Consider the following 57,045-nt stretch of genomic DNA (forward strand, 5'->3'; position numbering starts at 1 on the left):
ACGGCACCAAGGTGCCGGGATCAGCAGCTGAAGTAGCTGAGCGAGCTGAACGGGGCGTCGACGACGATCTCCTCGTCGAGCTCCTGAAGCGCCAGAATGTCGGCCATCAAAGTCACCTCCCCTCGCCATCTCGGCGGAACACGGCACCAAGGTGCCGGGATCAGCAGCTGAAGTAGCTGAGCGAGCTGAACGGGGCGTCGACGACGATCTCCTCGTCGAGCTCCTGAAGCGCCAGGATGTTGGCCATGTCAGTCACCTCCCCTCGCCATCTCGCCGGGACGTGGCACCGGGCCACGGGAATCAGCAGCTGAACGCGCTGATCGAGCTGAACGGGGCGTCGACGACGATCTCCTCGTCGAGCTCCTGAAGCGCCAGGATGTTGGCCATGTCAGTCACCTCCCCTCGTCGTCTCGCCGGGACGTGGTACCGGGCTCGGCCGGCTCCGGCGTCCACCCGTGAACGGGGTGGGCACCGGGGAGCAGGCACTGCCCGGGGCTCTTGGCGGCGGCCAGCGCCAGCAGGGCGCCGGCGGAGCCGGTGGCCAGGTCGGTGGAGAGCCGGATCAGCTGGTCCCCGTGCAGGACGCTGCCGTCCTGGTGGGGGGCCAGGTGCAGCTCCACCAGCCGGAGTTGGTCCTCCGCCTCGGCCCGCCAGTGCGGCAGGCGGGCGGCGACCTGGAACAGGGTGTAGGCGAGCCCGGCCCGGCCGTTGAACAGCCCGCCCTGGACGACCACCCGGACCGCGCCGGCCCGGGCCGCGGCCTCCAGCACCCGCTCGGCGCCGAGGGCTTCGGCCTGCGCGTCGGGCAGGGCCAGGACGGCGAGCGCCACTCCGGCCGAGCCCTCCGCCAGGTACGGCAGCAGCCGGCCCGAGCTGTACGTCTGCAGCATGTCGTCGACCAGCCGGCCGTGCCGCAGGTCGCAGCGGACGGCGCGTTCGGCGGCCTCCGCCCAGGCCGTGTCGCCGGTGAGGCGGGCACAGCGGGCGAACAGCACCGCCGGCCCGGACCAGCCGCGCAGCAGCCCCGGCCGGTCCAGCAGCCCGGCCTCGCCGATCCGCCCGGCGGCCTTGGCGGCCAGGGCGAGCGCCTCGTCCGTCGCGCCGGCCTCCAGCAGCAGCTGGGCGACGCCCGTCAGGCCGCCGTACAGGCCGAGCGAGGAGGGCAACGGGCCGGCCAGCAGCCGGTCCACCACGTTCGGGGCGTCCGGGTGCCCGAGCCGGTGGAACAGCCAGCCGGCTCCGGCCAGCCCGTCGTACAGCCCGCCGGGCGTGTCCGCCGGGGCGCGCCGCACGACGGCGGCGAGCCAGTCCAGTTGCTCCTCGTCCGGTGCGGCCCCGGCCAGGTGCCGGGCGAGCAGCACGCCGGAGGAGCCGTACGCCAGCCCGAGCGCGCCGCCGGGGCGCAGCCCGGCCACGTCGCCGGGATGGAGGCGGTCCTCCCGCCCGGGCGTCGCCGCCCCGTCGATGCCGCGCAGCAGGGCCGCGGCGGTGAGCTCCGCCCGGGGCCCGGCCGCGGGCCGGGCCCCGAGGTGGGGCCGCAGCGCCGGGGAGAGGGCGAGCCGCTCCGTCATCCGTTCGGCGAAGCCGGCGGGCACCGTCGGGAAGGACTCCGCGACGAGGTCCAGCAGCCCGCCGACGACGGCCGGGTTGCGCCGGGTGAGCGCGGTCAGCGAGACGAAGGCGGCGAGCTGGCAGCAGCCGAGAGCGAACAGGTCGGCCTCGCGGGCGTCGGTGATCGCCGGGTCGGTGAAGCCGGGGGCGCCGAGGGTGCGCCGGCGCGGGGTGTCGAGCGGCGTCGAGAGTTCGAAGTCGACCAGGGCGACGGTGCCGTCCGGACGGATCATGATGTTGCGGTGGTGGAGGTCCCCGAACGCCACCCCCTCCCGGTGCAGCGCCGCGACGCACTCCTCGACCAGCGCGAGCCGGGTGACCGCGAGCCCCGCGAAGTCGGCCAGCGTCCGGGCGTCCGGGCGGTGCCGGGTGAGCGGGTACTCCCGGCCCAGCCAGGCGCTGAAGGACTCGCCGGGGATGTACTCCATCACCAGGTAGTGGTGCTCCCAGCTGGTGAAGTACTCGTACAGCTCCGGCACGAACGGCAGGTGGCCGATCCGCTCCAGGGCGTCCCGCTCGACCAGCAGCCGGGCCACCGCGTCCGTCTCCGAGGCGTCCAGTCCGGCGTGCGGACGGGCCTCCTTGATGACGACCTGTCGGCCGTCCTCGTCCTCGGCGAGGTAGACCCCGCCGGCGTTGGAGAAGTGCAGCGCCTTGACCACCCGGTAGCGGCCGAGGCCGGCTCCCGCGTCGGCGGCGGCCGCGGCGATCCGCTCGGCCAGGAAGTCCGGGGTGGAGGCCCACTCCGGGACGGTGAAGCGCGGGCGCCGGGCGTCCGGCACCAGCCGGCCGTCCGGGTCCTCCACCGCGGGCACCCTGGTGCCGTCCGGCAGCTCGCACCACATCAGGGCGAAGCCTCCGTAGCGCACCGACACCGGGCCCTGGTTCCACCGCAGGTCGGACAGGACGTACGGACCGGGGCGACCGCCCAGCGCCTCGTCCAGTTCGGCGAGGACGGTCTCCAGCTCCGCGGCCGTCCGCGGGTAGACGGTGACGACCTTGCCGCTGGCGGACCGGTCGGCGTACTTGGCGTTCGTCACCGCGACCACCAGCCGGCTGCGCAGGTACTTCCAGGGCAGTCCGAGCCGGCGGCAGACCCGCCAGGCCGTCTCGATCGTCTCCTCGGCGGATTCGGGCGTGGCGCTGACGTGGACCTTCCAGCCCTGCTCCGGCAGCCGGGGGCCGCCGGGCGGTGCCAGCACCTCCCACACCCCCTGGGTGCGGCCGCGCCAGCCCTCGGGCAGCAGGCCCCCGCCCGGAGCGAACCGGGAGTCCCGGTCGTCACACCGCTCCAGGGCGTCGTACCACACCGGGTCGGCTATCGCATACGACTCGTATTTCGCGTCCACTTCGCCCTCCGCCCCCTTTCGAATATCCGCTGAACCGAATTCCGGTTTTCGTCGGAACTTTCGAAGCCTTGGCGCCCCGTTCCGACAGGAACCATCCTTCCCGGACGCCCCGTCACGTGACAACAGTGTTAAGCGGGAACTGAATCCGACACATACCAGGCGGAATCCCGGCCTTCACTTCGGAGGCGCCGAAAGCCCGTGCGATCATGACGCCATGAAGACGCGTGTCGTGATCGCCGACGACCAGGCGAGCGTCCGCCAGGGGTTCCGGCACATCCTGGCGGCCCAGCCCGACATGGAGGTCGTGGCCGAGGCCGCGGACGGCCTGGAGGCCCTGGAGGCCGTCCGCACCCTGCGGCCGGACGTCCTGCTGGTCGACATCCGGATGCCGGAGCTGGACGGGCTGGAGGTCACCCGACGGCTGACCGGCATCACCCCGGAGGTGAAGGTCGTGGTGGTGACCACCTTCGACCTCGACGAGTACGTGCACACCGCGCTGCGCAACGGCGCCTGCGGCTTCCTGCTCAAGCACTCGGGGCCCGCGCTGCTCGCCGAGGCGATCCGCTCGGCGGTGGTCGGCGACTCGCTGATCAGCCCGCAGATCACCACCCGCCTGCTGCACCACTTCACCGGCCCGCGCCGGGTCGACCGGTCCCCCGTCGAGCCGCTGACCGGCCGCGAGGAGGAGATCGCCGTCCTGGTCGCCGAGGGGCTGACCAACTCCGACATCGGCGCCGAGCTGTTCATCTCGCTGAGCACCGTCAAGACCCATCTGGCCAACCTCCAGCGCAAGTTGAAGGCCCGCAACCGGGTGGGCATCGCCACCTGGGCCTGGGAGTCGGGCCTGACCGAGCGCGGCTGAGCCGGCCCGCCCGCGACCGGCCGCACGACCCGGGCCCCTCATCGCAGCGCCCGCCGACGGCCCTCGACCCACCGCGGGGCCGCGCCGCCGAGGGGCCGGCCCTCCCTGCCCGACGGGGCCTCACCCCGCAGCAGCGCCCGCCCCAGCGGGGTGACGGTGTGCAGCACGCCGTTGCCGCAGCGCCGGGTGTCGATCAGCCCGGCCGCCCTCAGCACGGAGGTGTGCTGGCTGACCGCCGAGGCGGTCACGCCGAGCCGCCCCGCCAGCTCGCCGGTGGTACAGCCGTCCAGCACGGCGTGGAGGGCCGCGGCCCTGGTCCGGCCGACCAGGGCGGCCAGCGGCTCGTCCCCGCCCCGGCGGGCGCACCGCGCCGCGTCCGGCGCACCCGCGGGCACGGGAAGGCCGATCCGGTCGGGACGCATCGCGAAGAGCAGCGTCGGGGCCTCCTCGGGCTCCCCGCGCCGCGGCCTGAGCACCACCCCGGCGCCCTGCAGGAAGAGCGAGGGCACCAGCCGCAGCCCCCGCCCGTCGAGGGTGAGCTCGACGTCCCGCTCAGCGGGGATCTCCAGCACCGGGGCGGCCCAGCGGATCTGCGGGTGCAGCGTGCCGAGCAGCGCGTCCACGCCGCCGCGGCCGGCGATCTGGCGGCGGACGTCCCGCTCCGCCTCCAGCCGGGACCGGACGTCCGCCCAGCAGGGCTGCAGCGCCACCCGGTGGAACTCGCGGACCGCCGCGGCGACGTCGGCCCGCTGGACCACCGGCTCGGCGCCGCGGCCGGACGACACGATCCGGCCATTCGCCCACACCCGCAGTACGTCCCGGAAACCACCGTTGGCTCCCGAAAGGCGCCGCAGCCGCTCGGCCAGCACCGGCTGCCGCGCCAACTGCCCGCGGACGGCCCGCTGCCATGGGTGGAAGAATTCCCCGCCGCTCCGCCACGCCTCCAGTGCCAGCACCGCCTCCATCTCCTGGTCGACATTTCCAGCAATTCGTACACGAGCCAGATCCTCGGCAGACATCGCAATGCGAATCACAGGCTGTTCCCCCGCTCGGGATTCTTGCGTCGGGACGGCCCAGGGGAACCCCGCGCCCTGATCGCCGCACCGACATCCTTGCCCGCCCACGAGGCGCGTCGCCATCGGCCGATCGGCCCATTTGATCGTCCGGAACGCCGAATCGGCCGCCGCCGGATGTGCCGAATGGCCTGGATGGACCGGTCGGCAGGCTCGAATCAGCCGTCCGGCCGGGACCGGCGCAACCACCCCGCCCGGTCAGCCCCCGAGGCCCGCCACACCCTCCGTCGGCAGCACCGCACCGACCCGCCAGCCGCCCTCCGGCCCCGGTCCGGCCGTCAGCTCACCGCCGGCCGCCTCCACCCGTTCCCGCAGGCCCGCGAGGCCGAAGCCGCCGCCCTCCCGCTCCGCCCCGCCCAGCGCGCCGCCGGCACCGCCGCCACCGTCCGCACCCCCGGCTCCCCCGCTACCACCCGCACCACCACTACCGCCCGCCCCGCCGGGGTCCCCCGCCCCGCCCGGCACCCCGTCGTCGGTGACCGTGACGCGCAACGCCGGCCGCTCGCCGCACCGGTCCGGACCGACCTCGATCGCCACCTCCCGGGCCTCGGGCGCGTGCCGGCGGACATTGGTCAGCGCCTCCACCACCAGCCGGTAGCCGAGCCCGCTGATCGCCGCCGGCACCGCTGCCAGTTCGGCCTCCGTGGGGGCCTCCAGCCGCACCCGCGCGGAACCGCTGCGGGTGAACCGCTCGGCCAGCGCGGGCAGTTCGCTCAGGTCGCGGCGCAGAGTGCGCGCACCGGGCCCGCCCGCCGCCGCCCGTCCCGCGCCCCGTCCGGCTCCCGGGGCCGCCCCCCGGTCCGCCGTCGTCTCCGTCCCGGACCGCCCGCGCGGCTCCGGATCGGCGTCGTCCGCCGCGAAGACCTGCACGGTCCGGTCCATGGTGACCAGCGCCTGCCGGCCGGCCGCCTCGATCCCGGCCAGCAGCTCGACCACCCGCTGAGGGTCCTGCTGGGCCAGCACCTGCGCGGCCTGGGCCAGCACCACCACCCCGGTGACGTCGTGCGCGGCGAAGTCGTGCAGGTCGCGGGCCAGGTCCAGGCGCTGTGCCCGCCGCTCGGCCACCACCGCCGCCCGGGCACGGGTGTCCATCGAGCGCAGGTAGCAGCCGACCCCGACCACCGCGCAGGCCAGCAGCGCCGAGATCAGGCAGAGTTTGGTGGTCACCGCGGGCGGGGCCGGCGGTTCGGCCCAGACCCCGATCCGCAGCGGTATCAGCGCCACCGCCGCGACCAGCAGCGCGCCGTAGCCGAAGGCGGCCGCCGCCGGGGGCCTGCGCACCGCGGGGACGACCGGCGCGAGCAGCGCGACGGTCTCCAGCAGCCACCAGGACTCGATGCTGCCGAACACCGGTCCGCGGTAGCCGGCCGTCACCAGCAGCGACACGGCGCAGGCGGCCAGCACCGAAGGGCCCACCGCGCCGACCCGTCCCGGGGCCCAGAGCACCGGGAACAGCCCGGCCACCACCGCCACCGCGCCGGAGAGGACGATCAGCGGCCCCGGGTTCCCCAACCCCGCCACCGCGGCCGCCAGCACCCCCGCCGCCGCCGCTCCGTACCCCGCCCTGCGCACCACGGTGTGCCACGACCACGTCATGGTTCGGGATCCTACGAAGCCTGACGGCCCGCCAGGGCTGCTTCACCGAAGGCCGGTCCCGCGGGACCGGCCGACGGCTCACTCCTTCGGCGCCTCCGGCTGCTCGACGAAGTCGACCTTCTTGAACTGCCGGTTCATCGACTTGGCCAGGAACCAGGTCGCGACGCCGAGGGCCGCGAAGACGAGGAAGCCGAGCAGGCCGGGGGTGACCTTGGCGTCGTCGACGGCGAGGTCAGCGGCGATGTTGATGAGGTTCACGGAGGCGCTCATATCTCTATGGTGGCCCGGCTCACGCGGAGCCGGGCCGTCGGGGGGTGGTTCAGTCGCGCGTGTCGGCGGCCTCGGCCGCCAGGGTGGGGGTGCGCAGGCCGGCGAACAGGTCGTCCTCCGGCAGGTCCACGTCGACCAGGGTACGGGCGAGCTCGTAGTCCTCGGTGGGCCAGACCTCGCGCTGGACCTCCAGCGGGACGCGGAACCATGGGCCGTCCGGGTCGATCTGGGTCGCGTGGGCGATCAGCGCGCGGTCGCGGGTCTCGAACCAGTCGTCGCAGCGGACCCGGGTGGTGATCTCGCGCTCCTTGCGGCCGCTCTTCTCCCAGCCCTCGATCCACTCGCCGTACGGCGACTCGTGGCCGTGCTCGGTGAGGTACTCGTGCAGGGCCCGGATGCGGCCCATCGGGAAGCCGTGGTTGTAGTACAGCTTGAGCGGCTGCCAGGGCTCGCCGGCCTCCGGGTAGGCGTCCGGGTCGCCCGCGGCGTCGAACGCCAGCATGGTGATCTTGTGGGTCATGATGTGGTCCGGGTGCGGGTAGCCGCCGTTCTCGTCGTAGGTCGTGATGACCTGCGGCTTGAACTCGCGGATCAGCCGGACCAGCGGCTCCGCCGCCTCCTTGACGTCCTGGAGGGCGAAGCAGCCCTCGGGCAGCGGGGGCAGCGGGTCCCCCTCGGGCAGGCCGGAGTCCACGAAGCCCAGCCAGGCCTGCCGGACGCCGAGGATCGCCCGCGCCTCGTCCATCTCCTTGCGGCGCACCTCGTGGATGTTCTCCTCGATGTACGGGTCCCCCTGGAGCTTGGGGTTGAGGACCGACCCGCGCTCGCCCCCCGTGCAGGTGGCCACCAGCACGTCCACGCCCTGCTCGACGTACATGGCCATGGTGGCCGCGCCCTTGCTGGACTCGTCGTCCGGGTGGGCGTGCACCGCCATCAGTCGCAACTGCTCAGTCAACGCCTTGCGTTCCTTCCACACTCGTCGGGCGTTCCGCGAAGTCCGGGTCTGCCCACCGTTCGAACCGCTCACTCCGGGACCGCGTCGCCGCGGGGCCGGGCCGCGGAACGTCACCGGCGCGGCCGAGCCCTGCCCCCGCCGGACCGGCCGCGGGCGTGCCCCTCCTATAGTGACGGACTGGAGGAGCGTCGCATTCCCCCGCACCACCCCGCGCCCCCAGGAGAGGACGGAGTCCGATGAGTGCAGACACCACCGCCACCGGTCTGCCCGAGGGGCGCTACGGCCGCGGCGGCGACCGCGACCCGGACCGCCGCCTCAAGGTGATCGGCGCGGTCTGCGGCGTGCTCGGCCTGGGCCTGATCGCCTGGCTGGGCGGCTCCTACCTGCTGCGCGAGTCGAAGATCAACGGCTCGGTGCCGACCTTCCAGGTGCTCTCCGACTCCGAGGTCCAGCTGCACCTCACCGTGCGCAAGGGCGACGGGCAGGCCGGTACCTGCACGGTCCGCTCGCAGTCCGACGACCACGCGGTGGTCGGGGTCGCCGACTTCCCGGTCCCGGCGGCCGGCTCCAGCTACGACGCGGTGGTCACCCTGCGCACCACCGCGCGCGGCACCACCGCGGAGCTGCTGGGCTGCACCCCGGCCAAGTAGTGCGCCCCTGCCAAGTAGCGCACCCCGGCCAAGTAGCGCGCCCGGGCAACGCGCGCCCCGGGCGGCGCACCCGCCCCCGGTAGCGCGCATATTCGATCCGGGGAGCGGGCATCCGTAGAGGGTCCCGCACACCACTGCCGTACACCAGGGCGTAACGCCGCCGTCAATGGCGCGCAAACGCCCCTCCCGCTTGTCAGCAGGACTTGTTAGTCTCGTGGTTTCGCCCCTTCCGCACCGGATGGTACGGGAGCGGGCGTTGCTTTGTAGTTGAGACCGATATCACCACCGACCCCTGCTGACGACTCACACCCTCAGCACAGCCCCCAGCACCTACGAGGAGCACCCGTGACCCAGACCAGCGAGAACGTGACCTGGCTCACTCAGGCCGGATACGACCAGCTCAAGGCCGAGCTGGAACACCTGACCGGGCCCTGGCGCATCGAGATCGCCCAGAAGATCGAGGCGGCGCGCGAGGAGGGCGACCTCAAGGAGAACGCCGGTTACCACGCGGCGAAGGAGGAGCAGGGGAAGTACGAGCTGCGCATCCGTCAGCTGACCCAGCTGCTGGAGCGGGCCAAGGTCGGCGAGGCGCCGGCCGACTCGGGCGTGGTGGCCCCGGGCATGGTCGTCACGGTCGCCTTCGACGGCGACGCGGACGACCTCATGGAGTTCCTGCTGGCCTCCCGCGAGGTCGCGGGCGCCGACGACCTGGACGTCTACTCCCCGCAGTCCCCGCTGGGCCGCGCCATCGACGGCAAGCGGATCGGCGACGAGGCCACCTACGAGCTGCCGAACGGCAAGCCGGCCATGGTGAAGATCGTCAAGGTCGTGCCGCACGCCGGCTGATCCGGCCGCCCTCCGGTGTTCCGGGCGGCGCCCGGTCAGGCGGTCGAGGAGCGGTACTTGCGCACCGACAGCCAGGAGAACACCGCGGTGATCACGATCGACCACAGCACCGACACCAGCGCCGCGTGCTGCATCGGCCAGGCGCTGTCCACCGGCCCGACCTGGTTGCCGAACAGCACCCGGCAGGCCTGCACGGTGGCGCTGAACGGGTTCCAGTACGCGACCGGCTGGAGCCACTCCGGCATCGAGGTGACCGGCACGAAGGCGTTGGACACGAAGGTCAGCGGGAACAGCCAGATCAGCCCGGCCGAGGTGGCCGCCTCGGGGCTGCGCACCGACAGGCCGATCAGCGCGCCGATCCAGGAGAAGGCGTAGCCGAGCAGGAGCAGCAGGCCGAAGGCGGCGAGCGCGTTGAGCAGGCCGTCGTGGATCCGCCAGCCGACCAGCAGCGCGACCATCGCCAGCACGACCAGGATGAACGCGGTCTGGCACAGGTCCGCGAGGGTGCGGCCGACCAGCACCGCCGAACGGGCCATCGGCAGCGAGCGGAACCGGTCCACCAGCCCCTTGCTCATGTCCTCCGCGATGCCCGCCGAGGCGCCGGCGACGGCGAAGGTGACGGTCTGGGCGAAGATGCCGGCCATCAGGAACTGGATGTACGTGTCCGAGCCGGAGTTCGTGCCGGGGATCTTGATCGCCCCGCCCATCACGTACGAGAACAGCAGCACGAACATGACCGGCTGCATCAGCCCGAAGACCACGATCTCCGGGATGCGGGTCATCCGGCGCAGGTTGCGCTTGGCGACCACCCAGGAGTCGTGCAGGGCGGCGGCGACCCCCCGGCGCTGCCTGGGTATCGCCGGGCCGATGGCGTGCTCGGTGGCGGTGCTCATCTCAGCTCTCCTTCCCGGCCGCGACGGCCTGCTTGTCCGGCCCCGGGCCGCTCCTGCCCCGGCCGCGCGCCTTGCGGCCGGCACCGTTCTCCTCCTCGGGGCGCTCCTCGGCGACGTGGCCGGTGAGGGTGAGGAAGACGTCGTCCAGGGTCGGGCGGCGCAGGCCGATGTCGTCCATCTCGATCCCGCGGGAGTCCAGCTCGCGGATCACGTCGGCGAGCACCCGGGCGCCGCCGGTGACCGGCGCGGTGATCCGGCGGGTGTTCCGCTCCACCGTCGGTTCGTTCAGCGCGTAGCCGGACAGCGCGGCGACCGCGTCGGCGACCAGGCCGGGCTCGTGCACCACGACCTCGATCCGCTCGCCGCCGATCTGCGCCTTGAGCTGGTCGGCGGTGCCGCGGGCGATCACCCGGCCCTGGTCGACGACCGCGATGTCGTGGGCGAGCCGGTCGGCCTCCTCCAGGTACTGGGTGGTGAGCAGCAGCGTGGTGCCCTGCTCGACCAGCGTCTCGATGACCTCCCAGAGCGCGAGCCGGTTGCGCGGGTCGAGGCCGGTGGTCGGCTCGTCCAGGAACATCACCGGCGGCCGGACGACCAGCGCGGCGGCGAGGTCCAGGCGCCGGCGCATGCCGCCGGAGTAGGTCTTGGCGGTGCGGTCCTTGGCCGCGGTGAGGTTGAACCACTCCAGCAGCTCCAGCGCCCGGGCCTTCGCGGCACGGTTGCTCATCTGGTAGAGCTCGCCGACCATGGTGAGGTTCTCGAAGCCGGTCAGGTACTCGTCGACCGCCGCGTACTGGCCGGACAGGCCGATCAGGCTGCGGACCCGGTTGGGGTGCTTGAGCACGTCGACCCCGGCGACCACCGCGCGGCCGGAGTCGGGGCGGAGCAGGGTGGTGAGGACCCGCACGGTGGTGGTCTTCCCGGCGCCGTTCGGGCCGAGCAGCCCGAGCACCGTGCCCTCGGGGACGTCGAGGCTGACGCCGTCCAGGGCTCGTACGTCACCGAAGGTCTTCACCAGGTTCTCGGCTTGGATGGCTGGCGCCATGGCCTTGCCTCATCTCCTCGAACATATGGGGCGATCTGTCCCACTTTGCCCTGATATTGGGCGCACGGGCGACCCGATTCTCGGCCCGCGAGGCCAGAACGCGATGTATCGCGAGTCTCCCAGTACGCGATATATCGCGTCAAGGGAGGGTGCTCAGCGGGAGACCACGTACCCCGCGTCCCGCAACTCCCCGACCACCAGCGCGCAGTGCTCCGGTCCCTTGGTCTCCAGGTGCAGGTCCACCTCGACCTCGGTCAGCCCCAGCCGCGGGTCGATCCGCACGTGCGCCACGTCCAGCACGTTGGCGTCCACCCTGGTCAGCACCGACAGCAGGTCCGCCAGCGCGCCCGGCCGGTCCGCCAGCCGCACCCGCAGCGACAGGTAGCGCCCGGCCGCCGCCAGCCCGTGCCGCAGCACCCGCTGCATCAGCTGGGGGTCGATGTTGCCACCGGACAGCACCGCCACCACTGGGCCCTCGAAGGAGTCCGGCTGCTCCAGCAGCGCCGCGATCGGCGCCGCCCCGGCCGGCTCCACCACCAGCTTCAGCCGCTCCAGCCCGAGCAGCAGCGCCCGCGACAGCGCGTCCTCGGAGACCGTACGGATGCCGTCCGCCAGCGTGTTGACCACCTCGAACGGGATGTCGCCCGGACGCCCGACCATGATCCCGTCCGCCATGGTGGCGAAGTGCTCCAGCGACACCGGCCGCCCGGCCGCCAGCGAGGGCGGGTACGCGGCCGCCCCGGCCGCCTGCACCCCGACCACCCGCACGTCCGGCCGCAGCGGCTTGACCGCCGCCGCGATCCCGGCCAGCAGTCCGCCGCCGCCCACCCCGACCAGGACGGTCCGCACCTCCGGACACTGCTCCAGGATCTCCAGGCCGACGGTCGCCTGCCCGGTGACCACGTCCCAGTGGTCGAAGGGGTGGATGAACACCGCGCCGGTCGCCTCCGCGTACCGCTGCGCGGCCTGCAGGGCCTCGTCCACGGTGGCACCGTGCAGCCGCACCTCGGCGCCGTACTCGCGGGTCGCCGCGACCTTCGGCAGCGGCGCGGCCACCGGCATGAACACCGTGGAGCGCACGCCCAGCAGCGCGGCCGCCAGCGCCACTCCCTGGGCGTGGTTCCCGGCGCTCGCCGCCACCACCCCGCCGGCCCGCTGCACCGGCGAGAGTCCCGCGATCCGCACGTACGCCCCGCGCAGTTTGAAGGACCCGGTGCGCTGGAGGTTCTCGCACTTCAGGTGGACCGGCGCACCGATCAGCCCGGAGAGGTACCGGCTGCCCTCCATCGGGGTCACCCGCGCGACCCCGGCGAGCATCTTCTGGGCACCGCGGACGTCGTCGAGGGTGATCGGCCAGGTGTGCATGGCGCCAGACTACGGGTGGGGGCGGCGGCAATCCGGGATGTCGGGCCTGTTCCCGGGCCCGCCCGGCCCGCGTACTCTGCTGCTTCTGAGCCTCCCTCACCGCACGACGATCGTGAGCCGCGATGACGACGACCTCGCCCCAGGCCACCGACCGCATCGACCCCGTGCACGCCCGACTCCAGTACCAGCTCGCGGTGTTCGCGCGCCGGATGGAGCAGGTCCGGACCTCCGGCGGCGGGGTCGGGGCGCTGGACCGGGCCGCCTATCTGCTGCTCGACCGGCTGGAGCGGCACGGGCCGGCCAACGTCAAGGCCCTGGCCGAGGCCCTGGGCGTGGACTCCTCCACGGTGACCCGCCAGGTCGCCCCGCTGGTCGCGGCCGGGCTGGTCGGCCGGGTGCAGGACCCGGCCGACCGCCGTGCCGTACGGCTCGCGCTGACCTCGCACGGCGTCGGCCGGCTCACCGAAGTCCGGGACGGCCGGGCCGAGTTGACCCGCCGCCTGATGGCCGACTGGCCACCGGAGGAGCAGCACGCGTTCTGCGCCCTGCTGGCCCGCTTCAACCTCGCGATGGAGACGTACACGGCGGACCAGCAAGGGCAGTGAACGGCGACGAGGGGCCGCGGGCCCCTACCGCCTCAGCCCAGCGCCTGCTTGAGGTCGGCCAGCAGGTCGTCGATCGACTCGATGCCGACCGAGACGCGCACCAGGTCGGACGGCACCTCCAGCGCCGAGCCCGCCACCGAGGCGTGGGTCATCCGGCCCGGGTGCTCGATCAGCGACTCGACGCCGCCGAGCGACTCGCCGAGGGTGAACAGCTGCGCGCGGTTGCAGACCTCGACGGCCGCCTCCTCGCCGCCGGCGACCCGGAACGAGACCATGCCGCCGAAGGCCTTCATCTGCTTGGCCGCGATGTCGTGGCCGGGGTGCTCGGGCAGGCCCGGGTAGAGCACCTGGCTGACCTTCGGGTGGCTCGCCAGCAGCTCGGCGACCTTCTCCGCGTTGGCGCTGTGCCGGTCCATCCGGACGCCCAGCGTCTTGATGCCGCGCAGCACCAGCCAGGCGTCGAACGGGCCGGAGACGGCGCCCATCGCGTTCTGGTGGTACGCCACCTCCTCGCCGAGGCCCGCGTCGGCCAGCACCAGCGCACCGCCGACCACGTCCGAGTGGCCGCCCATGTACTTGGTGGTGGAGTGCACCACGGCGTCCGCGCCGAGCGCGATCGGCTGCTGGAGGTACGGGCTGGCGAAGGTGTTGTCGACCACCAGCAGCGCACCGGCGCCGTGGGCGACCTCGGCGAGCGCGGCCAGGTCGGTGATGCCCAGCAGCGGGTTGGACGGGGTCTCCACCCACACCGCGCGGGTGTTGGGGCGGATCGCCTCGCGGACGGTGGCCAGGTCCTGGGTGTTGGCCACGGAGAACTCGACGCCCCAGCGGGTCAGCACCTTGGCGAACAGCCGGAAGGTGCCGCCGTAGGCGTCGTTGGGGATCACGATGTGGTCGCCCGGCTTGAGGATGCTGCGCAGCAGGGTGTCCTCGGCGGCCAGGCCGGAGGCGAAGGCGAGGCCGCGGGCGCCGCCCTCCAGCGCCGCGAGGCACTCCTCCAGCGCGGTACGGGTCGGGTTGGCGCTGCGGCTGTACTCGTAGCCGCCCCGCAGGCCGCCCACCCCGTCCTGCTTGTAGGTGGACACCTGGTAGATCGGCGTGACGACGGCCCCGGTCTGGGGGTCTGCCTCCTGACCCGCGTGGATGGCGAGGGTCTCGAAGCCCTGAGGAAGCTGGTGCTCGGTCATGGGTCCGAGCCTAGTGTGCGAATGCCGTCCAGCCCGCACGAACCGACGATCGGGACGAACCCGCAGGTGGGAGTGGGGATGCGGCGGGCCGCAGGCGCGGCGGGCGGGCCCCTTCGGCCGCCGCGACCCCATCGGTCGAACACGCGTTCAGCGTCGGGCCCGACCGGCCGCCGCCGACGCACGCGAACGGCCGCTCCCGGAATCCGGGGGCGGCCGTTCGCGTTGCACACCGTGCCAGGATCCCCGACCCGCTGGAGCAGGCCGTGCTGTTCAACCGCCACAAGACCTCGCTCGTCCCCGCCGACCAGGCGCTGCCCGGCCGGCCGACCCCGGCCTTCACCCTGACCGAGCCGCACACCGTGCTCGGGCACCCGCTGACCGGCCCGTACCCGGACGGCCTGGAGGTGGCCGACTTCGGGCTCGGCTGCTTCTGGGGCGCCGAACGCGTCTTCTGGCAGCTCCCCGGCGTCTGGACGACGCTGGTCGGCTACCAGGGCGGCCACACCCCCAACCCGACGTACGAGGAGGTGTGCAGCGGGCTGACCGGGCACACCGAGGCGGTCCGGGTGGTGTACGACCCGGCGGTGATCCCCTACGAGCGCCTGCTGAAGACCTTCTGGGAGGCGCACGACCCGACCCAGGGCAACCGCCAGGGCAACGACGTGGGCACCCAGTACCGCTCCGCCGTCTACACCCACTCCCCGGCCCAGGCCGAGGCCGCGGCGGCCACCCGGGACGCGTTCCAGCCCTCGCTGACCGCGCTCGGTTACGGCCCGATCACCACCGAGATCGCCCCGGCGGGCCCGTTCCACCCCGCCGAGCCGTACCACCAGCAGTACCTGTCGGAGGCCAAGAACCCCAGCGGCTACTGCGGTCTCGGCGGCACCGGGGCCTCCTGCCCGATCGGCGTGGCCCGCACCCGGGGCTGACCTCCCGGGCGCCGGGGAAGGCCCGGACGCGGCCCGGGGCGGCCCGGGGAGCGGCCACTCAACGTGACCGATCCCCGATCGGGGCGCAGACTGGAAGGGCCAGCAGGGCCGGCCCGGCCACCCGCTGGTGGCCGGGCCGTCCTCGTGGGAGAGGAGTGCGCCATGTCCGGTCTCTACCAGCGGAACTTCGACGATCCCGAGGAAGTCCGTCCCTTCGAGGAGGGCACGGGGGAGCTGCGACTGGTCAACCTGGACGGCGGCCCGGTGGGCCGGGCCGTGTTCGAACCGGGTTGGCAGTGGTCCAAGCACGTGAAGCCGATCGCCGGGACCGACAGCTGCCAGGCCTCCCACGCCGGGTACGTGGTCTCCGGCCGGATGAAGATCGTCATGGACGACGGCCGGGGATTCGAGGTCGGCCCCGGCGACTTCATGCTCTGTCCGCCCGGGCACGACGCCTGGACGGTGGGCCCGGAGGCCTGTGTGATCGTCGACTGGCAGGGCTTCGCGGACTACGCGAAGCGGTGAACGGAACGCCTCAGAGCATGGCGGGCGGCTTCTCCACCACCCCGTCCGCCGCCTGGCCGGGGCTTCCCGCCAGGAGCTTCCCGGCGGCGTCGTAGGCCCCGACGGCCGGGACGGCCTGCAGCCTCCCCGTCCGGAGGTCGGCCCGCGGCAGGTCGCCGTAGTAGGAGATCCAGCCCTGCATGCCCGGGGTGGTGAGCAGGGTGGCGACGGTGGGCCTGCCGCCCACGAAGAGGACGATCCGGGCCGGGGTCGGCCCCCGGTAGTAGCTGTGCACGACGAGGCGGTCGGCCGTCTCGTTGTAGGCCAGGGTGATGCCGGGCCGGTCGTACGGCATGCCGGGGGCGGAGAGGACGTCGGTGCACGCCGTGCGCCCGTAGGTGCCGGTCGCCGGTTCGACGGTGTCCTGGCAGTCCTGGGCCGGGGTCACCGACAGCCGGATCCCGGGGACCACCTCGACCTTCTCCTTCGCCGCGACCCGCTTCACCGGCGACAGCGGCAGCCCGGTCGGCGACGGCGCGGTGGGCACCGGGACACCGGGCGCCCCCGCGGCCGTCGCGGCCGAGGGCGCCGTCGCCGCCCCGGCCCCGCCCGCGATCCGCCCGGCGTGCCGGGCGTTCCCGGCCGTCACCGCCGTCACCCCGCAGACCACGGCCACCGCGACCACGGCGGCCCCGGTCCCGGCCCTGCGCCTGGCCCGGCGGCGTCGGGCGCCCGCGATGATCACCACCGGGTCCGGCCCGACCGCGTAGGGGTCCTCGTCCTTGAGCAGTTCGCCGATCCGGCGCTCGAAGCTCATACCGTCACCTCGATGTGCGTCGTGGGACCCACCGCCACGCCGGAGCGGTCGGCGAGTTCGGGCAGTGCGCGCAGCTTCGACATCGCCCGGTGCAGCGTGCTCTTCACCGTGCCCGGGGCGATGCCCAGTTCGGCCGCGATGGCGGCCTCGGTGAGGTCTCCGTAGTACCGCAGCACGACGACCGTCCGCTCCCGGCGGGTGAGCGTGCCCAGCGCCTGGTGCAGCACGGCCCGTTCGGCCTGCCGTTCGGCGAGGTCGTCGGCGAGCGGCCGGTCGGGGACGCGTTCGATGGGCAGCTCGTGGTTGCGCAGCCGGCGCCACCAGTCGCGGTGCTGGTTCACCACGATCCTGCGGACGTACGCGGTGGGGTCGTCGCCGGTGATCCGGTGCCAGTGCAGGTAGGCGCGTTCCAGCGCCGACTGCACGATGTCCTTGGCCCGGTCCGGGTCTCCGGTCAGCAGCTCGGCCAGCCGCAGCAGTTGGCGGCCGCTCCCGGCGACGAACGCGCTGAACTCGTCGTCCTGTCGCTGCCTCTGCTCGCGTTTCACACCCGTCCTACTCCTCGGGCGGACCGCGAGGTTCGGTCCGCCCGGGAAGTTCTTCCGGCCGAGAGTGCTTCCGGCCGGGGTGCGGCGGCGGGTCAGACGGCGCTGCCGGCCTTCCAGGCGGCCCAGCCCATGTTCCAGCCGTTCAGCCCGTTGTCCGGGGCGACCGTCTTGTCGCCGGAGTTCACGACCTCGACCACGTCGCCGACCATCGAGGACTTGTAGAACTTGAAGCCGTCCGTACCGGTGTCCTGGGCGCCCTGGGCGTCCCGCAGGCCGATGCAGCCGTGGCTGGTGTTCTGGCCGCCGAAGATCGACGGCGAGGACCAGTAGTTGCCGTGGATGAAGGTGCCCGAGGTGCTGAGGCGCTGGGCGTGCGGCACGTCCGCGATGTCGTACTCGCTGCCCAGGTTGACCGTCTGGGAGTTCATCCGGGTCTGGGTGTACTGCTCGGAGATCACCATCTTGCCGCCCCAGGTGGTGTGCTCGGGCGAGCCGCCGGAGATCTTGTACACCGCGCTGACCTGGCCGTCGGTGGTGACGGTGAGCTTCTTGGTGGCGAGGTCGGCGACGCTGGTCTGGGCGCGGCCGATGGTGAAGCTCACGTCCTTGGACTGGGTGCCGTAGACGCCCTTGGCGCCCTCGACGTCCTTGAGCCGGAGCTTGAGGGTGACCTTGGTGCCCTTGGCCCAGTACTCCTGCGGCCGGAAGTCGAGGCGGGTGCTGGAGAACCAGTGGCCGACGATCTCGACGCCCGGCTCGGCTATCACCGTGATCGCCTGCTGGACGGCCTTGCGGTCGGTGACCGGCTTGCTGAAGTTGATCGAGACCGGCATGCCGACGCCGACGGTGGAGCCGTCCTCGGGGGTGAAGTAGCCCACGAAGGTGTTGGCCGGGGTCGCCGTGGTGAAGACGGCGTTGGAGTCCGCCTCCAGCTTGTCCTTGTCGAGGGCGGTGGCGGCGACGGTGTACTTGGTGCCGCTGGCGGGGGCGGCGGCCGAGGTCCAGCCGGTGCCGTCGGCGGAGAGCTGGCCGGCCAGCTCCTTGCCGGTGCCGTCGGTGACCTTGACGCTGCTCAGGGTGCCGTTGGCCACGGTGACCTTGACCGGCTCGCTGAAGCTCGCGGAGGCGGCGCCGTCGGCCGGGGCGACCGTGATGACCGCGGCCGAGGTCTTCGGGGCGCTGCTCGCACCGCCACCGGCCGGGGTGCCGTTCGCTCCGCCGGAGCCGCTGCCGCCGCCGTTGCCGCCGGCGCCGGCGCCGTTACCGCTGCCGGTGCCGCTGTTGTCGTTGCAGGCCGCCAGCAGCAGGACGGGCGCGCCGATCAGTCCCGCGAGGACCCCGCGTCGGCTCCAGTTGCTTCCGGCCACCCGCCCCTGACCGTCCCGTGCCGTCACGTCGCGTCTCCCTGCTGATCATCCCGGGCATTACGGATACAGAAACGCAATACGCCCGTTCACGGTTCCATCACCGAAGGGTAAGCGATCGTATGAGATGACCCAACTTCCCGACGAACAGGGACGAAACGCCCGGCCCGCGGAGCGGACCGGGCGTTCACGGGTGGTGACGGCGAGCACCGTCACCCGGCGGTTCCGTCCTACTCGGCGGACCCCTCCACCTGGTACTCGTCCCACTCCTCGTCGTCCGGGTCGAACTCGGTCTGCGCCGACTCCCAGGTCGCCGAGGCGAGCTCCACGCCGGGCACGTCGCCGAGCAGCGCGACGGGGTCGATGAAGTGGGCGAGCGAACCCGACGGGTCCACCTCGATGGCCTCGACGGACTGGGCGCGCTCCTCGTCGTCGAGGTACTCGTCCGCGGTGACCGCCTCCAGGGCGGCGGCCTTCAGCGCGCCCTCGTCGGTGATCTCCGCGATGAGCTCGATCTTCACCCGGACGTAGCGCGGGGCATCCTGGTCGGTCGTTTCAGTGCTGGTCATGCGTGCGAGCGTACGGGACGGCCGCGCCCGGCGCGGAGCACGGGCGGCCGCCCGGAGCACACCCCGCGCGCCCGGCGCGAACAGCGCGAACGGAAGGGGCCGGCCCCTCGGAGAAGGACCGGCCCCACCGTTGCCCCGCCTGGGCTCCCCCACCCGGGAGCCGCGGGGACACGCGCCGTGCGGCGCGGTGCTGCCGCGGGAGCCGCCGCACCCTGTCAGCCGGCCGGGGCCGGGCAGGGGCGGGACGACGGCGCCTCCCACGGCGGAGGACACAGCGGCCGGGTCAGGGCCACCCGATGTGTCCGGAGCCGACCGCGGTCGCCGGGGAGCCGCTCCCGGACGGTTGCCGTCGCCTCACTCGGCGTCCTGCCGTTGACCACCACGATGCCCGAGCCGTGTTAACCACGTGCTGCGGACAGGTGACGCCGGTGTACCACTTCCGCCGTGAACGAATCCTCCGCGCCCGTCCGCGGCAACGGGAGCGTGACGACAGGGCGGTGACGGGGCGCCGGTGACGCCGGGTCAGTGCTGGCTGCGACCGGTCAGGAAGCCCAGCAGGTCCTGGCGGGTGACGATGCCCTGCGGCTTGCCCTCGACCAGCACGACGGCCGCGTCGGCCTTCTCCAGCACGGTCATCAGGTTGGTGACGGTCTCGCCCGAGCCGACCACCGGCAGCGGCTTGGACATCACCTTGTCCAGCGTGTCGGTGAGCTCGATGTCCTTGGCGAAGATGCCCTCCAGCAGCAGCTTCTCCACCACCGAGCCGATCACCTCGCCGGCCATGATGTCCGGGTGGCCGGCCCCCGGGGAGACCACCGGCATCTGCGAGACGCCGTACTCGCGCAGCACCCGGACCGCCTCGGCGACCGTCTCGTTGGGGTGCATGTGGACGAACTGCGGGACGCCGCCCTGCGCGATGGACTCCTTGCGGGCCAGCACCTCGCCGATGTGCGCCTCGTCGGTGGACGAGGGCAGGAAGCCGTAGTCGGCCATCCAGTCGTCGTTGAAGATCTTCGACAGGTAGCCGCGGCCGCCGTCCGGCAGCAGCACCACCACGACGTCGTCCGGCCCGAGCCCGCGGGCCACCTCCAGCGCGGCCACCACGGCCATGCCGCAGGAGCCGCCGACCAGCAGGCCCTCCTCCTTGGCCAGGCGGCGGGTCATCTGGAACGAGTCCTTGTCGGAGACGGCGACGATCCCGTCCGCGACGCCGCGGTCGTAGGCGGTCGGCCAGAAGTCCTCACCGACGCCCTCGACCAGGTACGGCCGGCCGGTGCCGCCCGAGTAGACCGAGCCCTCCGGGTCGGCGCCGATCACCTGGACCTTGCCGCCGGAGACCTCCTTCAGGTAGTTGCCGGTGCCGGAGATGGTGCCGCCGGTGCCGACGCCCGCCACGAAGTGGGTGATCTTCCCCTCGGTCTGCTCCCACAGCTCCGGGCCGGTGGAGTGGTAGTGCGAGGCCGGGTTGTCCGGGTTGGAGTACTGGTCCGGCTTCCAGGCGTTCGGGGTCTCCCGGACCAGGCGGTCGGAGACGTTGTAGTACGAGTCCGGGTGCTCCGGAGCGACGGCGGTCGGACAGACGACCACCTCGGCGCCGTACGCGCGCAGGGTGTTGATCTTGTCGGTGGACACCTTGTCCGGACAGACGAAGATGCACTTGTAGCCCTTCTGCTGGGCCACGATCGCCAGGCCGACACCGGTGTTGCCGGAGGTCGGCTCGACGATGGTGCCACCCGGCTTGAGGGCGCCCGAGGCCTCGGCGGCCTCGATCATGCGCATCGCGATGCGGTCCTTGACCGAGCCACCGGGGTTGAAGTACTCGACCTTCGCCAGCACTGTCGCGCTGATGCCCTCGGTGACCTTGTTCAGCTTGACCAGCGGCGTGTTGCCGACCAGATCGATGATCGAGTTGTGGTACCGCACGGGGATCCTCCCGGAGTGTGGGCGTGCGACTGCTTATCGGTACTGCAAAGCGTAGGGCGTGGCACCCGCCCCGCGGTTCCCCTCCATCCCACCGCCCCCAATGGCCCACCCCCGCCGACACCCCCGGTACTCCCGGCCCCCGCGCGGGTAAGAGCGCTGTGCAGGCATTGCCGTGGCCCGGAGGGGCCGGCAGGAGCACGGGAAGGGGGCACCGGGATGCCAGGGGCGCAGCACTCGCGGGCCCGGGTGGCCCGCCGGATCGCCACCGCGGCGGCGTACGGCGGCGGCGGGCTCGGCCTGCTCGGGGTGGGCCTGGTCGGCCTGCTGCTGACCGAGAGCAAACTCGCGATCCAGGCCATCGGCGTCCTGGAGACCCACCCGCCCAGGGCCGACGGCGTCTACGGCGAGGCCTTCGCCGACCACTCCGCCGCCCCGCAGGCCCCGCTCGTGCTGGCCGTCCTCGGCGACTCCACCGGCGCCGGTCTCGGCGTGGCCCGCTCCGGCGAGACGCCGGGCGCGCTGCTGGCCGCGGGCCTCGCCTCAGTGGCCGAGCGCCCGGTCCGGCTGGTCAACGTGGCCCGCTCCGGAGGCCGCTCCGCCGACCTCTCCGGCCAGCTGGAGCAGGCGCTGCCGCACCGCCCGGACGTCGCCGTGATCATGATCGGCGCCAACGACGTGACCCGGCACAGCCCGGCCCAGCTGGCCGTCCGCCAGCTCGGCGAGGCCGTCGCCGCCCTGCGCGCCAACGGCTGCGAGGTGGTCGTGGGCACCTGCCCGGACCTCGGCACGATCAAGCCGGTGCGGCCGCCGCTGCGCTGGGTGGCCCGCCGGCTGAGCCGGCAGCTGGCCGCCGCGCAGACCATCGCGGTGGTGGAGGCGGGCGGCCGGACGGTCTCGCTGGGCTCACTGCTGGGCCCGGAGTTCGCCGCGCGCCCCGAGATGTTCGCCGCCGACCGCTACCACCCCTCCGCCCAGGGCTACGCGACCGCCGCGATGGCCGTACTGCCCTCGGTCTGCGCCGTGCTGGGGCTCTGGCCCCAGGAGGACCGCCCGGCCACGGCCGTCCGGGGCGCCGCGGTGCTGCCGGTCGCGGTCGCGGCCGCCGCGGCGGCCGGGCGGGAGGGCACCGAGGTGGCGGCCGTGGCGGCGGAGGGCGCGGGCCGCCGCTGGGCCCAGCTGAGGCACCGGCTGCGGATCGGCCCGACCGGCCCGGAGAGCGGGAAGGAAGCCGGTCCGCATCCCGGCGAAGCCCCTGGGAATACGTCGGCCAGCTCACACGCTGGTGCGGGTGACGACTGACCTACCAGGCGGTAACTTTCCTCCCGGACGCCAGGTCCGCCGTCACCCAGCGAGGAGCCCGCCATGCCCGAAGCCGTCATCGTCAGCGCTGCCCGTTCGCCGATCGGCCGGGCCTTCAAGGGCTCGCTCAAGGACGTCCGCCCGGACGACCTGACCGCCCACGTCATCCAGGCCGCCCTGGCCAAGGTGCCCCAGCTCGACCCCCGCCAGATCGACGACCTGATGCTGGGCTGCGGCCTGCCCGGCGGCGAGCAGGGCCACAACCTGGCCCGCATCGTGGCCGTCCAGATGGGCATGGACTACCTGCCCGGCGCGACCATCACCCGCTACTGCTCCTCCTCGCTGCAGACCACGCGGATGGCGCTGCACGCGATCCGGGCGGGCGAGGGCGACGTGTTCGTCTCGGCCGGCGTGGAGACCGTCTCCCGCAGCGTGAACGGCACCTCGGACGGCATGCCGGGCACCATGAACCCGGTCTTCGACGAGGCCCAGGCCCGCACCAAGAAGCGCGCGGAGGAGGGCGGCGGCGCGTGGCACGACCCGCGCGAGGACGGCCTGCTGCCGGACGCCTACATCGCGATGGGCCAGACCGCCGAGAACCTGGCCGCGCTCAAGGGCATCACCCGCGCCGAGCAGGACGAGTTCGGCGTCCGCTCGCAGAACCTCGCCGAGGCCGCCATCGCGTCCGGCTTCTGGGAGCGCGAGATCACCCCGGTGACGCTCCCGGACGGCACCGTGGTCAGCAAGGACGACGGCCCGCGCGCCGGCGTCACCCTGGAGGGCGTGTCCGGTCTGAAGCCGGTGTTCCGCCCGGACGGCACCGTGACGGCCGGTAACTGCTGCCCGCTGAACGACGGCGCGGCCGCGCTGGTCATCATGTCCGACACCAAGGCCCGCGAGCTCGGCATCACCCCGCTCGCCCGGGTGGTCTCCACCGGCGTCAGCGCGCTCTCCCCCGAGATCATGGGCTACGGCCCGGTCGAGGCCTCCCGGCAGGCGCTCAAGCGGGCCGGCCTGACCATCGACGACATCGACCTGGTCGAGATCAACGAGGCCTTCGCGGCCCAGGTGATCCCCTCCTACCGTGACCTCGGCGTGGACCTGGACAAGCTGAACGTCAACGGCGGCGCGATCGCGATCGGCCACCCCTTCGGCATGACCGGCGCCCGGATCACCACCACCCTGATCAACTCCCTGCAGTGGCACGACAAGCAGTTCGGCCTGGAGACCATGTGCGTCGGCGGCGGCCAGGGCATGGCGATGGTCGTCGAGCGCCTGAGCTGACCCCCGGGTCACCCTCCGAAGGGTCTGGACCACCCATTTGGAGTGACGCAGCGTAATTGAGGGCCGAATCACACCGCGAGGTCGATCCGGCCCTCTTTTCGTTCGTTTTCGGCCCGGAAATCGACACTGCGGAGCGGATCAACTCCACTGCGTAGAACGGTGTTACCTAACAATTTGGGGACAAGAGCGAAAGTCCTGGACGAATTGGACATTCGCCACTGCGGTAACAGCCCCGCATGCGGCAGTGTGGACACGTAACCCCGTTCCGCTCCTCGCTAGGAGTACGTTCCGTGAGCGCCGTCTACACCATCCTGCTGCTGATCCTGATCGCCGTGTCGACCGCCGTGCTGCTCCACCTCCGCGGACTCTCCCGCCGACTGGACGCGCAGGCCGCGGCCCCGGCCGAGCCCGCCCCGGTGGACGAGGCCGCGATACGCCGGGCCGTCGCCGAGGCGCTCGCCGCCGACCGCGAGCGGGAGATCACCGAGGCCCGGGCGTTCTGGGCCGAGCAGGAGGCCCGCGCGGCCGAGGACGCCCCGCTGTTCGACTCCCCGTTCTCCGGCGCGTTCTCCGGCACCGACGAGTGGCCGCTGTTCTTCCCCCGCCCCACCGGCCCGCAGGACGCCGTCGACAACGCCGGGACGATGGACCCGGAGTTCGGCGAGGCGCTGCGCTCCGCACTGGAGGACCTGATCAACGAGGGCGGCACCGCCCCGGCCGAGCCCGGCACCGAGGGCGGTGTCCCGCTGCGCCCCGGCCACCCGTCCGGCGAGACCAAGGACGCCCGGGCCCGCCGCGAGGCCGACCTGCTGGCCACCGGCCTGGAGGCCGGGCTGCTGGACGCCGATCAGGCCGTCGAGGAGGCCCCGGTCGCCGCGCCCGACCCGCGCCGCCACCCCTCGCACCCCGACTTCGTGCCCAGCCAGGCGCCGTCCCGGGAGTGGACCGACACCCGGCTGGCCGCCCTCGCCGAGGAGGCCGTCGCCCTGATCGACGTCCGCCCCGGCCCGCTGGGCACCCTGGACGTGTACGCCTTCGCCGACGGCACCACCCTCTGCGTGGCCCCGGGCGACCGGGAGGCCGCCTACCGGCTGATCGACGCGGTCCGTGCCGGTGAGCACGTCCGACTGCTCGGCGGCTCGCGCTTCTCCGGCTCGTACTCGCTGACCTTCTCCACCGACGAGGAGGCCGTCTACGTGCTCGCCGACCGGGTGGTCGCCAGCATCTGACACCGGCTCACCGGATCGCCGGATCACCAGCGCGCGGCGCACCGAAGGCCGGCCGGGTCACGGGGTTACCGACCCGGCCGGCCTTCGGCGTGTGCGCGTCCCGGGGCCTCAGCCGCAGAGCGCCGCCGTCTCCCGCACCGCGGCCACCGCCGCGGCCAGCACCTCGGCCGCCGCCACCGGCCCGTCCGGCAGCGCCACCTCCGCGCCCTCCGGCAGCGCCGCGAGCGCGGCCGCCAGGTCGTGGGCGGCGACGGCCAGCTGGTCCCCCGCCGCGAAGGCCCCGGCGTCCGGGAACTCCCGCCGCGGGCCGCCCTCCACCGCCGCCGTCAGCGCGACCAGCCGCCGGGCCAGCTCCAGCGCGGCCGCCGCCCGCGACCCGTACCCGGGCACGGCGCCCAGCAGCTTGCTCTGCGGCAGCGAGCGGAAACGATCCGCCAGGGATTCGGCGGCTTCGACCAGGGGATCCACGTCCAGGGGCGCTACGTCATGCATGGCAGCGAGCCTAGGCGAAAAGCCGCCGGGCCCCGGAGCGAGTCGCTCCGGGGCCCGGCGGCAGTGGTTCACGAAGGAAGGGGCCGTCAGTCGTCGCCGCGCAGGATCGCGATCAGCCGCAGCATCTCCATGTAGATCCAGACCAGCGACAGGGTCAGCCCGAAGGCGGCCCGCCAGGACTCCCGCTGCGGGGCGCCCTGGGCGATGGCCTCCTCGATCGACGCGAAGTCCAGCGACAGGAAGAAGGCGCCCAGGCCGATGCCGATCAGGCCGACCACGATGCCCAGCGGGCCGGAGCGCAGGCCCATGTCGGCGCCGAAGGCCATCGCGACCATGTTGACCATCATCAGCAGCACGAAGCCCAGCGCGATCGCGATGCCGATCCGCTGGTAGCGGGCGGTGACCCGGATCTTTCCGCTCTTGTAGGCGAACAGCATCGCCGCGAAGACCGCCGCCGTACCCAGGACCGCCTGGATCACGATGCCGTTCAGCCAGGTGTTGAAGGCGTGCGAGACGGCGCCCATCGCGAAGCCCTGGAGGGCCGCGTAGGTGAGGATCAGCGGCGGGCTGACGCTGCGCTTGAAGGAGACCACCAGGCCGACGACCATGGCCACCAGGCTGGCGGCGATCGCGAAGCCGAAGTTCTCGAACGGCAGCGCGAACCAGGCCACCGCGCCGGCGACGACCAGCGTCAGCAGCGTCATGGCGGTGCGGGCGACCACGTCGTCCAGCGTCATCCGCCCGGTGGCCGCCGGGCCGGCCGACGGCCCGTTGTACAGCTCGTAGAGCTGCTCGTCGGTCATGGGGGCCTGGCCCTGCGGCTGCTGGGCGTAGGGCGTACCCGCGTAGGGGTTCTGACCCTGCGCGTTCTGGCCGTACGGGCTCCCGGCCTGCGCGGTGGTACCGAACCCCGCGTAGCCGGAGTCGCGGGTGAAGGACCCCTCCCGCGAGAAGACCGGGTTGCTGCTTCTCATTGCTCATTCCCTCCGTGGCGGCACTGCACCGCCCGTGTACAAGGGTAATGGCTTGGCAAAAATTCCGGGATACGCCGCGAGGAGGATCCGGTGAACAACGACCGGCGGGGACGCCGTCGGCGCCCCCGCGGTTGTCAGTGCCCGGAGCCGGACTCGAACCGGCACGGCCTCGCGGCCAAGCAGTTTTAAGCTGCCCGTGTCTGCGTTCCACCATCCGGGCTCTTGCGAAACCACCCTGAGCCTAGTCGCCCGACTCACTCTTTCGCATGTTCCCTGCCCCGGAAGTTGTCATGTTTCCTTGCCATCTGACGAACTGTCCGGGATTCGGCCACGAAGGATATCCGTTCCGGCCATCCCGCCGCCTCAGGGTTCACGTCATACCGCAGGAGGAGGGTCCAGCCCTCCCGTACGCCCAGCGGCGGTAGGGCCAACCGTCCGGCGGAGCGACGCAAGACCATGATCACGTCGCGGAGCATGGAGGTACAAGTCCACGAGCACAAGGAGCCCCCCGTGACCACGCCGACCGCAACCGCCGTCCGCACCGGCCTGGCGGCCGCCCGAGCCACCGGCCTGAACAAGGTCTACGGGGAGGGGGAGACCCGCGTCGTCGCCCTCGACAACGTCACCGTGACCTTCCCCCAGGGCGAGTTCACCGCCATCATGGGCCCGTCCGGCTCCGGCAAGTCCACCCTCATGCACTGCATGGCCGGCCTGGACACCGTCTCCTCCGGCTCCTCCACCATCGGCGACACCGAGCTCGTCGGCCTCAAGGACAAGCAGCTCACCCAGCTGCGCCGCGACCACATCGGCTTCATCTTCCAGGCCTTCAACCTGCTCCCCACCCTGACCGCCCTGGAGAACATCACCCTCCCGATGGACATCGCCGGCCGCAAGGTCGACAAGGCCTGGCTCGACCGCGTCGTCGACACCGTCGGCCTCTCCGGCCGCCTCAGCCACCGCCCCTCCCAGCTCTCCGGCGGCCAGCAGCAGCGCGTCGCCTGCGCCCGCGCCCTGGCCGGCAAGCCCGACATCATCTTCGCCGACGAGCCCACCGGAAACCTCGACTCCCGCTCCGGCGCCGAGATCCTCTCCTTCCTGCGCAACTCGGTGCGCGAACTCGGCCAGACCGTCGTCATGGTCACCCACGACCCGGTCGCCGCCTCCTACGCCGACCGCGTCGTCTTCCTCGCCGACGGCCGCATCGTCGACGAACTCCACCACCCCACCGCCGACACCGTCCTGGACCGCATGCGCCGCTTCGACGCCAAGGGCCGCACCAGCTGACACCCGACCGATCCGGCCCGGCGGCCGAAGCCGCTCACCACCCTTCCCAGGACACCCCATGTATCGCACCGCACTGCGCAATGTGCTGGCCCACAAGGGCCGACTGCTGATGACGGCACTGGCCGTCATGCTCGGCACCGCCTTCGTGGCCGGAACGATGGTCTTCTCCGACACCTTCGGCAAGGCCATGCGGGACAGCAACTCCAAGAGCTACTCGGACGTCTCGGTCCAGGTGGTGGACCGCGCGGCCGGCTCCGCCGCCTCCGCCCGGCAGAAGAGCGAGGGCGGCTCGGCCGCCCTCACCGACGCCACCGTCCAGCAGCTGTCCGCCCTGCCGGGCACCGCCGGCGCCCGAGGCGTCGTCAGCGGCTTCACCGGCGTCGCCGACAAGAAGGGCAACCTGATCGGCCAGGTCTGGGCCGCCAAGGGCGCCAACTTCGCGCCGGGCCAGGACGGCAAGGACCCGCGCTACCCGATGGTCGAGGGCCAGGGCCCGAAGGCCGCCAAGGAGATCGCACTCGACCGCAAGACCGCCGACAAGGGCGGCTACAAGGTCGGCGACACCGTCCGCGTCGCCGCCAACGGCCCGGTCGTCGAGGCCAGGCTCACCGGCGTCTTCACCACCGACGACCCGGTGGTCAACACCGGCGGCTCGCTCACCCTGTTCGACCGGGCCACCGCCCAGCAGACCCTGCTGGAGCCGGGCCGCTACAGCGGCATCGTGCTCACCGCCAAGCCCGGCACCAGCCAGGACGCGCTGCTCGCCCAGGCCCAGCCCGTGGTGCCCTCCGGCCACCAGTTCGACGTCGAGACCGGCGCCAAGCTCAAGGCCGACGAGCAGGACATGATCACCAGGAGCACCAGCAGCATGCGCACGATGCTCCTGGTCTTCGCCTTCATCTCGCTCTTCGTCGGCATCTTCATCATCGCCAACACCTTCACCATGCTGGTCGCCCAGCGCACCAAGGAACTGGCCCTGATGCGCGCCATCGGCGCCAGCCGCAAGCAGGTCACCCGGTCCGTGCTGATCGAGGCCCTGCTGATCGGCACCGTCTCGGCGGTGGCCGGCCTGGTCGCCGGCATCGGGATCGGCGCCGGGATGCAGTCGCTGATCGGCGCGATGAACGAGAACATGCCGAACGGCTCGCTGGTGATCAAGCCGCTCACCGTCGCGGTGACGGTCGTGGTCGGCGTCCTGGTGACGGTCATGTCGGCCCTGCTGCCCGCCATGCGCGCCTCCCGGATCGCCCCGGTGGCCGCGATGAGCAGCGGCGACCAGCCGGTCTCCCAGAAGAGCCTGGTGGTCCGCAACACGATCGGCTCGGTGCTCGCCGGCGGCGGCCTCGCCCTGATCGGCTACGGCGCCTCCACCGGCAACGACAGCGGCCGGCTGCCGGTCGGCCTGGGCGCCTTCCTGGCCCTGATCGGCGTGTTCGTCCTGCTGCCGCTGCTCTCCCGTCCGGTGGTCGCGCTGGTCGGCCCGCTGCTGCGCGGTCTCGGCGGCACCCCGGGCAAGCTCGCCCAGCAGAACGCGGTGCGCAACCCGCGCCGCACCGCGGCCACCGCCGCCGCGCTGACCATCGGTCTGACCCTGGTCACCGGGCTCACCGTGATCGGCGCCTCGGTCAACGACACCATCGACCGGGCCGTCACCAGCTCGATGAAGGCCGACTTCATCGTCGGTGCCGCCAACGGCATGAGCCTGTCCGAGCAGGTGCCCGCCCAGATCGCCAAGGCCCCCGGGGTGGCCGCCTCCTCGGCGATGACGACCTCGTACTGGGAGCTCAACGGCACCAGCAGGACGGTCAACGGCCTGGACGCGGCCGTCCTCGACCAGCTCGCCGACGTCGAGCTGACCAGCGGCTCCACCGCCGGCTTCGGCAAGGGTCAGCTGCTGCTCGACGAGGACGCCGCCAAGAAGCTGAACGTCACCACCGGCTCGGTGCTGACCGTGGCCTACCCGGACGAGTCCACCGGGCAGCTCACCGTCGGCGGCGTGTACAAGGCCGGCGGCATGCTCGGCCCGGTCATGCTGGCCAACAGCGAGATCGCCAAGCACGAGCCGAAGCCGTACGTCTCCGACGTTCTGGTCAAGGGCAAGGACGGCGCCACCGACGGCCTCAAGCAGGCGCTCAAGGACGCCACCGGCGCCAACCCGGTGATCGACGTGAAGTCCAAGCAGGACGTCCGGGACGAGTTCAGCCAGACCATCACCTTCGCGCTGAACCTGATGTACGGCCTGCTGGGGATGGCGGTCCTGATCGCGATCCTGGGCGTGGTCAACACGCTGGCGATGTCGGTCTTCGAGCGCAAGCGCGAGATCGGGATGCTGCGGGCGATCGGCCTGGACCGCAGCGGCATCAAGCGGATGGTCCGTCTGGAGTCCGTGGTGATCTCGCTGTTCGGCGCCGGCATCGGCCTGCTGCTCGGCTGCTTCATCGCCTGGGCGATCAACGGCACCCTGAAGTCCAGCCTCTCCGGCCTGACCACGGTCCTGCCGTACGGCCAGCTGGCGATGTTCCTGGCGCTGGCCGGGGTGGTCGGCCTGGTGGCCGCGATCTGGCCGGCCCGCCGGGCGTCCAAGCTGGACATCCTGTCGAGCATCAAGACCGACTGACCGGTCCCGCGACGAGAGAGGTCCCCTGCCGGAGGGTTTCGGCAGGGGACCTTCTACTTCTGTACTCCGCCCGGTCGCACGGCCGGCTGAGCACCACGGAGGTCGTGGTCCGGCAACGCTGCCGGGCGGAGGGCCTCCGACTCATACCCCGGTGCTCCCACACCGGGGTCTCAGTCGCTTACTTGCTGGCGAGTGCCTTGTCGGCGGCCGGCTTGGCGGCCTCGACGGGCTTGGTGGGCGGAGTGACCTCCTGGATCGGAAGCTGCGGCCGCTCCATCTGGGCGAGGCCGACCATCTCGCGCTTGAGGAACATCGCGAGCGTCCAGTCGGTGAAGACGCGGACCTTGCGGTTGAAGGTCGGCACCATCGCGCCGTGGTACAGGCGGTGGAACCACCAGGCCGGACGGCCCTTCAGCTTGTACTTGCCGAAGAGGATCGCCACGCCCTTGTGCAGGCCGAGGCCGGCGACCGCACCGAGGTTCTTGTGCTTGTACTCCTTCTGCGGGAAGCCGCGCATGCCGGAGATCACGTTGTCGCCGAGGACGACGGCCTGGCGGCAGGCGTGCTGCGCGTTCGGCGGGCACCAGGCGCCCTCGCCGGCGGCGAGGTCCGGCACCTGGGCGTTGTCGCCGGCGGCCCAGACGTAGTCGAAGCCCTGGACCTGGAGGGTCGGCGCGGTGTCGACGTGGCCGCGCGGGCCCAGCGGCAGGCCGAACTCGGACAGCACCGGGTTCGGCTTCACGCCGGCCGTCCACACGATGGTGGAGGCGTCCATCTCCATGCCGTTCTTCAGCATGACGTGGCCGTCGACGCAGGAGTCCATGGAGGTCTCGATGTAGACCTCGATGTTGCGCTCCTCGAGCTTCTCCTTGGTCCACAGACCGAGGTCCGGGCCCATCTCGGGGAGGATGCGGTTGGCCGCCTCGACCACCACGAAGCGCATGTCCTCGCGGCTGACGGTCTTGTACAGCTTGGCCGCGTCGCGGGCCATGTCCTCGACCTCGGCGACGGTCTCGATGCCGGCGAAGCCGCCACCGATCACCACGAAGGTCAGCGCCTTGCGGCGGATCTCCTCGTCCGTGGTGGACTCGGCCTTGTCGAGCTGGGCCATGACGTGGTTGCGGAGGCCGATGGCCTCCTCGACCGTCTTCATGCCGATGCCGTTCTCCGCCAGACCCGGGATCGGGAAGGTGCGGGAGACCGAGCCGGTCGCGACGACCAGGTACTCGAAGGGCAGCTCGTAGCTGTCGCCGGCCGCGGGCTGGATGGTGGCGACCTTGCGGGCGTGGTCGATGCCGGTGACGGACCCGGTCAGCACCTCCGCCTGCTTGAGGGCGCTGCGCAGCGGCGCGACGAGGTTGCGGGGCGCGACGTTGCCGCCGGCCGCCTCGGGGAGGAAGGGCAGGTACGTCATGTACGACCGCGGGTCCACGACCGTGACGGTCGCTTCGCCGTAACGCATCTTCTTGAGGATGCGCATCGCGGCATACAGGCCGACGTAACCACCGCCGACAATGAGGATGCGAGGACGCTCCGTGGTGCTCATATCCGAAAGTATCCAGCACCGTCCGGAGCAGCCTTCGTGAGCCCGGTCACAAGATGAAGGACCCCCCGTGCTACACTGCGCGGCCGCAAAACCGGGCCCGGCACGGCGACCCCCACCCCTGGACGGCCCCGCGCGAGCGCGCGCCGGAGCACGACCGGCCTGAGCAGCAACGATCCGCACAGCGCCCGGGTTCCCGCGCATGATTTCGAATTTCAAACCTCAAGCGAGCCCTGACCTGCGATCCCATGGGCTACCCGGTCAGCAGGCCTTCGGTCCCACATTTCGGACGTAGCGGGCGGGTGGGTGCGGCGAATGGCCGGATCGCCATGTGAAGAAATTCACGAACTTTTCCACCCGCGCTCGGGCGCGCCCCGGCCCCGGCCCCCCGAAAGGGGTGCCGGGGCCGGTCCGGGTAAGCCCCGCACGGGGTCAGGAGGCAATACCCCAGGCGATTCCGTCGAGGATGTCGTGCTCGCTCACGACCACCTCGGCGGCGCCGGTGCGCTCCATGATCTCCAGCAGCTCCAGCGCCCCGGCCGCGATCACGTCCACCCGGCCCGGGTGCATCGACGGGATGGCCGCGCGCTCGGCGTGGGTGGCGGCCAGCAGCTCCCGGGCGATCCCGGCGACCCGGTCCCGGCCGATCCGCGAGTGGTGGATCGCCGCCGAGTCGTAGCCGGGCAGGCCCTGGGCGATCGCGGACACCGTGGTGACCGTCCCGGCCAGACCCACCAGGGTGGCCGCGCCGGTCAGCGGGACGACCTCCTCGGCCCGGTCCAGCTCCGCCCGCACGTGCGCCCGGGCGGCCTCGACCTGCTCCTCCGAGGGCAGCTCGGCGTCGCCGAAGTACCGCTCGGTGAGCCGCACGCAACCGATGTTCACCGAGCGCGCCGCCTGGACGTCCTCCGAGCCGAGCACGAACTCGGTGGAGCCGCCGCCGAGGTCGAACACCAGGTACGGACCGGGGAACTGACCGCCCGTCAGTTCCTTGGTGGCGCCCACGAAGGACAGGTGCGCCTCCTCCTCGCCGCTCACCACCTCGGGCTCGACGCCCAGGATGTCGCGCACGCCCTTGACGTACTCGTCGCTGTTCTCGGCGTCCCGGGAGGCACTGGTGGCGACGAAGCGGACCCGCTCCGGGCCGACGCCGAAGCCGGCGATGATCTCCTGGTACTCCCGGCAGGCCGCGAAGGTGCGGGCCAGCGCGTCGGGGTGCAGCCGACCGGTGCGGTCCACGCCCTGGCCCAGCCGGTTGACGATCATCCGGCGGTCGAGGTCGGTGATCTCCCCCGTCTCCGGGTCGAGGTCGGCGACCAGCAGGCGGATCGAGTTGGTGCCGCAGTCGATCGCGGCCACGCGGGTCGTGCTCACTCGGACTCCCGCTCCGCCGCGGCTTCCTCCTCGGCGCGCTTCTTCGCGGCGCGCTCGGCGGTCTTCTGCTCCTTGGCGGCGATCACGGCCTCGTGGTCCTGCTCCTTGGCGCGGTTGCGGGCGACCCGCTCACCGGCGGCCTCGACCTCCGCCGGGGAGACGCACGGGCCCTTGGCCCACCAGTCCTCCAGCATGCCGATCGCCTCGTCGCCGAGCGGGTTGACGCCCTCGCCGGCCGCCAGCGAGTGGCCGACCAGCACGTGCAGGCACTTCACCCGGTCCGGCATGCCGCCGGCGCTCGGGAAGCCCTCCAGCACCTCGATCGCGTCGCGCCGGGCGATGTAGTCCTCGTGCGCCCTCTGGTAGGAGGCCGCCAGCTCCGGGTCCTCGGCCAGCCGGGCGCTCTGGTCCTTCATCACGCCCTCCGCCTCCAGGGTGCCGATCAGCGAGGCGGCCTTGGGGCAGGTCAGGTAGTAGAGCGTGGGGAACGGCGTACCGTCCGGCAGCCGGGGGGCCGTCTCCACGACGTCCGGGTTGCCGCAGGGGCAGCGGTGCGCCACGCCGCGCAGGCCGCGCGGCACCCGGCCGAGCTGGGCGGCGATGGCCGCGACGTCGGCGTCGGAGACGGAGGGGTGGTTCTCAGTGGTCATGGGGGGAGGTGTCTCCAACGGGGGACGGTGGGAGGGGAAGGGGGGTGGCGGGGGCCGCCGCCGCGGTGTCGGCGGCGTCCACCGAATCCCAGATGCCGGCGTACCAGGGCTTGGCGGCCTTCGTCCGGTCGGCGGCGCTTGCGGAGGCCGCGCTGCCGGAGGAGGCCGCACCCGCCGCGGACGAGGAGGGCTGGGCGGAGGCCCGGCCGGCCGGATCCACCGCGATGTACGGGGTCTCCCCCGGCACCGCGTAGTGCAGCCGGGCGCGGGCCTGCGCCTTGACGTACTCCGGGTCCTGCCAGCGGGCCTTCTCCCGGCGCAGCTGCTCGACCTGCTGGCGCGCGTGGTCGGCCTTCGCCCGCTGGGCGGAGATCTCGGCGCGCTGGGAGATGAACTGCCGCGTCGGGTAGGCGAGGATCGCCACCAGCGAACAGAGCACCAGGACGAGGACGGTCGCCCGGCTCGTGAACCGGGGCCGGGCCGCCAAGCCCGGGATCCTCCAGCCAGCCATCTCCCGTATCCCCTCCTGGTCGCGACGGTGCCCCGCCGTCCACCCTACGGGGTGAACGGCGGGGCACCGGTCAGGCGTGCGCTACCGGGAGCGCCCGGCCCTCGTGCTCGCCGTGCGGATCGCTCCGCGCGGCGGCCGGGACCGGTCGCTCCACGGAGCGGCCGTTCCTGCTACTCCGCGGCGCGGAAGCGCGGGAAGGCGCCGCGGCCGGCGTACTCGGCGGCGTCGTCGAGGATCTCCTCGATGCGCAGCAGCTGGTTGTACTTGGCGACGCGCTCGGAGCGGGCCGGGGCACCGGTCTTGATCTGGCCGCAGTTGGTGGCGACGGCCAGGTCGGCGATGGTGACGTCCTCGGTCTCGCCGGAGCGGTGCGACATCATGCAGCGGTAGCCGTTGCGCTGGGCCAGCTCGACGGCGTCCAGGGTCTCGGTCAGCGAGCCGATCTGGTTCACCTTCACCAGCAACGCGTTGGCGGTGCCGGTCTCGATGCCGCGGGCCAGGCGGGCCGGGTTGGTGACGAACAGGTCGTCGCCGACCAGCTGCACCTTGTCGCCCAGCTTGTCGGTCATGGCCTTCCAGCCGTCCCAGTCGGACTCGTCCAGCGGGTCCTCGATGGAGACCAGCGGGTAGGCGGCGACCAGCTCGGCGTAGTACTCGATGAGCTCGGCGGCGGTGAGGTCCTTGCCCTCGAACTGGTAGGCGCCGTCCTCGTAGAACTCGGAGGAGGCGACGTCCAGGGCCAGCGCGACGTCACGGCCGGGCACGTAGCCGGCCTTCTCGATGGCCTCGACGATGAGGTCCAGGGCCTCGCGGTTGGAGTCCAGGTTCGGGGCGAAACCGCCCTCGTCGCCCAGACCGGTGGACAGGCCGCGCTCCTTCAGCACGCCCTTGAGCGTGTGGTAGACCTCGACGCCCCAGCGGACGGCCTCGGAGAAGGACTCCGCGCCGATCGGGGCGATCATGAACTCCTGGATGTCGACGTTGGAGTCCGCGTGCGACCCGCCGTTGAGGATGTTCATCATCGGGACCGGCAGGACGTGCGCGTTCGGGCCGCCCAGGTAGCGGAACAGCGGCAGGTCGCTGGCCTCGGAGGCGGCGTGCGCGACGGCCAGCGAGACGCCCAGGATGGCGTTGGCGCCGAGCGAGGACTTGTCCGGGGTGGCGTCCAGGTCCAGCATGGCCTGGTCGATCAGGCGCTGCTCGGTGGCGTCGTAGCCGACCAGCTCCGGGCCGATCTGCTCGATGACGGCCAGGACGGCCTTCTCGACGCCCTTGCCGAAGTAGCGGTTCTTGTCACCGTCACGCAGCTCCAGCGCCTCGAAGGCACCGGTGGAAGCACCCGACGGGACAGCGGCACGACCCGTGCTGCCGTCGTCGAGGCCGACCTCGACCTCGACCGTGGGGTTGCCGCGGGAGTCGAGGATCTCACGGGCTACGACGACATCGATGGACGGCACGAGGCATCTCCTTGCGGAAGCAGGGTCCGGTCTGACGGTGGGTGCTGTCAGCAGGACGATTGCGGAGTCGTTACGACCAGAGCCTAACCGCCCGGGCTCCCGGGGCCACGTCCGCCTCGGTCCCGTCTCAGCGTGTGGCCCCACTACCCACCGGTAGTTCACCTGCTTGTCCCAGCTTGTCCCACCGGAGCGGGCGAATGCGGACGAAGGGGACCGGTAGGACCGGTCCCCTTCGGACGGTGGGCCGGGGCGGCATCGGCGCCGGGTGCGGCGGGCGGGCCGGCGTCGAGCGGGCCGGCGTCGAGCGGGCCGGCTCAGCCGAGGTGCAGCACCTGGCCGGGCATGATCAGGTTCGGGTCGCCGCCGACCGTGCCGTGGTTCTGCTCGTACAGCGCGTGCCAGCCGCCGGACACGCCCTGGGCGGCGGCGATGGTCGACAGGGTGTCACCGGCGCGGACGGTGTAGTCGTGGCCGGCGGTCTGCGGGGCCGACTGCGCGGCCTGCGGGGCGTACTGCGGCTGGGCGGCGGCCTGGCCGGCGTACTGCTGGTAGACGCTCTGGTGGCTGGTCCAGTACCAGGCGCCGTTGCTCTGGTACCAGTACACCTTGGCGTCGGCGTCCCAGCCGGCCTTGCCGGAGAAGCCCGGGGTCTGCGGCTGCGCCTGCTGCTGCGGGGCGGCCTGCTGGACCGGCTGCGCGGCGGGCTTCTGGGCCTGCTTCTGGGCGGCGGGCTGCTGCGCGACCGGCTTCTCGGCCGGCTTGGCGGCGGGCTTCGGGGTCTGCTGCTTGGGGGCGGACTGCGGCTTGGCGTCCGAGGAGGTGTCGACCGCGGCCGGGGCGCCGCCCTTGGTCAGACCGGCCTTCTGGGAGCAGACCGGCCAGGCGCCCGGGCCCTGCGAGGCCAGCACCTTCTCGGCGACCGAGATCTGCTGGGCCTTGCTGGCCTGGTTGGCCTGCGGCGCGTAGGCGGTACCGCCGTACGCCTTCCAGGTGCTGGAGGTGAACTGGAGGCCGCCGTAGAAGCCGTTGCCGGTGTTGATGCTCCAGTTGCCACCGGCCTCGCACTGGGCGACGGCGTCCCAGGTGGAGGCGGGGGCGGCGGAGGCGCCGGTGGCGGTGAGGAGCGGCATCGCGAGTCCGACGCCGGCCACACCGGCGACGGCGATGGCCTTCTCGGCCTGGGTGCGACGACGGTGACGGCCAGTTCCAACGAACAGCATGAAGAGGTCCCTCTCCGCACGCCTGCGAGGTGAGCTGTCGGGTTCGGACCGGGAGGTGGCCCGGCCGCCGTATGCGGAAACGATTCCGCTCGGGCGGCTTCACCCCAAGCCGTGGGGAGACGGCAACAAACCTGGTTCCCCCGCCCCTGCCCAGGGTTCTGGTCGGTTTCCCGTGACGCGGCGGGCAGGACTCGGCGTTCCGCGTACGAGGTCCGCAGCTGCGAACTCCAGGGAGAGTAGACAGATCATCAGACCAATCACAAGCTCATATCGTCGATATCACACAATAATTACGGCGTGTGTTCGATCGCCTACCAACGGCGGTGTTATGTCCGGATTGATGGGTGTTCACACCCCCGTCGGCAGGTGGTTCACGACGTCCCGTCAGTGCGATCTCAGCACGTCGGAGGCGTGGCGGGAGTGTTCGGAGAGGCCTGCGGAGAGGCCTGCGAAGGAGCGTGCGAAGGGGTCTGCGGAGAGGCGTGCGGGGAGCGGCTCTCCGGACTGAATTCCACCGGCAGTTCGCGCAGCCCACGCATGATCAGACCACCGCGCCACCGCAGGTCGTCCGCGTTTTCCGCGAGCCGGAGATCGGGCAGCCGGGAAAGCAGCGTGGTCAGCGCGGCACGGCCCTCCAAGCGGGCGAGCGGAGCGCCGATGCAGTAGTGGATGCCGTGCCCGAAGCCCAGGTGGGGGTTGTCCGTCCGGGCCAGGTCCAGGGTGTTCTCGGCCGCGAACCGGGCCGGGTCGCGGTCCGCCGCGGCGAGCACCACCAGCACCGGGTCACCGACCGGGATGTCCACCCCGCCGATGGCCAGCGGACGGGTCGCGAACCGCCAGGTCGCCATCTCCACCGGCCCGTCGTAGCGCAGGAGTTCCTCGATCCCGGTCTCCAGCAGCGCGCTCTCCCCGCGGGCCACCGACTCCTGCAGCAACCGGCGCTGCTCCGGATTGCGCAGCAGGGCGTACGTGCCGTTGCCGATCAGGTTCACGGTGGTCTCGAAACCCGCGAACAGGAGGATGAAGGCCATCGCCGCGGCCTCGTTCTCGGTCAGGTGCTCACCGTGGTCACTGGCCCGGATCAGACCCGAGATCAGGTCGTCCCCGAGGTCCGCGCGCTTGCGGTGGATCAGCTCCAGCAGGTACGCCCGCATCCGCTTCACCGCCCGCCCCACGCCGCCGCGCTGGCCGCCGCCGTGACCCGGCTTCGTGTGGCGCACCATCATCCCGGCCCAGTCCCGGAAGTCGTCCTGGTCCTCGGCCGGCACGCCCAGCAGGTCGCAGATCGCGTAGATGGGGAGCGGGAAGGCGAACTCGTGGATCAGGTCCGCCGAACCGCGCTGCGCGAAGCCGTCGATCAGCCGGTCGGTGAGCTGCTGCACCCGCGGCTCGAACTCGGCCACCCGGCGCGGGGTGAACGCCTTCGACACCAGCCTGCGCAGCCGGGTGTGGTCCGGCGGGTCGATGTTCAGCAGGTGGGTCATCAGGTCCGCCTGCCGCTCCCCCGGGATGCCCACCCGGCCGGTGCGGTGCGCCTGCTCGCTGTGGTGCGCCGGGTTCTTCGACAGCCGGCTGTCCGCGAGCGCCTGCCGGGCGTCCGCGTACCGGGTCACCAGCCAGGCCTCCACCCCGCTCGGCAGCGTGGTGCGGTGCACCGGGGCGTGCTCGCGCAGCCAGGCGTAGGCGGGGTACGGGTCGGAGGCGAACTCCCAGGTGAACAGCTGCGGGGCGGTGGCGTCGGACGGCGTGGCGGCGGGCCGGGCGGAGTCGGGCTGAGCTGGCATGGACCGACCGTATCCGGTGCGACGGGCACGCCCCGCCCCGGCGGGCCGCCGCTCCTCCCGCCGACGGTCCGCGGCCGTCCTGCCGATGCTCCGCGGACGGCCCATGGACGGTTCATGGACGGCTCGTTGACTGTCCGCGGACGGTCAATGGACAGCTCTTGGCCGACTCTTGGCCGCGGTGCGGGCGTGAGCCTGGTCACCTGCGGGGTAATCCCTGTTGCGGAGGGTCAGGACGTGCCTACGATCCTCCGCAGTACGCGTGGGCGCCGGTGCGGTGTCGTCCACAGGGAGGAGCAGGCCATGCGGGTCAGCGGGTCAGTCGTCGTCATCGCGGTCCTCGACGGCGGTTCGGGCGCGGGACTCGCCCGCCGGTTCGCCGCGGCCGGCGCCTCCGGAATGCTCATCGCCGACCAGTACGTCGGCATCGCCGAGGACCTCGCCGCCGAACTCGACCGGCCGGGCTGCCCCGTCGTCGGCGTCTGCGGCGACATCCGCCGCCCCAGCGACGTCGCCGCCCTCGTCGACACCGCCGAGAAGCACCTCGGACCGATCGACCTGTTCGCCGTGGCCGGCCCGGACGGCGAGCGGATCATCTCGCTGGCCGAACTGCCCGACCACCTCGACCTGGAGCGGCTCGCCGAACTCGTCGTCCTCGTCGGCGAGGCCATCGGCGAACTCGTCCCGCCGCAGCGGTGCCCGGAGCACACCGCCACGGCGGCCTGAGCGCCTACTTCCCGTCGGACTCTCCGGCCGGGTCCCCGTCGGGCTCTCCGCCGGGCTCTCCGGCCGGCTTGAGGCCTTCGGCCGCGCGCACCGCGTCCCGGTAACCGCGCGCGGCCGACCGCAGCGCCGCGTCCACGTCCACCCCGGCGTCGTGCGCCCGCTGCGCCACCGCGAGCAGCAGCCGGCCCGCCGAGTCGGCGGTCAGCTCGACCGGCAGCTCGTACGACTCGTCCGGCACCCCCGTGAAGCCCGCCCGGCGCACCCGGGACACCAGCTTCGCCGCGTACGCCATCGCGGGCAGCCCGGCCGGCACACCGTCCAGCACCGACTCGCGGTCCGCCTTCTCGGCCGCCTTCAGCTGCTCCCAGTTCGCCTCCACCTCGGCGGCGCCGCCGGCCTCGACGTCCCCGAACACGTGCGGGTGCCGGTACATCAGCTTCTCGACAATGTCCCCGGCCACGTCGTCGACGGTGAACGGCTCGGTCGGGTGCTCCTCGGCGATCCGGGAGTGGAAGAACACCTGCAGCAGGACGTCGCCCAACTCCTCGCGCAGCGCCTCCCGGTCCCCCTCCTCGATCGCCTCGACCAGCTCGTACGCCTCCTCGACCAGGTACTTCACCAGGCTCTCGTGCGTCTGCTCGGCGTCCCAGGGGCAGCCGCCCGGGGAACGCAGCCGGTCCATCACCGTCACCAGGTCCAGCAGCCGCGACCCCGGCAGGTCGTACGAGCCGGGCAGCACCTCGATCTCCGGCACCTCGCCGGCGTGCTCCACCGCCAGCCTCGCCAGCGCGTCGGTCAGCCCCGGATCCCCGTCCGGACTGCCCAGCCACACCGTCGGCCCGGCCCCGGCCGGCTGCCCGGTCAGCAGCCGCGCCAACGCGGGCGCCGACCCGGCCGGCACGACCTCCACCGCCACCCCGGCCTGCCGCACCGCCGCCACCTGCGGATGCCGCTCGTCCCCCACCAGCACCCGCCCCGCCGACCGCAACGCCTCCCACGCCGGCCACGCCAGCAGGCCGGGAGCCACCCGGTGGGTGGTGGTCAGCAGGATCAGCTTCGCGCCCGGAGTCTTCGTCGGCACAGCATTCGTCGTCACCCCCCGAACCTACCCCCGCACCCCCACCCCGCCCGCCCGTTCCCCGCCCCCGGACTCCCTTCCCGGGGCATGGACCCCACCCGCCCGCGCAAGCGCAGCCCCCTGTGCTCACCGCAGCCCGTCGACTCCCCGCCCCGGAGTGCCGGCCGGGCCCGTCCCGGTCCAACGCGGGAAGCCAACACGCGGGCCGGGATGAGGGCCGGTGGAGAAGCCGTGCGTCCCGGGACGGTCCGGGGCTTCAGGCGGGCTGGAGCCGCTGGGGAATCTCCGAAGAGGGCACGACGGCACGCCTGGGCCAGTACGGCGCCACCGCTGATGCGCCGGGGCCAGGGCTTCCAGTGGCCCGGCCCGCGAGGATCGAGGCCGCTGCACAGGTCGGCAGCGCAACCCCACCGGCCGCGCCGGGCCCGGGGGTCGGGCCGGCACGGAACCCCGGCGACAGCAGTGGGCGTCGGGGCCGGGGCAGCACAACGACCCCACCAGCGGCGCCCGGAGCCGACACCCGGGAGCCGGTGCCCGGGACCGGGACCGGGCCGCACAGCATCCCCACCGGCGGCGCCGGGAGGCGCAACGGTCCGGGGCCGGGGTGGTGGGGTCAGTGGGGGGTCGGGGGCCAGGGGGTGGAGGTGGGGGTGAGGGTGGAGAGGGACTGGCGGAGGCGGCGGACGGTGGGGTGGTGGGGGCCGTCGCGGCGTTCGCGGTCGAGGAGGAGGGGGAGCAGCCACTGCCAGGCGTTCTGGGGGTCGCCGGTGGCGGCGAGGTGGAGGCCGATGCGTTCGCGGAGGTCGTAGGCGCGCTCGGGGTCGGTGTCGAGGCCGGATTCGAGGCGGGCGGTGTGGGCGGTGAGGAGGGCCTGGTACTCGGTGAGGGCTTCGGCGCCGTGGCCGAGCCGGTCGAGGCAGATGGCGGCGCGGTAGCGGTGGTCAAGGCCCTGGGGGCCGTGCGGGCCGCCGTCGGCGGTGGCGGCGAGGCGGCGGTACTCGGGGAGGGCCTGCTGGGGGTGGCCCTCGTGCAGGAGGGTGCGGGCGTAGATGGTGCGGATGGTGCGCACCAGGGGTGCGGCGGCGCCGAGTTCGGCCTCGGCCCGGGGCAGCAGGCGGGCGGCGAGGCCGAGCACTTCGGTGTGGCGGCCGGCGTCGACCAGGTCGGAGAGCCGGGCGCACTCGGCGCCGAGGTCGGATTCCGCGGGGACGGGCGGAGGTGTCGCGGGGGCGGGTGGCATGAGGAAGGGCCGTGACTCGGAGCGGACCACGGGCGCCGGGGCGGCCGCGGCGGCCGGTGGCTGTGGCTGGTGCGGGTAGCGGAAGGGGCGGGCCGGGTCCGGCAGCGGGGTGTAGCGGGGCTGCGGGGCGCCGTCGGCCGGGGGCAGCAGCGGGAGCAGCCGCGCGTACACGCTCCGGGCGTCGGCGGGGCGGTCGGCGGGCCGCTTGGCGAGCAGGTCGAGCACCAGCTGTTCCAGCGGCTGCGGCACGTCGGGGCGCAACTCCCGCAGCGGGACGGGTGGTTCGTCGACGTGTCGGCGCAGGACGCCGAGGGCGGTGGGGGCCCGGAACGGCTCCTCGCCGGCGAGCATCTCGTGCAGCAGGCAGCCGAGCGCGTAGAGGTCGCTGCGCGGGTCGGTGGTGGCGGCGAGGGCCTGTTCGGGGGCCATGTAGGAGGGGCTGCCGACGGGCACGCCGGTGAGGGTCAGCCGGGTGGTCTCGGTGTCGAGGGCGGTGGCGATGCCGAGGTCGAGCAGGACGGTGCGGCCGTCCTCGCGGACCATGACGTTGCTCGGCTTGAGGTCGCGGTGGACCACCGGGATGGCGTGGACGGCGGCCAGCGCGGTGCACAGCTGGGCGGCGACGGCCGCCGCGCGTTCGATCGGGAACGGCGCGTCCTCGGCGATGAGGTCGGCCAGGCTGACCCCGGGGATGCGCTGCATGACGAGGTAGAGCTCGCCCTCGTCCTCGCCCGCGTCGAAGACGGTGACCAGCCCGGGGTGGTCGAGCGCGGCCGTGATCCGGCACTCGCGCAGGAAGCGGCGGCTCAACTCGTCGCCGTGGCGGGCCCGTTCGCCTCCGGATCCGGTCCCGCCGGGGAGCAGGTGCTCGGGGCGGAGCAGTTTGACCGCGACCGGGCGGTGCAGTCGTTCGTCCTGGCCGGCCCAGACCTGGCCCATGCCGCCGTGGCCGATCTTCTCGGTGAGCCGGTAGCGACCGGCGATCAGCCGGGTGGCGGTCACGGCCGGTCCTCGCGGGCCTGGCGGCGCAGCAACTCGCCCAGCTCGCGCAGGTCGTGGGCGGTTTCGGGGGCGGGGGCCGAGGGGGCGGGCGCCGAGGGGACGACGGCGGCGGTCGCGGTCGGCGCGACCGGAGCGGGCACGGGAGCGTGAGCGGGCACGGGGGCCTGCGTGGGCGCCCCGTGCCCGGGCACGGTGGCCCCGTACGGCGAGACGTTCGGCACCGCGTACGGCGAGAGGACCTGCGGAGCGGCGTGCGGCACGGCCTGCGGCGCCGGAGGCCCGGCCAGCCAGACCGCGCGGCTGTCCATCACCAGGAAGTGAGCCGTCGGCAGGAGCCACAGCACGGCCAGCGTGATCTGGCCGGTGATGTCGGCGGTCGGGTCCTTCAGGGTGCCCGCGACCCCGGCGGAGACGATCATGGCGAGCAGCAGCGCGCAGAACACCGCCGCGCCGAGGATGTCGTACGCCCGTCGGCGCCGGACCGCCAGCAGCAGCGAGGGGACGACCCCGAGCAGGCCGAAGGTGACCAGCGGGGCCAGCGCGCACAGCACCCGCACAACCACCCCGAACCGTCCGGGGATCGGGGCCGGCCCGGCCACTCCCCCCGGCCCGGCCGCTCCCCCCGGTGCGGGCGGGCCCGGCACCGGGCCCGGCGCGTACCCCGGCGCGTACCCCGGCGCGTACCCCTGCCCGGGCCCCGGCCCGTACGGCGCCCCGCCGGGCGGCGGTCCGAACTGCCCGGGGTACTGCCCTGACATGCGCGCTCCTGAGCTGGTGAGGACCGGCACCGAGGGCGGTGCGACCGGTTCCGCACACCGTACCGCCCGGCCCGGCCGCTCCGGAGGGCTTCCGTCCGCCCGCTGCCGCATCGGTATCCCGCCGGTACCGCGCCGCTACTGAGCCGGGGTCACCTGCGGGCGCGCGGCGCGGGTCCTGCCGGATCGGGCCCCCCGCGGCCCGGCCCCGGTCCGCGGGGCGGGTGTCAGTCCGGCGGCGCCAGGGTGCCGGTCGCCAGGGCGTCGGTGGCGGCCTGGGCGAGGCTGCGGCCGAGGGCGGCGGCCTGGGCGAGGGCGGTGTCGAAGGCGGCGAGGCGGGCGAAGGCGGCGCCGAGGCGCTGCTGGGCGGGGAGCGGGAGGCGGGGCAGTTCGACCCGGCGGATGTCGAGCCGGGCGGTGGTGGTGGCGTGGCTGGCGGCGCGCCGGGTGCCGGCGGTGGAGCGGAACTGGCCGGCCAGGAACTCGGGGTCGAGGGCGGCCGGGTCGGGCCGCAGGAGGTGGAGCTGGCGGCCGAGGGCGGCGCCGACCAGCGGGCCCTCGGCGGGGACGACCCGAGCGGTGCCGCCGCCGAGGGCGGGGACCAGGACGTCGCCGGGGCGGGTGCGGACGTCCCCGGCCGGGCCGGGGCCTGCGGCCAGGACGGCGCTGGGCGCGGCGCCGGTGGCGAGGTCCTGGTCGGTGACGACGGGGGTGCCGCCCGAGCCCGCCCCGGCCGGCCGGGTGGCGGCGCCGGTGCCGGAGGAGTGCACCTCCAGCGCGCCGCCGCGGACCAGCTCGCCGATGGTGACCACCCCGACGGGAGCCGTACCGGACGCCCCGCCGGGCGCCGCCCCGGCCACCCCGCCGGACGCGGCACCTGACGCGGCGCCGGGCCGCGGCAGCAGCGCAACCGGGTCGGGCAGGCCGGCCAGCAGCTCGGCCAGCCGGCCGCCGAGGTGGGAGAGTTCGGCCGCGCCGCCGAGCGGGGCGGCGGGCGGGACGTGCCGGGCCGGGGAGAGGTCGGTCTCGTCGTCGAGCAGGTCGATGGCGGCCATCGCCCGGTGGACGCCGGGACGGTCGGCGGGGACCGGCAGGCCCTCGCGCGCGGCGAGGTCGAAGCCGCGCCAGGCCTCCAGGACGGTGCGGCGCAGCTCGGTCCAGTCGACCTTGTCCCGGCCGCCCTCGGCGGCCTGCGCCCCGGCGGCCCCGCCCGGACCGGCGAGCGCCGCCCCGGCGTCGAGCATCAGCACCTGGCGGAAGTCGGCGCCCGGCCGGGGTGCGCGCAGCACCCACAGGTGCAGCGGGACGCCGTACGGCGGGGCGGCGCCGGCCGGCAGCGCGATGACGGCCCGCAGCGCGCCGGAGCGGAGCAGTTCGGCCCGGATGCGGCGGCCGGCCCGGCGGGCGGCGACGGTCGGCGGGAGCAGCAGGGCGGCGAGGCCGCCGGGGCGGGTGTGCGCCAGGCAGTGCAGCACCCAGGCGAGTTCGGACTCGCCGCGCGGCGGGACGAGCCCGCCGGGCCAGCGGGTGTCGAACTGCAGCTCGTCGTGGCCCCAGTCGCGCTCGTTGTACGGGGGCTGGCAGAGCACGGCCTCGAAGGTGTCGCCGGGGAAGCCGTCGGCGCGCAGGGCGTCGTCGGCCCGCAGGTCGAGCGGGAGCGGGCCGGGCTCGTCGGCGGGGGTGTGCAGGGCGATCCGGAGCCGGGCGAGGGCGGCGGTGACCGGGTCGGCGTCCTGGCCGTAGCGGCCGGTGGTCGGCGGGTGGGCGAGCAGGACGGAGCCGAGGCCGACGGCCGGGTCGAGCACGGTGGCGGGGACGCCGGCGACGGCGGCGAGCAGTTCGGCGGCCTCCGGCGGGGTGGGGCTGAGCTGCCGGGTGTTGGCCTCGGCGTACCGGGTGAGCAGCTGCTCGTACGCGCCGACCGGGCCCGCCTGCGCGGCGAGTTCGGCGAGCAGCCGGGCGAGGTCCAGCTGGGTGCTGCCGAGCAGGCCCGGGAGGCCGAGGGTGCGGGCGCCATCGGGGCCGAAGGCGTGCACGGCGGCGCCGGTGACGGCCCGGGGCAGCGCGAGGGCGAGCCGGGTGTCGGGCCGGTCGGCGAGCCCGGCCCACTGCGCGGGCTCGCGGTGCAGCAGCAGGAGCAGGGCGCCGGCCTCGACCAGCGGGGCGGCGGGGTGGCCGGCCGGGTCGCGGAGGGTGTCGACGAGCTGCCAGACCCGCTCCAGCAGCGGGAGTTCGGCGATCTTGCCCTGGGCGCGCAGCCAGGACTCGACCTCGGCGAGCGCGAAGGCCGGGCTGGCGTCGGTGCCGCCGACCGGGCGCGGGAAGTCGGGGTGGCGGCGGCGCCAGTTGCTGACCGCGGCCCGGCCGACGCCGGCCAGCCGAGCGATCTCGGCGGCGGTCACTTCGGGACGGTCCGGCACGGGGGCTCCTTCGGTGGGGGGCTGCGACCGCACAGCCGGGGCGGGGGCGGGGGCTGTGACCGCACAGCATAGCGACGCACCCCTCGATCACAGTTCACATGTGAACAGAGCTCTTTTGTGAAATCGCATTGACATGGTTCACGGCCGAGTGGTGTGATCTCTCCGTCGCCACCGAACGGGGCGGCGCAGGGAAGACCACCGATCACCGGGAGACACCCATGTCCGCGAACGCCCGCCGCACCGCCGTCCGCCGCGCCACCGCCCGGCGCGGCGCCACCCGCCGCACCGCCGTCCTGCTGCTGGGCGCCGCGCTGGTCACCCTGAGCGCGACGGCGTGCAACTCCGCCGGCGGCGCCTCCGTCTCGACGGAGGCGAAGCAGACCGCGGCCGCCACCGGCTCCGAGGCCGCCAAGCCCGCCGGGGACAAGCCCGCCGACACCGGCAAGGCGCCCGCCAAGCTCGGCGACACCATCGCGCTCAAGGGCAACGACCCGGCCGACACCGCCGACGTGACGCTGGTGAAGGTGGTCGACAACGCCGAGGGCGAGGACGAGTTCACCCACCCGGCCGACGGCAAGCGCTTCGTCTCGGTCCAGTTCCGGATCAAGGCGAGCGGCAAGAAGGCCTACAGCGACGTCCCCGGCAACAGCGCCAAGGTGGTGGACGCCCAGGGCCAGGCCTTCGGCAGCACGATCGCGGACACCAAGGCCGGCCCGGGCTTCCAGGTCCCCGCCAACATCGCGCCCGGCGAGAGCGCCCTCGGCTTCGTCACCTTCGAGGTGCCGAAGGACGCCAAGCTCGACAAGGCCCAGTTCGGCCTCGACAGCGGCTTCGCCCCGCAGACCGGCCAGTGGAAGCTCGGCTGACGCATCCGTTCACAGCCGGCCGGCCGCCGCACCGCGTCAACCACGGCCGGCGCCCGTCCACACGAAACGGCGGCCCCGGGGCAGAGCCCGAGACCGCCGTGAACCACCTGGAGGACGGAGGCCCTCCGGATGTCTACTTCTTCGCCCCCGCCAGGTCGTCGAACATGGCCGACAGGAACTCGGTGCACCAGCCCAGCAGTTCCCGGCCGACCAGCGGCTTGCCGCCGATCCGCCCGGTGCTCGGGCGCGGCACCAGCAGTTGCTGGGCCGCCGCCTTCACCTGGCTGCGCGGGTAGAGCCGGTTCAGCCGCAGCTGCTGGGACTCCCGCAGCTCCACCGGCCCGAAGCGGACGTTGGAGCCCTGGAGGGTGATGTCCGAGATCCCGCACCGCCGGGCGTACAGCCGCAGCGCCGCGACCAGCAGCAGGTTCTCCACCGGCTCGGGCAGCTTGCCGTAGCGGTCCACCAGCTCGTCCCGGACCTGCTGGATGTCCTCCTCCGAGTTGACCGCGGCGATCGAGCGGTACGCCTGCAGCCGCAGCCGCTCGCCGGGTGCGTAGTCGTGCGGCACGTGGGCGTCGACCGGGAGCTCGATCTTCACCTCCAGCGGCTCCTCCTCCGGCTCCCCGCCGCCCGCCAGCGACTCGCGGAACTCCGCCACCGCCTCGCCGACCATCCGCATGTAGAGGTCGAAGCCGACGCCCGCGATGTGCCCGGACTGCTCGCCGCCGAGCAGGTTGCCCGCGCCGCGGATCTCCAGGTCCTTCATCGCGACGTACATGCCGGCGCCCATCTCGGTGTGCTGGGCGATGGTGGCCAGCCGCTCGTGCGCGGTCTCGGTGAGCGGCTTCTCCGGCGGGTACAGCATGTACGCGTAGCCGCGCTCGCGGCCTCGCCCGACCCGGCCGCGCAGCTGGTGCAGCTGGGAGAGGCCGAAGGTGTCGCCGCGCTCCACGATCAGGGTGTTGGCGTTGGAGATGTCGATGCCGGACTCCACGATCGTGGTCGACACCAGGACGTCGAACTCCTTCTCCCAGAAGTCGACGACGACCTTCTCCAGCTGGTTCTCCCCCATCTGCCCGTGCGCGGTGGCGATCCGCGCCTCGGGCACCAGGTCCTTCAGCCGGGCGGCCGCCTTGTCGATCGACTCCACCCGGTTGTGGATGTAGAACACCTGGCCCTCGCGCAGGAGTTCACGCCGGATCGCGGCCGAGATCTGCTTCTCGTCGTACGGCCCGACAAAGGTCAGCACCGGATGCCGCTCCTCCGGCGGGGTGGTGATGGTGGACATCTCGCGGATGCCGGTGACCGCCATCTCCAGGGTGCGCGGGATCGGGGTCGCGGACATGGTGAGCACGTCCACGTTGGCGCGCAGCTTCTTCAGCTGCTCCTTGTGCTCGACGCCGAAGCGCTGCTCCTCGTCGACGATGACCAGGCCGAGGTCCTTGAACCTGGTCTCGGAGGAGAACAGCCGGTGGGTGCCGATGACGACGTCCACCGAGCCCTCGAACAGCCCCTCCAGCACGGCCTTGGCCTCGGTGTCGGTCTGGAAGCGGGACAGCGCCTTCACGTTCACCGGGAAGTTCGCGTAGCGCTCGGCGAAGGTCGAGAAGTGCTGCTGCACCAGCAGCGTGGTCGGCACCAGGACCGCCACCTGCTTGCCGTCCTGCACGGCCTTGAACGCGGCCCGCACGGCGATCTCGGTCTTGCCGTAGCCGACGTCGCCGCAGATCAGCCGGTCCATCGGGACGGACTTCTCCATGTCCGACTTGACCTCGGCGATGGTGGTCAGCTGGTCCGGCGTCTCCGCGTACGGGAAGGCGTCCTCCAGCTCCCGCTGCCACGGGGTGTCCGGGCCGAAGGTGTGGCCGGGGGCGGCCATCCGCGCCGAGTACAGCTTGATCAGGTCGGCGGCGATCTCCTTGACCGCCTTCTTGGCCCGCTGCTTGGTCTTCGCCCAGTCCGCGCCGCCGAGCCGGTGCAGCGTCGGGGCCTCGCCGCCGACGTACTTGGTGACCTGGTCGAGCTGGTCGGTCGGCACGAACAGCCGGTCGCCGGGGTGGCCGCGCTTGGCCGGGGCGTACTCCAGCACCAGGTACTCGCGGGTGGCGCCCTGGACGGTGCGCTGCACCATCTCGACGTACTTGCCGACGCCGTGCGCCTCGTGGACGACGTAGTCGCCGGCCACCAGCGCCAGCGGGTCGATCGCGTTGCGTCGGCGCGAGGGCATCCGGCGCATGTCCTTGGTGGAGGACTTCTGGCCGGACAGGTCGGTCTCGGTGATGACCGTGAGCTTCAGGTTCTCGTCGACGAAGCCGTGCTCGATCGAGCCGCAGGAGACGTGGACGACGTCCCGGGTGGGCGCATCGGCGAGGTCGGCGACCAGGCGGGCCGGGATGCCCTCGTTGCCCAGCACCTCGGCGAGCCGGGAGGCCGGGCCGTGGCCCTCGGTCACCATGACGACCCGCCAGTCGGCGGCCAGCCGCTCCTTGGCGTCGGCGATCGCCCGGGCGGTGTCGCCCCGGTAGGCCTCGACGGCGTGCATGCCGAGGGTCAGCGTGTTGGCGTCGCCGTGCCAAGCAGCGACTCCGTCGCGGGCCGGGATGCCGTCGACGGTCGACTCGCTGGTCGCGAACGGGCTGACGGACCACCAGGGAAGCCCGATCTCGGCGGCGTGCTCGCGCACCTCGGCGAGCGAGCGCAGCGACGCGGCGGAGACGTCGATGGCCTCCAGGTCGATCGGGCGGTCCCCGCCGGACGCGGCCGCGACCCAGGAGGCGTGCAGGAACTCCTGGCTGGTCGCCACCAGGTCGGCGGCCCGGGTGCGGACCCGCTCGGGGTCGCAGACCACCGCGACCGAGCCGAGCGGCAGCACGTCGACCAGCAGCTCCATGTCGTCCACCAGCACCGGCGCCAGCGACTCCATGCCCTCGACCGCGATGCCCTCGGCGATCCTGTCCAGGATCTCGGCCAGCCCGGGGTGCTCGGCGGACAGCTCGGCGGCCCGGGCCCGCACCTCCTCGGTGAGCAGCAGCTCGCGGCAGGGCGGCGCCCACAGGCCGTGCTCGGCGATCTCCAGCGAGCGCTGGTCGGCGACCTTGAAGTAGCGGACCTCCTCGACCTCGTCGCCCCAGAACTCCACCCGCAGCGGGTGCTCCTCGGTCGGCGGGAAGACGTCCAGGATGCCGCCGCGGACGGCGAACTCGCCGCGCTTCTCGACCAGTTCGACGCGCGCGTAGGCGGCGGCGGAGAGCCGGCGGGCCACCTCCCCCAGGTCGTACGACTCACCGCGCCGGACGGCCACCGGTTCCAGCTCGGCCAGTCCCTTGACCTGCGGCTGGAGCACCGAACGGACCGGGGCGACCACCACCTGGACCGGCCCGGCCGCCGGGTCGTCCGCCCGCGGGTGCACGATCCGGCGCAGTACGGCCAGCCGGCGCCCGACGGTGTCCGAGCGGGGCGACAGCCGTTCGTGCGGCAGGGTCTCCCAGGCCGGGAACTCGGCGACGGCGTCGACGGGCAGCAGGGAGCGCAGCGAGGCCGCGAGGTCCTCGGCCTCCCGGCCGGTCGCGGTGACGGCGAGCACCGGGCGACCCCGGTCCCCGGCGGCCTGCCCGGCGAGCGCGCGGGCCAGCGCGGCGATGGCGAACGGCCGGGCGGCGGGCGGTCCGACCAGGTCCAGGTGGGGGCGTCCACCGGCCGCGGCTCCGGGGGCGGTGGCCGCCTCGATCGCCTCGGCGAGCGCCGCGTCCCGCGCGACGACATCGAGCAGTCCGGTCAGGCTCATCTGGGGTCTCTTCTTCGTCCCGTGGCTGATGCTGCCCCGGGGCGGCGAAGGCCCGCCGGGGCAACGCGAACGGCCCGGCACGCCGAGCGGCCGGGGGTCTCCAGCCTACGCCGCGGCAGGGACGCGCACGCGGTCCACGGCTTCGGCGAGGCCGGACCGGGGCCGTCCCGGACCCGCGCCGGGGCCGCGCCGGGGCTGGAAGGGGTCGAAAGGGGGCGATAGGAATCGGCAGGGGATCCGGAGCACCGGGCATCCGCGCGGCCACCCGCACGGATTGTCAGGAACACGTCCGAGAACGAACGACTGGACGGAACACCGGACCGGCCGGTGGACGAACCAACCGGGAGCCGTCCCGAACGGGGCACGGCTATCCGCCACGAACTGGACATACTCCTGTCACTGGCCGTCCATGGAGATCGCGCACCATGGTGAACGTGCCCGCCGCACCCAACCGTGGGGGATGGCTGTGGAGGGCACTGTCGCACCCCCGATGGGGGTCGGAGGTGCGAGGCCGGGCGGCCCTGGGTGGGGGCGCCCGCCCAAGCGCCGGGAACCGTGGCGCCCTTTCCTGGAGGGCGCCACGGGTCTCGGCCTCTTTCGTTCCCGGGGACCTACCCCGTCGACCGCCGTCCCATCCCGAAGCCCGCCCGTCCTCCCCGACCTCCGGCCCCGGCCCCGCCCGTCGACCCGGCCCCGAGGCCCCGCCCGTCGACCCGGACTCCCGCCCGAGGGCCCGGGCGCGCCCGGCACCAGCGAAGGCCCCGACCGCCTCTCACCGGGCGGTCGGGGCCTTCGCGACGCGTGGTCGGGCGCGCCGGTCAGCGGCGGTTGTAGCTCACCGTGTGGGGGGTCGCGTAGTCGCTGCCGTCGTCCACGATGATGATCTTCGGAACGATCCGGGTCTCGGCCTCCGAGGACCGCCCGTCGCCCTTCCCGGCAGCGGCCGGCCCGTCGACCGACTTCGCCTCGGCCGTTCCCTCCGCCGTTCCATCGGCCGCTCCCTCGGCCTCGACCGTCCCCTCGACCGTCTCCTCGGCGGGCGCCGAGGCCGGCTTCGGCGGCACCGGGCCGGTCGCCACGGGCCCGCCGATGGCCCTGGTGGCACTGCTGCCGACCACCGGCGTCCGCAGCACGGTCGCCGACCTCTCCCGGGCGGGGGCCTCGGCCCCGGCGGGAGCCGCGGGAGTCAGGGTCTTGCGCAGGTCGGCCACCGGGATCTCCCCGGTGTCCGCCTCCGAGTCCACCGGCGAGGCGTCGACGACCGCGTCCACGACCGCGTCCACGACCGCTTCCCGCTGCGCGGGGGGCGCCGGCGCCGCGGTGGACACGACGGTCCCGACGGAGTCCTGGGCGGCCCGGGCGGCCGCGACGGCGGCCGCCGCCACCCCGGGCTCGATCTGGCCGACCGCCGCCCCGGTGAGCGAGGCCAGCGTGGCCTTGATGTGGTCCAGGTGCTGCTGCACCGTCTCCAGCCGGGTGTCGAACTCGCGCTGCTCGCGCTCGCTCTCCGCGTTGATCTTCTCGGCCTCCCGGCGGGCCTGCTCGACCAGCTTGTCGGCCTTGGCCTGGGCGTCCGTCTCCAGCTGCTTGATCCGGTTCAGCACCGTCTCCCGCTGCTGCTCCGCCTCCTTGACCTTGCGCTCGGCGGTCGCCGAGACCTCGGTGTCCTCGGCGTCGGCCGCGGCCTGGGCGGCGGCGAAGGTCTCGTCGGCCTTGCGGCGCCGGGCGGCCAGCTCGGCCTCGGCCTGCTCGCTGGCCTCGGCGGCGGCCACCCGCACCTTGGCGGCGTACGCGGTCGCGGTGTCCCGGGCGGAACGGCTCTCCCGGTCGGTGTCGGACCGGATGCCCTCGGCCTCGGCCCGGGTCCGCTCCTCGGTGCGGCGGGCGGCCGCGTCCGCGTCGGTACGGGTCGTGGTGCTGTACTCCTTGGCGGCGCGGCCGGCGGCCTGCCCCGCCTCGTAGACCTCGTCCCGCAGGTCCTCGGCGAAGCGCTCGGCCTTCTCCCGGACGGCGCGCGCCTCGTTCTCGGCCATCGCGGCCAGTCCGGCGGCCTGCTCGCTGAGCACCTGGTAGTCGGGTTCCGGGGCCTCCTCGGCAGTCCGGCGGATGTCGGCCAGCCGGGCCTCCATCTGCCGGATGCCGGCGCCCAGGACGCTCAACCGTTCCCACGCCTCGTCACGCTGCGCGGTGAGGGCGGCGAGGGCTCGGTCGACCTGCTCGGGCACGTAGCCACGGCGGGCCTGGGTGAAGCCGTACTGGGGGACGGCGTCGCTCATGGGCTCTTCCCCTCGTTTCGCGGGCTGCGGAGCCCATGATCGGACGGAACGGACGGATCCGGAACCGGTTCGGTGCCCCGGGCCGGATTCCGTCGTCGTGCGGACCGGAATATGTCGAGGACGAGACGAATAGACCCATCCTCTTGACCTATTTTGCGCAGATCTGGGCGAAACCCCAACGAGGCACAGCTGCGGAGGCATGCCGGAAGGGCCGTTCCGGACACCGGAACGACCCCTCCCACCTGCGAGGACCTGCGACGGTCCGCTACAGCAGGCCGTCCCAGAACTGCTCCAGCAGCACGGCCCACCAGGTGTCCGCGTTCTGCAGGGCCGCCGGGTCGATCGCGGCGAGCTGGGCCTGGAAGTCGGTCGTCCAGCGACCGGCCTGGTCCGGGGTCAGCCCGTACCGCAGCCGCCACATCCGGCCCAGCAGGGCCATCGAGCGGACGAACTCCGGTACACCGCTGTTGACGAACCGGGGCGGCTGGCCGGTTCCCTCGATGTCCACGGCCACCACGTGCGCGGTGCCGTACTGGACGCACAGCTGCCGTCCGTAGTCGTTGCCCAGCACCAGGTAGCCGCCGAAGTCCGGGCCCGCGGCCAGGCCGCGCTCGGCGGCCAGCTCGGCGAGCGTCGGGATCGGGCGGCCCTCCTGCGCCTGCGCCCAGAAGAACGGCCCGAAGTCGCGCGGCAGCCCGGCCCACATCAGGGTCTGGGACACCGGCTCGGGCACGCCCTGGCGGGAGACGGCGCGCTGCTCGTACCGGAACAGGTTCTGCCCGAAGGCGGCGCCGGTCTCCTGGGCGAGCTGCTGCGGCGGGAGCGGCGGCAGCGCCTGGACCGTCCCGGGCGCGGGCGGCGGCACCCGGAACGGGCGGACCCGCTGGGCGCCGGACGCCAGCTGGTGCAACTCGTCCAGGTGGTCGAGCAGCTCGGCCATCCCGGCCTGCCGGGACGCGTGGTCGCGGCCGTACGGGGCGGTGTGGGTGAGCCGGACGTTCGGCCAGGACGCGGCGATCATGCGGTTGCAGTAGCCGCCCGGCAGGTCGCAGGACTCCAGCTCGGTGTAGAGCTCCAGCACCTGCTCCGGCGGCACGTTGAGCCGGCGCAGGTCCTGCAGGATCTTCCACTCCGGGTGCGGGGTGCCGGGCTCGCTGCGGTGCAGCAGCTTCTGCTCCGAGCCGTCCGGGCCCCGGTAGCTGAGCGCGGCGAAGTACCCCGGGCCGACCGCGGGCACCCCCGGGGGCACCGGCGCGGCCTGCGGCGAACCGGGCACCGCCGGCGGGACGACCCCCGCGGCACCGCCCGTGTTCGGGTAGCCGTAGCCGGCCGCGGGCGCGGCGGGGGCCGCCGGGCCGCCGGGCGGCGGCGGGACGGCGGGACCGCCGGACGGCGGGGTGCCCGGGTCCGCCGGGCCGCCCAGCAGCGCCGGGTCGATCGCGCCCGCCAGCTGGGTCGCCTCGTACGCCGTACCGGAGGCGGACGGGCCGGCGGACGGCGCGCCCTGCGGGGCCGGCGGGGCCTCGCCACCGCGCAGGCCCGCCGGGGGCGGAGGCGGCGGGGCGGAGGCCGCGCCGCGGCCGCCGGAACCGGCCGGGGCGGTGACGGGCGTACCGGAGCCCGGAGTGTGCTTCAGCCCGGCCGGCGGGGGCGGCGGCGGGGCCGAACCCGCACCGCGTCCGAGTCCGGCGGGGGCGGCGCCCGCACCGGGGGCACCGGCGGGGCCACCGCGCAGCGCGGCCGGCGGGGGCGGCGGCGGGACCGAGCCGGCACCGCGTCCGAGTCCGCCCTGCGGCGCGGCGCCCTCCGGGGCACCGGGGACGGGGGCACCGGGCAGGCCGGCGAGGCCGGGCATGCCGCCCGGCGGGGCCAGCATCGTCGGGGCGTGCTCCGCCTGCGGACCAGCGGCGGGCGGGGCGGCCGGGGCACCCGGCAGGCCCATCAGCCCGGGCATGGCGTCCGGCGAGGCGAGCAGGGTCGGCGCCGGCTCGGCGGCCGGGGCGGGTGCCGGGGCCTGGGCCGGCGGGGCGGGCGGGGCGGCCGGCGGCTCGGCGAACGGCGGCTGCGCCCCCTGCGGCCGGTCGGCGAACGGCGGGACCGGGGGCATGCCGTGGCCGCCGCTCGTCGGCGGCATCAGCATGGTCGCGGCCTCGGCACCCGCCGGCGCGGCGGGCCCGGGCAGGTCCGAGCCGGTGATCCGCAGCCCCTCGGGCATCAGGACGGTGGCGGCGTCGGCCCCGTCCGACGGGCCCGGCACACCGGGCACACCGGGCGCGACGGGGGCGACCGGAGCCACGGGCGGCGGCACCGGCGCGACGGCCTGCGGCTGCGGCGAGGGCTGCGGAGCGACGACCGGCTCCTCGTGCCCGGGCGGCGGCGCGAGCATGGTGGGCGCGTCCCCGGCGGGCCGGCCGGAGACCGGCGGCTCGGTCAGCACGGCCGGGGCGGGCAGCGGCGCGGGAACGGGCTGCGGCGCCGGAACGGGCTGCTCCTCGACGGGCGTGGCAGCGGCGGCGCCAGGCACGGCAGCGGCAGCAGCGGCCGCGACCGGAGTCTCGGCACCCTGCGGCCCGGCCGGGGCCGTCCCCAGCCGCTCCGCCTCAGCCGCGATCGCCGCGGCCCCCGCCTCCTGGAGCCACTGCGGCGGGCTGAGCAGGAAGGAGGTGGCCTCCACCGGTCCGGGCGCGGGCTTCGCCGCCCCGGCCGGGTTGGCCGCCACCGGCCGCCCGTAGACCTCCTCGTACTGCCGGACCACCTCGTTGACGGGCAGCGCGGGCCACAGCGTGCTGGCGCCCGAGTCCCGGGCGATCACCAGCCGCGCCTCCCCCGTGCCGCCGCCCGCACCGCCCGTGCCCTCGGCCGGGCCCGCGGGCGCGACCGCCCAGCAGACGAAGCCCAGGTCGAACTCCCGGACCCGCACCTCGCGCTGCTGCGAGCGCGGCACCCCGCCGTTGATCCACTCCTCGGCGAGCTCCTGCGCCTGCGCGTACGTCACCACGCCCGGTTCACCCCTGTCCGCATCCTCTTCGTCCCCCGTTCCACCGACACCACCGCGACCATCGCGACCACCGAGACCACGCGCCTCAGCCCATCGGGACGGCCCGGGCGAACCCGCCGTCCACCATCAGCTCCGCGACCGTCTCCAGCTCCGGCGGGCTGCCCGCCAGCCTCAGCAGGAAGGCGTCGAAGTCCTCGCCGCAGGGCAGCAGCAGCCGGGCGCAGCGGTCCTCCGGGGCCTCCGGGGCGCCGGTGTCGCGGGCGTCGTCGTGCAGGTGGAACCAGACCGAGCCGGTCCGCTCGCCGCGCACCTTGAGCGCGACCAGGCCGCCCTGGGCGTAGGCGACGGCCAGGTAGTCCTTGGTGAGGTGGTCGCGCAGGCACTTGTTGGCGTACACGACGTCCGCGGTGCCGTACTCCTCGGTGAGCGTCAGGAAGGGCTGGTCGAGCAGCAGTCCGAGCTCGGTGTCCAGCGCCACGCCGACCGGGGTGCGGCCGCCGCCCAGCTTGAGGAAGGTGCGGTAGGCGTCGGGCAGCCGGTAGCCGAGGCGCTGCTCGGCGCGCTGCACCAGGTCCTCGGGGACGCCGATCGGGTCGCCGCCGTCCCCGGCCAGCGAGAAGTGCACCGCCCGGCGCTCCTGCAGGGGTCGGGTGCCGCGGCGGGTGTGGTCGGCGCCGGAGGTGGCCAGGCCGCCGTGGTGCCGCAGCAGCGCCTTGACCTCGACCGGCACGAGCTCCATCCGCCGCCAGCCGGGGGCGGCCCGGCCGACCGCGTGGTGCCAGGTCCAGCCGGGCGGGGTGGCGACGGCGGTCGGGAGGTCGGCCCAGAGCGGGTGGCCCTGGGTGTAGAGCGCGGCGTTGGCCGACACGTAGTCGGTCAGCCGCAGCTCGTCCACGCCGAAGCCCTCCGGCGGGTCGGCCACCTCGGCCGCGGCGGCGGCGTACGGGCCGAAGTCCGGAAAGCCGTACTCGTCCACCCTGACCCCGGCGGGGTGCCGCTCCGCGCGGACCGGGTCCGGGAAGTGCACCACCTGACCTGCGTACGCCGCGTTCGGTGCGGCGGCGACGCCGGGCCGACCTGTCGTCATCTGGGAGCCCCCACTGGCTGCTGCAAATACGGTGCCTGCTGGGCACCAGCCTAGGGCCTGCCTTCAACCCCCCGTCCGTCAGGCGGACGACGGGGGAGCGACGGCGGGCCCCGGGGGCGGCGCACGGCCGGGAC

At 73.7% G+C, this 57,045-nt stretch carries 45 protein-coding genes, 1 tRNA gene and 1 riboswitch; of the genes, 13 read left to right on the forward strand and 33 right to left on the reverse strand.

Annotated features, from left to right (window positions below; translation table 11 throughout):
- Positions 1-300 precede the first annotated feature (300 nt).
- Both ACFVUY_RS31250 and lanKC read right to left on the reverse strand, forming a co-directional pair.
- The gene (locus ACFVUY_RS31250; RefSeq protein WP_387695545.1) at positions 301-396 is read right to left on the reverse strand and encodes a class III lanthipeptide; all 96 of its coding nucleotides are present in this window, start codon (positions 394-396) and stop codon (positions 301-303) included.
- The gene (gene lanKC, locus ACFVUY_RS31255) at positions 393-2,960 is read right to left on the reverse strand and encodes a class III lanthionine synthetase LanKC (RefSeq protein ID WP_387735618.1); all 2,568 of its coding nucleotides are present in this window, start codon (positions 2,958-2,960) and stop codon (positions 393-395) included. Before lanKC ends, ACFVUY_RS31250 begins: the two co-directional genes overlap by 4 nt.
- A gap of 214 nt (positions 2,961-3,174) precedes the next feature.
- Here lanKC and ACFVUY_RS31260 point away from each other — a divergent pair, with 214 nt between their 5' ends.
- On the forward strand, positions 3,175-3,822 hold the full coding sequence (locus ACFVUY_RS31260; protein WP_359899467.1) for a response regulator transcription factor: 648 nt from the start codon (positions 3,175-3,177) through the stop codon (positions 3,820-3,822).
- 38 nt (positions 3,823-3,860) lie between these two features.
- Here ACFVUY_RS31260 and ACFVUY_RS31265 read toward each other — a convergent pair whose 3' ends face one another.
- From ACFVUY_RS31265 to mca, 4 genes are all read right to left on the reverse strand, one after another.
- Positions 3,861-4,787: an ArsR/SmtB family transcription factor gene (locus ACFVUY_RS31265; protein ID WP_387735620.1), complete on the reverse strand. Its 927-nt coding sequence runs from the start codon at positions 4,785-4,787 to the stop codon at positions 3,861-3,863.
- Positions 4,788-5,093: 306 nt separating this feature from the next.
- Positions 5,094-6,491, reverse strand: coding sequence for a sensor histidine kinase (locus tag ACFVUY_RS31270; protein WP_387735622.1), 1,398 nt, complete (start codon positions 6,489-6,491; stop codon positions 5,094-5,096).
- A 78-nt stretch (positions 6,492-6,569) separates the two neighbouring features.
- A complete protein-coding gene (locus ACFVUY_RS31275; protein ID WP_359899461.1) occupies positions 6,570-6,761 on the reverse strand; it encodes a hypothetical protein in 192 nt (63 codons plus the stop codon).
- Positions 6,762-6,810: 49 nt separating this feature from the next.
- Entirely contained in the window at positions 6,811-7,716 is a 906-nt protein-coding gene (gene mca, locus ACFVUY_RS31280) for a mycothiol conjugate amidase Mca (protein WP_387695540.1), read from the reverse strand.
- A gap of 236 nt (positions 7,717-7,952) precedes the next feature.
- Here mca and ACFVUY_RS31285 point away from each other — a divergent pair, with 236 nt between their 5' ends.
- Together ACFVUY_RS31285 and greA are read left to right on the forward strand one after the other, a co-directional pair.
- Positions 7,953-8,366 (forward strand): DUF4307 domain-containing protein, encoded by a 414-nt coding sequence (locus ACFVUY_RS31285; RefSeq protein ID WP_387695538.1) that lies wholly within the window; start codon positions 7,953-7,955, stop codon positions 8,364-8,366.
- 345 nt (positions 8,367-8,711) lie between these two features.
- Complete coding sequence (gene greA, locus ACFVUY_RS31290) at positions 8,712-9,212, forward strand: transcription elongation factor GreA (protein WP_359899456.1); 501 nt, start codon at positions 8,712-8,714, stop codon at positions 9,210-9,212.
- Positions 9,213-9,247: 35 nt separating this feature from the next.
- Here the strand turns inward: greA and ACFVUY_RS31295 are convergent, their stop codons facing one another.
- The 3 genes from ACFVUY_RS31295 to ilvA form a co-directional block, all read right to left on the reverse strand.
- Positions 9,248-10,105: an ABC transporter permease gene (locus tag ACFVUY_RS31295; protein WP_387695537.1), complete on the reverse strand. Its 858-nt coding sequence runs from the start codon at positions 10,103-10,105 to the stop codon at positions 9,248-9,250.
- A gap of 1 nt (position 10,106) precedes the next feature.
- Entirely contained in the window at positions 10,107-11,150 is a 1,044-nt protein-coding gene (locus tag ACFVUY_RS31300; protein WP_387695536.1) for an ATP-binding cassette domain-containing protein, read from the reverse strand.
- A gap of 153 nt (positions 11,151-11,303) precedes the next feature.
- Complete coding sequence (gene ilvA / locus ACFVUY_RS31305; RefSeq protein ID WP_359914017.1) at positions 11,304-12,515, reverse strand: threonine ammonia-lyase; 1,212 nt, start codon at positions 12,513-12,515, stop codon at positions 11,304-11,306.
- 122 nt (positions 12,516-12,637) lie between these two features.
- Between ilvA and ACFVUY_RS31310 the strand changes: the two genes are divergently transcribed.
- Complete coding sequence (locus ACFVUY_RS31310; RefSeq protein WP_387735624.1) at positions 12,638-13,120, forward strand: MarR family winged helix-turn-helix transcriptional regulator; 483 nt, start codon at positions 12,638-12,640, stop codon at positions 13,118-13,120.
- A gap of 32 nt (positions 13,121-13,152) precedes the next feature.
- On the opposite strand, the gene ACFVUY_RS31315 is transcribed toward ACFVUY_RS31310, so the two are convergent.
- Positions 13,153-14,307 (reverse strand): cystathionine gamma-synthase, encoded by a 1,155-nt coding sequence (locus tag ACFVUY_RS31315; RefSeq protein WP_359914023.1) that lies wholly within the window; start codon positions 14,305-14,307, stop codon positions 13,153-13,155.
- Positions 14,308-14,570: 263 nt separating this feature from the next.
- Between ACFVUY_RS31315 and msrA the strand changes: the two genes are divergently transcribed.
- Positions 14,571-15,236 carry a peptide-methionine (S)-S-oxide reductase MsrA gene (gene msrA / locus ACFVUY_RS31320; protein ID WP_387695533.1) on the forward strand — a complete coding sequence of 222 codons (666 nt, stop codon included), beginning with the start codon at positions 14,571-14,573 and terminating at the stop codon, positions 15,234-15,236.
- Positions 15,237-15,398: 162 nt separating this feature from the next.
- Complete coding sequence (locus ACFVUY_RS31325) at positions 15,399-15,761, forward strand: cupin domain-containing protein (RefSeq protein WP_380634530.1); 363 nt, start codon at positions 15,399-15,401, stop codon at positions 15,759-15,761.
- 10 nt (positions 15,762-15,771) lie between these two features.
- On the opposite strand, the gene ACFVUY_RS31330 is transcribed toward ACFVUY_RS31325, so the two are convergent.
- The 5 genes from ACFVUY_RS31330 to ACFVUY_RS31350 all read right to left on the reverse strand — a co-directional run bounded on the left by ACFVUY_RS31330 (position 15,772) and on the right by ACFVUY_RS31350 (position 20,961).
- Positions 15,772-16,557, reverse strand: a complete 786-nt coding sequence (locus ACFVUY_RS31330; protein ID WP_387695531.1) for a hypothetical protein — start codon at positions 16,555-16,557, stop codon at positions 15,772-15,774.
- Positions 16,554-17,105: a SigE family RNA polymerase sigma factor gene (locus ACFVUY_RS31335; protein ID WP_387695530.1), complete on the reverse strand. Its 552-nt coding sequence runs from the start codon at positions 17,103-17,105 to the stop codon at positions 16,554-16,556. The genes ACFVUY_RS31330 and ACFVUY_RS31335 overlap by 4 nt, the downstream gene beginning before the upstream one ends.
- 92 nt (positions 17,106-17,197) lie before the next feature.
- Positions 17,198-18,499 (reverse strand): Ig-like domain-containing protein, encoded by a 1,302-nt coding sequence (locus ACFVUY_RS31340; protein WP_387735627.1) that lies wholly within the window; start codon positions 18,497-18,499, stop codon positions 17,198-17,200.
- A gap of 200 nt (positions 18,500-18,699) precedes the next feature.
- Positions 18,700-19,038: a hypothetical protein gene (locus ACFVUY_RS31345; RefSeq protein WP_359914041.1), complete on the reverse strand. Its 339-nt coding sequence runs from the start codon at positions 19,036-19,038 to the stop codon at positions 18,700-18,702.
- 522 nt (positions 19,039-19,560) lie between these two features.
- Positions 19,561-20,961, reverse strand: a complete 1,401-nt coding sequence (locus tag ACFVUY_RS31350) for a cystathionine beta-synthase (protein WP_359914044.1) — start codon at positions 20,959-20,961, stop codon at positions 19,561-19,563.
- Positions 20,962-21,177: 216 nt separating this feature from the next.
- On the opposite strand from ACFVUY_RS31350, the gene ACFVUY_RS31355 reads away from it, so the two are divergent.
- From ACFVUY_RS31355 to ACFVUY_RS31365, 3 genes are all read left to right on the forward strand, one after another.
- Positions 21,178-22,260, forward strand: coding sequence for an SGNH/GDSL hydrolase family protein (locus ACFVUY_RS31355; protein WP_387695528.1), 1,083 nt, complete (start codon positions 21,178-21,180; stop codon positions 22,258-22,260).
- Between the two features lie 63 nt (positions 22,261-22,323).
- Complete coding sequence (locus tag ACFVUY_RS31360) at positions 22,324-23,544, forward strand: acetyl-CoA C-acetyltransferase (RefSeq protein ID WP_359914050.1); 1,221 nt, start codon at positions 22,324-22,326, stop codon at positions 23,542-23,544.
- Between the two features lie 290 nt (positions 23,545-23,834).
- A complete protein-coding gene (locus ACFVUY_RS31365; RefSeq protein WP_387695527.1) occupies positions 23,835-24,773 on the forward strand; it encodes a hypothetical protein in 939 nt (312 codons plus the stop codon).
- A 108-nt stretch (positions 24,774-24,881) separates the two neighbouring features.
- Here ACFVUY_RS31365 and ACFVUY_RS31370 read toward each other — a convergent pair whose 3' ends face one another.
- From ACFVUY_RS31370 to ACFVUY_RS31380, 3 genes are all read right to left on the reverse strand, one after another.
- A complete protein-coding gene (locus tag ACFVUY_RS31370; protein ID WP_387695526.1) occupies positions 24,882-25,265 on the reverse strand; it encodes a hypothetical protein in 384 nt (127 codons plus the stop codon).
- 86 nt (positions 25,266-25,351) lie between these two features.
- The gene (locus tag ACFVUY_RS31375) at positions 25,352-26,239 is read right to left on the reverse strand and encodes a Bax inhibitor-1/YccA family protein (RefSeq protein ID WP_387695525.1); all 888 of its coding nucleotides are present in this window, start codon (positions 26,237-26,239) and stop codon (positions 25,352-25,354) included.
- 138 nt (positions 26,240-26,377) lie between these two features.
- Positions 26,378-26,459: transfer RNA gene (locus ACFVUY_RS31380), tRNA-Leu, on the reverse strand.
- A gap of 254 nt (positions 26,460-26,713) precedes the next feature.
- On the opposite strand from ACFVUY_RS31380, the gene ACFVUY_RS31385 reads away from it, so the two are divergent.
- Positions 26,714-27,523 (forward strand): ABC transporter ATP-binding protein, encoded by an 810-nt coding sequence (locus tag ACFVUY_RS31385; protein ID WP_380634525.1) that lies wholly within the window; start codon positions 26,714-26,716, stop codon positions 27,521-27,523.
- Positions 27,524-27,581: 58 nt separating this feature from the next.
- Positions 27,582-30,140, forward strand: coding sequence for an ABC transporter permease (locus ACFVUY_RS31390; protein ID WP_387735630.1), 2,559 nt, complete (start codon positions 27,582-27,584; stop codon positions 30,138-30,140).
- A gap of 178 nt (positions 30,141-30,318) precedes the next feature.
- Here ACFVUY_RS31390 and ACFVUY_RS31395 read toward each other — a convergent pair whose 3' ends face one another.
- The 7 genes from ACFVUY_RS31395 to ACFVUY_RS31425 all read right to left on the reverse strand — a co-directional run bounded on the left by ACFVUY_RS31395 (position 30,319) and on the right by ACFVUY_RS31425 (position 38,679).
- Positions 30,319-31,686 carry an NAD(P)/FAD-dependent oxidoreductase gene (locus ACFVUY_RS31395; protein WP_359909991.1) on the reverse strand — a complete coding sequence of 456 codons (1,368 nt, stop codon included), beginning with the start codon at positions 31,684-31,686 and terminating at the stop codon, positions 30,319-30,321.
- A gap of 429 nt (positions 31,687-32,115) precedes the next feature.
- Positions 32,116-33,057: an exopolyphosphatase gene (locus ACFVUY_RS31400; protein ID WP_380539399.1), complete on the reverse strand. Its 942-nt coding sequence runs from the start codon at positions 33,055-33,057 to the stop codon at positions 32,116-32,118.
- Positions 33,054-33,725: a DUF501 domain-containing protein gene (locus ACFVUY_RS31405; RefSeq protein ID WP_387692559.1), complete on the reverse strand. Its 672-nt coding sequence runs from the start codon at positions 33,723-33,725 to the stop codon at positions 33,054-33,056. Before ACFVUY_RS31405 ends, ACFVUY_RS31400 begins: the two co-directional genes overlap by 4 nt.
- Positions 33,697-34,218 (reverse strand): septum formation initiator family protein, encoded by a 522-nt coding sequence (locus ACFVUY_RS31410; protein WP_387735632.1) that lies wholly within the window; start codon positions 34,216-34,218, stop codon positions 33,697-33,699. Before ACFVUY_RS31410 ends, ACFVUY_RS31405 begins: the two co-directional genes overlap by 29 nt.
- A 170-nt stretch (positions 34,219-34,388) precedes the next feature.
- Positions 34,389-35,675: a phosphopyruvate hydratase gene (eno, locus tag ACFVUY_RS31415; RefSeq protein WP_380634519.1), complete on the reverse strand. Its 1,287-nt coding sequence runs from the start codon at positions 35,673-35,675 to the stop codon at positions 34,389-34,391.
- 314 nt (positions 35,676-35,989) lie between these two features.
- The gene (locus ACFVUY_RS31420) at positions 35,990-36,895 is read right to left on the reverse strand and encodes a transglycosylase family protein (RefSeq protein WP_387735634.1); all 906 of its coding nucleotides are present in this window, start codon (positions 36,893-36,895) and stop codon (positions 35,990-35,992) included.
- Between the two features lie 5 nt (positions 36,896-36,900).
- Positions 36,901-37,069, reverse strand: a riboswitch (cyclic di-AMP (ydaO/yuaA leader).
- Positions 37,070-37,290: 221 nt separating this feature from the next.
- Positions 37,291-38,679 (reverse strand): cytochrome P450, encoded by a 1,389-nt coding sequence (locus ACFVUY_RS31425; protein WP_387735636.1) that lies wholly within the window; start codon positions 38,677-38,679, stop codon positions 37,291-37,293.
- A gap of 300 nt (positions 38,680-38,979) precedes the next feature.
- On the opposite strand from ACFVUY_RS31425, the gene ACFVUY_RS31430 reads away from it, so the two are divergent.
- Positions 38,980-39,402 (forward strand): SDR family NAD(P)-dependent oxidoreductase, encoded by a 423-nt coding sequence (locus ACFVUY_RS31430; RefSeq protein WP_387692567.1) that lies wholly within the window; start codon positions 38,980-38,982, stop codon positions 39,400-39,402.
- A 4-nt stretch (positions 39,403-39,406) separates the two neighbouring features.
- Here ACFVUY_RS31430 and ACFVUY_RS31435 read toward each other — a convergent pair whose 3' ends face one another.
- From ACFVUY_RS31435 to ACFVUY_RS31450, 4 genes are all read right to left on the reverse strand, one after another.
- Positions 39,407-40,498, reverse strand: coding sequence for a MazG family protein (locus ACFVUY_RS31435; RefSeq protein WP_387735639.1), 1,092 nt, complete (start codon positions 40,496-40,498; stop codon positions 39,407-39,409).
- 595 nt (positions 40,499-41,093) lie between these two features.
- Complete coding sequence (locus tag ACFVUY_RS31440; protein ID WP_387692570.1) at positions 41,094-42,722, reverse strand: protein kinase; 1,629 nt, start codon at positions 42,720-42,722, stop codon at positions 41,094-41,096.
- The gene (locus ACFVUY_RS31445; RefSeq protein ID WP_387735641.1) at positions 42,719-43,480 is read right to left on the reverse strand and encodes a hypothetical protein; all 762 of its coding nucleotides are present in this window, start codon (positions 43,478-43,480) and stop codon (positions 42,719-42,721) included. The genes ACFVUY_RS31440 and ACFVUY_RS31445 overlap by 4 nt, the downstream gene beginning before the upstream one ends.
- 224 nt (positions 43,481-43,704) lie before the next feature.
- A complete protein-coding gene (locus ACFVUY_RS31450; RefSeq protein ID WP_387735644.1) occupies positions 43,705-45,897 on the reverse strand; it encodes an N-6 DNA methylase in 2,193 nt (730 codons plus the stop codon).
- A 218-nt stretch (positions 45,898-46,115) separates the two neighbouring features.
- Between ACFVUY_RS31450 and ACFVUY_RS31455 the strand changes: the two genes are divergently transcribed.
- Positions 46,116-46,763 carry a DUF4352 domain-containing protein gene (locus tag ACFVUY_RS31455; protein WP_387735647.1) on the forward strand — a complete coding sequence of 216 codons (648 nt, stop codon included), beginning with the start codon at positions 46,116-46,118 and terminating at the stop codon, positions 46,761-46,763.
- A 133-nt stretch (positions 46,764-46,896) separates the two neighbouring features.
- On the opposite strand, the gene mfd is transcribed toward ACFVUY_RS31455, so the two are convergent.
- From mfd to ACFVUY_RS31475, 4 genes are all read right to left on the reverse strand, one after another.
- Positions 46,897-50,550: a transcription-repair coupling factor gene (gene mfd, locus ACFVUY_RS31460; RefSeq protein WP_387735650.1), complete on the reverse strand. Its 3,654-nt coding sequence runs from the start codon at positions 50,548-50,550 to the stop codon at positions 46,897-46,899.
- Between the two features lie 818 nt (positions 50,551-51,368).
- The gene (locus ACFVUY_RS31465) at positions 51,369-52,826 is read right to left on the reverse strand and encodes a hypothetical protein (RefSeq protein ID WP_387735653.1); all 1,458 of its coding nucleotides are present in this window, start codon (positions 52,824-52,826) and stop codon (positions 51,369-51,371) included.
- Between the two features lie 265 nt (positions 52,827-53,091).
- Complete coding sequence (locus ACFVUY_RS31470) at positions 53,092-55,824, reverse strand: SUKH-4 family immunity protein (protein ID WP_387735656.1); 2,733 nt, start codon at positions 55,822-55,824, stop codon at positions 53,092-53,094.
- 85 nt (positions 55,825-55,909) lie between these two features.
- Entirely contained in the window at positions 55,910-56,911 is a 1,002-nt protein-coding gene (locus ACFVUY_RS31475) for an SMI1/KNR4 family protein (RefSeq protein ID WP_387692582.1), read from the reverse strand.
- Positions 56,912-57,045 lie beyond the last annotated feature (134 nt).

It is taken from the genome of Kitasatospora sp. NPDC058063 (assembly GCF_042885395.1).
In the GTDB taxonomy this organism is placed as follows: domain Bacteria; phylum Actinomycetota; class Actinomycetes; order Streptomycetales; family Streptomycetaceae; genus Kitasatospora; species Kitasatospora lactacystinica.

What these genes read in the sequence shown, in the direction of transcription:
- ACFVUY_RS31285 (WP_387695538.1), top strand. Translation starts at nt 7,953, where the DNA reads ATGAGTGCAGACACCACCGCCACCGGTCTGCCCGAGGGGCGCTACGGC.
- ACFVUY_RS31260 (WP_359899467.1), top strand. Translation starts at nt 3,175, where the DNA reads ATGAAGACGCGTGTCGTGATCGCCGACGACCAGGCGAGCGTCCGCCAG.
- ACFVUY_RS31395 (WP_359909991.1), bottom strand. Translation starts at nt 31,686, where the DNA reads ATGAGCACCACGGAGCGTCCTCGCATCCTCATTGTCGGCGGTGGTTAC.
- ACFVUY_RS31275 (WP_359899461.1), bottom strand. Translation starts at nt 6,761, where the DNA reads ATGAGCGCCTCCGTGAACCTCATCAACATCGCCGCTGACCTCGCCGTC.
- ACFVUY_RS31455 (WP_387735647.1), top strand. Translation starts at nt 46,116, where the DNA reads ATGTCCGCGAACGCCCGCCGCACCGCCGTCCGCCGCGCCACCGCCCGG.
- ACFVUY_RS31265 (WP_387735620.1), bottom strand. Translation starts at nt 4,787, where the DNA reads ATGGAGGCGGTGCTGGCACTGGAGGCGTGGCGGAGCGGCGGGGAATTC.
- ACFVUY_RS31375 (WP_387695525.1), bottom strand. Translation starts at nt 26,239, where the DNA reads ATGAGAAGCAGCAACCCGGTCTTCTCGCGGGAGGGGTCCTTCACCCGC.
- ACFVUY_RS31300 (WP_387695536.1), bottom strand. Translation starts at nt 11,150, where the DNA reads ATGGCGCCAGCCATCCAAGCCGAGAACCTGGTGAAGACCTTCGGTGAC.
- ACFVUY_RS31310 (WP_387735624.1), top strand. Translation starts at nt 12,638, where the DNA reads ATGACGACGACCTCGCCCCAGGCCACCGACCGCATCGACCCCGTGCAC.
- ACFVUY_RS31475 (WP_387692582.1), bottom strand. Translation starts at nt 56,911, where the DNA reads ATGACGACAGGTCGGCCCGGCGTCGCCGCCGCACCGAACGCGGCGTAC.
- ACFVUY_RS31370 (WP_387695526.1), bottom strand. Translation starts at nt 25,265, where the DNA reads ATGCATGACGTAGCGCCCCTGGACGTGGATCCCCTGGTCGAAGCCGCC.
- mfd (WP_387735650.1), bottom strand. Translation starts at nt 50,550, where the DNA reads ATGAGCCTGACCGGACTGCTCGATGTCGTCGCGCGGGACGCGGCGCTC.
- ACFVUY_RS31315 (WP_359914023.1), bottom strand. Translation starts at nt 14,307, where the DNA reads ATGACCGAGCACCAGCTTCCTCAGGGCTTCGAGACCCTCGCCATCCAC.
- ACFVUY_RS31410 (WP_387735632.1), bottom strand. Translation starts at nt 34,218, where the DNA reads ATGGCTGGCTGGAGGATCCCGGGCTTGGCGGCCCGGCCCCGGTTCACG.
- ACFVUY_RS31355 (WP_387695528.1), top strand. Translation starts at nt 21,178, where the DNA reads ATGCCAGGGGCGCAGCACTCGCGGGCCCGGGTGGCCCGCCGGATCGCC.
- ACFVUY_RS31270 (WP_387735622.1), bottom strand. Translation starts at nt 6,491, where the DNA reads ATGACGTGGTCGTGGCACACCGTGGTGCGCAGGGCGGGGTACGGAGCG.
- ACFVUY_RS31465 (WP_387735653.1), bottom strand. Translation starts at nt 52,826, where the DNA reads ATGAGCGACGCCGTCCCCCAGTACGGCTTCACCCAGGCCCGCCGTGGC.
- ACFVUY_RS31345 (WP_359914041.1), bottom strand. Translation starts at nt 19,038, where the DNA reads ATGACCAGCACTGAAACGACCGACCAGGATGCCCCGCGCTACGTCCGG.
- ACFVUY_RS31445 (WP_387735641.1), bottom strand. Translation starts at nt 43,480, where the DNA reads ATGTCAGGGCAGTACCCCGGGCAGTTCGGACCGCCGCCCGGCGGGGCG.
- ACFVUY_RS31420 (WP_387735634.1), bottom strand. Translation starts at nt 36,895, where the DNA reads ATGCTGTTCGTTGGAACTGGCCGTCACCGTCGTCGCACCCAGGCCGAG.
- ACFVUY_RS31360 (WP_359914050.1), top strand. Translation starts at nt 22,324, where the DNA reads ATGCCCGAAGCCGTCATCGTCAGCGCTGCCCGTTCGCCGATCGGCCGG.
- ACFVUY_RS31295 (WP_387695537.1), bottom strand. Translation starts at nt 10,105, where the DNA reads ATGAGCACCGCCACCGAGCACGCCATCGGCCCGGCGATACCCAGGCAG.
- ACFVUY_RS31385 (WP_380634525.1), top strand. Translation starts at nt 26,714, where the DNA reads ATGGAGGTACAAGTCCACGAGCACAAGGAGCCCCCCGTGACCACGCCG.
- ACFVUY_RS31430 (WP_387692567.1), top strand. Translation starts at nt 38,980, where the DNA reads ATGCGGGTCAGCGGGTCAGTCGTCGTCATCGCGGTCCTCGACGGCGGT.
- ACFVUY_RS31330 (WP_387695531.1), bottom strand. Translation starts at nt 16,557, where the DNA reads ATGAGCTTCGAGCGCCGGATCGGCGAACTGCTCAAGGACGAGGACCCC.
- ilvA (WP_359914017.1), bottom strand. Translation starts at nt 12,515, where the DNA reads ATGCACACCTGGCCGATCACCCTCGACGACGTCCGCGGTGCCCAGAAG.
- ACFVUY_RS31390 (WP_387735630.1), top strand. Translation starts at nt 27,582, where the DNA reads ATGTATCGCACCGCACTGCGCAATGTGCTGGCCCACAAGGGCCGACTG.
- ACFVUY_RS31425 (WP_387735636.1), bottom strand. Translation starts at nt 38,679, where the DNA reads ATGCCAGCTCAGCCCGACTCCGCCCGGCCCGCCGCCACGCCGTCCGAC.
- ACFVUY_RS31325 (WP_380634530.1), top strand. Translation starts at nt 15,399, where the DNA reads ATGTCCGGTCTCTACCAGCGGAACTTCGACGATCCCGAGGAAGTCCGT.